The sequence below is a fragment of the Streptomyces sp. NPDC006208 genome, from assembly GCF_040613775.1.
Lineage (GTDB): Bacteria > Actinomycetota > Actinomycetes > Streptomycetales > Streptomycetaceae > Streptomyces.
This window is the reverse complement of record NZ_JBEXSW010000054.1, coordinates 1-51701: the sequence shown is the minus strand read 5'-3', so window position 1 is coordinate 51701 and position 51701 is coordinate 1. Positions and strand designations below refer to the sequence as shown.

At 68.1% G+C, this 51701-nt stretch carries 43 protein-coding genes and 9 pseudogenes; 24 read left to right on the top strand and 28 right to left on the bottom strand.

The window, feature by feature from the left end; translation table 11 throughout:
• Nucleotides 1-43 precede the first annotated feature (43 nt).
• Together ABZ208_RS33175 and ABZ208_RS33170 are read right to left on the bottom strand one after the other, a co-directional pair.
• A pseudogene (locus tag ABZ208_RS33175) lies at nt 44-2391 on the bottom strand (FtsX-like permease family protein).
• Nucleotides 2388-3095 (bottom strand): ABC transporter ATP-binding protein, encoded by a 708-nt coding sequence (locus tag ABZ208_RS33170; protein ID WP_356913150.1) that lies wholly within the window; start codon nt 3093-3095, stop codon nt 2388-2390. Before ABZ208_RS33170 ends, ABZ208_RS33175 begins: the two are co-directional and overlap by 4 nt.
• Before the next feature lie 214 nt (nt 3096-3309).
• Between ABZ208_RS33170 and ABZ208_RS33165 the strand changes: the two genes are divergently transcribed.
• Complete coding sequence (locus ABZ208_RS33165) at nt 3310-4620, top strand: histidine kinase (protein ID WP_356913149.1); 1311 nt, start codon at nt 3310-3312, stop codon at nt 4618-4620.
• Complete coding sequence (locus ABZ208_RS33160) at nt 4617-5315, top strand: response regulator transcription factor (RefSeq protein WP_356913148.1); 699 nt, start codon at nt 4617-4619, stop codon at nt 5313-5315. The genes ABZ208_RS33165 and ABZ208_RS33160 overlap by 4 nt, the downstream gene beginning before the upstream one ends.
• 497 nt (nt 5316-5812) lie before the next feature.
• Here ABZ208_RS33160 and ABZ208_RS33155 read toward each other — a convergent pair whose 3' ends face one another.
• On the bottom strand, nt 5813-5992 hold the full coding sequence (locus ABZ208_RS33155; RefSeq protein WP_356913155.1) for a hypothetical protein: 180 nt from the start codon (nt 5990-5992) through the stop codon (nt 5813-5815).
• Between the two features lie 327 nt (nt 5993-6319).
• On the opposite strand from ABZ208_RS33155, the gene ABZ208_RS33150 reads away from it, so the two are divergent.
• The 3 genes from ABZ208_RS33150 to ABZ208_RS33140 all read left to right on the top strand — a co-directional run bounded on the left by ABZ208_RS33150 (nt 6320) and on the right by ABZ208_RS33140 (nt 9335).
• Nucleotides 6320-7369 (top strand): hypothetical protein, encoded by a 1050-nt coding sequence (locus ABZ208_RS33150; protein ID WP_356913147.1) that lies wholly within the window; start codon nt 6320-6322, stop codon nt 7367-7369.
• Nucleotides 7370-7538: 169 nt separating this feature from the next.
• Entirely contained in the window at nt 7539-7910 is a 372-nt protein-coding gene (locus ABZ208_RS33145; RefSeq protein WP_356913146.1) for a hypothetical protein, read from the top strand.
• 165 nt (nt 7911-8075) lie between these two features.
• On the top strand, nt 8076-9335 hold the full coding sequence (locus ABZ208_RS33140) for an IS4 family transposase (RefSeq protein ID WP_356913145.1): 1260 nt from the start codon (nt 8076-8078) through the stop codon (nt 9333-9335).
• Between the two features lie 321 nt (nt 9336-9656).
• On the opposite strand, the gene ABZ208_RS33135 is transcribed toward ABZ208_RS33140, so the two are convergent.
• The 6 genes and pseudogenes from ABZ208_RS33135 to ABZ208_RS33110 form a co-directional block, all read right to left on the bottom strand.
• Complete coding sequence (locus ABZ208_RS33135; RefSeq protein WP_356913144.1) at nt 9657-10109, bottom strand: DUF3592 domain-containing protein; 453 nt, start codon at nt 10107-10109, stop codon at nt 9657-9659.
• A 306-nt stretch (nt 10110-10415) separates the two neighbouring features.
• Nucleotides 10416-10733 carry a hypothetical protein gene (locus ABZ208_RS33130; protein WP_356913143.1) on the bottom strand — a complete coding sequence of 106 codons (318 nt, stop codon included), beginning with the start codon at nt 10731-10733 and terminating at the stop codon, nt 10416-10418.
• A 270-nt stretch (nt 10734-11003) separates the two neighbouring features.
• On the bottom strand, nt 11004-11462 hold the full coding sequence (locus tag ABZ208_RS33125; protein WP_356913142.1) for a hypothetical protein: 459 nt from the start codon (nt 11460-11462) through the stop codon (nt 11004-11006).
• Nucleotides 11463-11615: 153 nt separating this feature from the next.
• Nucleotides 11616-11919: pseudogene (locus ABZ208_RS33120) on the bottom strand (IS630 family transposase); the annotation flags it as partial.
• Nucleotides 11920-12202: 283 nt separating this feature from the next.
• Nucleotides 12203-12736: an SMI1/KNR4 family protein gene (locus tag ABZ208_RS33115; RefSeq protein WP_356913141.1), complete on the bottom strand. Its 534-nt coding sequence runs from the start codon at nt 12734-12736 to the stop codon at nt 12203-12205.
• 71 nt (nt 12737-12807) lie between these two features.
• Complete coding sequence (locus ABZ208_RS33110) at nt 12808-13155, bottom strand: DNA/RNA non-specific endonuclease (protein WP_356913140.1); 348 nt, start codon at nt 13153-13155, stop codon at nt 12808-12810.
• Nucleotides 13156-13385: 230 nt separating this feature from the next.
• Here ABZ208_RS33110 and ABZ208_RS33105 point away from each other — a divergent pair, with 230 nt between their 5' ends.
• Nucleotides 13386-14777 carry a hypothetical protein gene (locus ABZ208_RS33105; RefSeq protein ID WP_356913139.1) on the top strand — a complete coding sequence of 464 codons (1392 nt, stop codon included), beginning with the start codon at nt 13386-13388 and terminating at the stop codon, nt 14775-14777.
• 597 nt (nt 14778-15374) lie between these two features.
• On the opposite strand, the gene ABZ208_RS33100 is transcribed toward ABZ208_RS33105, so the two are convergent.
• Nucleotides 15375-15950 (bottom strand): hypothetical protein, encoded by a 576-nt coding sequence (locus ABZ208_RS33100; protein ID WP_356913138.1) that lies wholly within the window; start codon nt 15948-15950, stop codon nt 15375-15377.
• Nucleotides 15951-16139: 189 nt separating this feature from the next.
• On the opposite strand from ABZ208_RS33100, the gene ABZ208_RS33095 reads away from it, so the two are divergent.
• Nucleotides 16140-17366, top strand: a complete 1227-nt coding sequence (locus ABZ208_RS33095) for a cytochrome P450 (protein WP_356913137.1) — start codon at nt 16140-16142, stop codon at nt 17364-17366.
• 452 nt (nt 17367-17818) lie between these two features.
• Nucleotides 17819-18811, top strand: coding sequence for a helix-turn-helix domain-containing protein (locus tag ABZ208_RS33090; RefSeq protein ID WP_356913136.1), 993 nt, complete (start codon nt 17819-17821; stop codon nt 18809-18811).
• Between the two features lie 69 nt (nt 18812-18880).
• Here the strand turns inward: ABZ208_RS33090 and ABZ208_RS33085 are convergent, their stop codons facing one another.
• Nucleotides 18881-21061 (bottom strand): SpoIIE family protein phosphatase, encoded by a 2181-nt coding sequence (locus ABZ208_RS33085; protein ID WP_356913135.1) that lies wholly within the window; start codon nt 21059-21061, stop codon nt 18881-18883.
• 1034 nt (nt 21062-22095) lie between these two features.
• The gene (locus ABZ208_RS33080; protein ID WP_356913134.1) at nt 22096-23253 is read right to left on the bottom strand and encodes a transposase; all 1158 of its coding nucleotides are present in this window, start codon (nt 23251-23253) and stop codon (nt 22096-22098) included.
• A 20-nt stretch (nt 23254-23273) separates the two neighbouring features.
• On the opposite strand from ABZ208_RS33080, the pseudogene tnpA reads away from it, so the two are divergent.
• Nucleotides 23274-23701 (top strand): annotated as a pseudogene (gene tnpA, locus ABZ208_RS33075) (IS200/IS605 family transposase).
• A 693-nt stretch (nt 23702-24394) separates the two neighbouring features.
• Here tnpA and ABZ208_RS33070 read toward each other — a convergent pair.
• The gene (locus ABZ208_RS33070) at nt 24395-24655 is read right to left on the bottom strand and encodes a hypothetical protein (RefSeq protein WP_356913154.1); all 261 of its coding nucleotides are present in this window, start codon (nt 24653-24655) and stop codon (nt 24395-24397) included.
• On the opposite strand from ABZ208_RS33070, the gene ABZ208_RS33065 reads away from it, so the two are divergent.
• Complete coding sequence (locus tag ABZ208_RS33065; RefSeq protein ID WP_356913152.1) at nt 24569-24874, top strand: class I SAM-dependent methyltransferase; 306 nt, start codon at nt 24569-24571, stop codon at nt 24872-24874. The genes ABZ208_RS33070 and ABZ208_RS33065 overlap by 87 nt on opposite strands.
• A gap of 169 nt (nt 24875-25043) precedes the next feature.
• Here the strand turns inward: ABZ208_RS33065 and ABZ208_RS33060 are convergent.
• Nucleotides 25044-25614, bottom strand: a pseudogene (locus ABZ208_RS33060) (transposase family protein); the annotation flags it as partial.
• 394 nt (nt 25615-26008) lie between these two features.
• A pseudogene (locus ABZ208_RS33055) lies at nt 26009-26182 on the bottom strand (EamA family transporter); the annotation flags it as partial.
• A gap of 90 nt (nt 26183-26272) precedes the next feature.
• On the opposite strand from ABZ208_RS33055, the gene ABZ208_RS33050 reads away from it, so the two are divergent.
• The 5 genes and pseudogenes from ABZ208_RS33050 to ABZ208_RS33030 all read left to right on the top strand — a co-directional run bounded on the left by ABZ208_RS33050 (nt 26273) and on the right by ABZ208_RS33030 (nt 33494).
• Nucleotides 26273-26722: a hypothetical protein gene (locus ABZ208_RS33050; RefSeq protein ID WP_356913133.1), complete on the top strand. Its 450-nt coding sequence runs from the start codon at nt 26273-26275 to the stop codon at nt 26720-26722.
• Nucleotides 26723-26887: 165 nt separating this feature from the next.
• Nucleotides 26888-27292 (top strand): annotated as a pseudogene (locus ABZ208_RS33045) (DUF6745 domain-containing protein); the annotation flags it as partial.
• A 12-nt stretch (nt 27293-27304) separates the two neighbouring features.
• Complete coding sequence (locus ABZ208_RS33040; protein WP_356913132.1) at nt 27305-27733, top strand: hypothetical protein; 429 nt, start codon at nt 27305-27307, stop codon at nt 27731-27733.
• A 541-nt stretch (nt 27734-28274) separates the two neighbouring features.
• The gene (locus ABZ208_RS33035; protein ID WP_356913131.1) at nt 28275-31214 is read left to right on the top strand and encodes a tetratricopeptide repeat protein; all 2940 of its coding nucleotides are present in this window, start codon (nt 28275-28277) and stop codon (nt 31212-31214) included.
• A 504-nt stretch (nt 31215-31718) separates the two neighbouring features.
• On the top strand, nt 31719-33494 hold the full coding sequence (locus tag ABZ208_RS33030; protein ID WP_356913151.1) for an ABC transporter ATP-binding protein: 1776 nt from the start codon (nt 31719-31721) through the stop codon (nt 33492-33494).
• Between the two features lie 139 nt (nt 33495-33633).
• On the opposite strand, the pseudogene ABZ208_RS33025 reads toward ABZ208_RS33030, so the two are convergent.
• Nucleotides 33634-33920, bottom strand: a pseudogene (locus ABZ208_RS33025) (DUF3043 domain-containing protein); the annotation flags it as partial.
• A 136-nt stretch (nt 33921-34056) separates the two neighbouring features.
• A pseudogene (locus tag ABZ208_RS33020) lies at nt 34057-34380 on the bottom strand (hypothetical protein); the annotation flags it as partial.
• A 103-nt stretch (nt 34381-34483) separates the two neighbouring features.
• On the opposite strand from ABZ208_RS33020, the gene ABZ208_RS33015 reads away from it, so the two are divergent.
• Nucleotides 34484-34618, top strand: a complete 135-nt coding sequence (locus tag ABZ208_RS33015) for a hypothetical protein (protein ID WP_356913130.1) — start codon at nt 34484-34486, stop codon at nt 34616-34618.
• A 60-nt stretch (nt 34619-34678) separates the two neighbouring features.
• Here ABZ208_RS33015 and ABZ208_RS33010 read toward each other — a convergent pair.
• Nucleotides 34679-34981: pseudogene (locus ABZ208_RS33010) on the bottom strand (amino acid--tRNA ligase-related protein); the annotation flags it as partial.
• 635 nt (nt 34982-35616) lie between these two features.
• Between ABZ208_RS33010 and ABZ208_RS33005 the strand changes: the two are divergent.
• The 5 genes from ABZ208_RS33005 to ABZ208_RS32985 all read left to right on the top strand — a co-directional run bounded on the left by ABZ208_RS33005 (nt 35617) and on the right by ABZ208_RS32985 (nt 38295).
• Entirely contained in the window at nt 35617-36204 is a 588-nt protein-coding gene (locus tag ABZ208_RS33005) for a hypothetical protein (RefSeq protein WP_356913129.1), read from the top strand.
• 125 nt (nt 36205-36329) lie between these two features.
• The gene (locus ABZ208_RS33000) at nt 36330-36740 is read left to right on the top strand and encodes a hypothetical protein (RefSeq protein ID WP_356913128.1); all 411 of its coding nucleotides are present in this window, start codon (nt 36330-36332) and stop codon (nt 36738-36740) included.
• A 254-nt stretch (nt 36741-36994) separates the two neighbouring features.
• Nucleotides 36995-37417 (top strand): hypothetical protein, encoded by a 423-nt coding sequence (locus tag ABZ208_RS32995; protein ID WP_356913127.1) that lies wholly within the window; start codon nt 36995-36997, stop codon nt 37415-37417.
• Nucleotides 37418-37432: 15 nt separating this feature from the next.
• Entirely contained in the window at nt 37433-37732 is a 300-nt protein-coding gene (locus tag ABZ208_RS32990; protein ID WP_356913126.1) for a hypothetical protein, read from the top strand.
• 326 nt (nt 37733-38058) lie between these two features.
• Nucleotides 38059-38295: a hypothetical protein gene (locus tag ABZ208_RS32985; protein WP_356913125.1), complete on the top strand. Its 237-nt coding sequence runs from the start codon at nt 38059-38061 to the stop codon at nt 38293-38295.
• A 262-nt stretch (nt 38296-38557) separates the two neighbouring features.
• On the opposite strand, the gene ABZ208_RS32980 is transcribed toward ABZ208_RS32985, so the two are convergent.
• The 4 genes from ABZ208_RS32980 to ABZ208_RS32965 all read right to left on the bottom strand — a co-directional run bounded on the left by ABZ208_RS32980 (nt 38558) and on the right by ABZ208_RS32965 (nt 41993).
• Nucleotides 38558-39856 carry an MFS transporter gene (locus tag ABZ208_RS32980; protein ID WP_356913124.1) on the bottom strand — a complete coding sequence of 433 codons (1299 nt, stop codon included), beginning with the start codon at nt 39854-39856 and terminating at the stop codon, nt 38558-38560.
• On the bottom strand, nt 39853-40461 hold the full coding sequence (locus ABZ208_RS32975; protein WP_356913123.1) for a helix-turn-helix domain-containing protein: 609 nt from the start codon (nt 40459-40461) through the stop codon (nt 39853-39855). Before ABZ208_RS32975 ends, ABZ208_RS32980 begins: the two co-directional genes overlap by 4 nt.
• 656 nt (nt 40462-41117) lie before the next feature.
• Nucleotides 41118-41546, bottom strand: a complete 429-nt coding sequence (locus ABZ208_RS32970) for a hypothetical protein (RefSeq protein WP_356913122.1) — start codon at nt 41544-41546, stop codon at nt 41118-41120.
• A gap of 24 nt (nt 41547-41570) precedes the next feature.
• Entirely contained in the window at nt 41571-41993 is a 423-nt protein-coding gene (locus tag ABZ208_RS32965) for a hypothetical protein (protein ID WP_356913121.1), read from the bottom strand.
• 316 nt (nt 41994-42309) lie between these two features.
• Between ABZ208_RS32965 and ABZ208_RS32960 the strand changes: the two genes are divergently transcribed.
• The 3 genes from ABZ208_RS32960 to ABZ208_RS32950 all read left to right on the top strand — a co-directional run bounded on the left by ABZ208_RS32960 (nt 42310) and on the right by ABZ208_RS32950 (nt 45159).
• Nucleotides 42310-43107 (top strand): polysaccharide deacetylase family protein, encoded by a 798-nt coding sequence (locus tag ABZ208_RS32960; protein WP_356913120.1) that lies wholly within the window; start codon nt 42310-42312, stop codon nt 43105-43107.
• Nucleotides 43108-43485: 378 nt separating this feature from the next.
• Nucleotides 43486-44028: a YrhB domain-containing protein gene (locus tag ABZ208_RS32955; protein ID WP_356913119.1), complete on the top strand. Its 543-nt coding sequence runs from the start codon at nt 43486-43488 to the stop codon at nt 44026-44028.
• 897 nt (nt 44029-44925) lie between these two features.
• Nucleotides 44926-45159 carry a hypothetical protein gene (locus tag ABZ208_RS32950; RefSeq protein ID WP_356913153.1) on the top strand — a complete coding sequence of 78 codons (234 nt, stop codon included), beginning with the start codon at nt 44926-44928 and terminating at the stop codon, nt 45157-45159.
• A 137-nt stretch (nt 45160-45296) separates the two neighbouring features.
• Here the strand turns inward: ABZ208_RS32950 and ABZ208_RS32945 are convergent, their stop codons facing one another.
• From ABZ208_RS32945 to ABZ208_RS32920, 6 genes are all read right to left on the bottom strand, one after another.
• Nucleotides 45297-46976: a SpoIIE family protein phosphatase gene (locus ABZ208_RS32945; RefSeq protein ID WP_356913118.1), complete on the bottom strand. Its 1680-nt coding sequence runs from the start codon at nt 46974-46976 to the stop codon at nt 45297-45299.
• A 234-nt stretch (nt 46977-47210) separates the two neighbouring features.
• Nucleotides 47211-47648, bottom strand: coding sequence for a hypothetical protein (locus tag ABZ208_RS32940; protein ID WP_356913117.1), 438 nt, complete (start codon nt 47646-47648; stop codon nt 47211-47213).
• Nucleotides 47649-47800: 152 nt separating this feature from the next.
• On the bottom strand, nt 47801-48508 hold the full coding sequence (locus ABZ208_RS32935; RefSeq protein WP_356913116.1) for a hypothetical protein: 708 nt from the start codon (nt 48506-48508) through the stop codon (nt 47801-47803).
• Between the two features lie 136 nt (nt 48509-48644).
• Nucleotides 48645-49067 carry an SsgA family sporulation/cell division regulator gene (locus ABZ208_RS32930; RefSeq protein WP_356913115.1) on the bottom strand — a complete coding sequence of 141 codons (423 nt, stop codon included), beginning with the start codon at nt 49065-49067 and terminating at the stop codon, nt 48645-48647.
• Nucleotides 49068-49342: 275 nt separating this feature from the next.
• Nucleotides 49343-49573, bottom strand: coding sequence for a hypothetical protein (locus ABZ208_RS32925; RefSeq protein ID WP_356913114.1), 231 nt, complete (start codon nt 49571-49573; stop codon nt 49343-49345).
• A 1357-nt stretch (nt 49574-50930) separates the two neighbouring features.
• Nucleotides 50931-51554, bottom strand: coding sequence for a malonic semialdehyde reductase (locus ABZ208_RS32920; protein WP_356913113.1), 624 nt, complete (start codon nt 51552-51554; stop codon nt 50931-50933).
• Nucleotides 51555-51701: the final 147 nt, after the last annotated feature.

Sequence of the window (51701 nt, the reverse complement as noted above, 5' to 3'; positions counted from 1 at the left end):
CCGTGCGGTGGGGGTCGGAGGCACGAGCTCTGCACCTGACCTCCTATTCGGTGCGCAGGGCCGTGGCGGTTCGGGCCCTGGCGGCCCAGCCGGCGGGCAGGAGCGCACCCAGGGTGGCGATGAGCAGGCCGCCGAGTGAGAGCGGGAGCAGTTCGGGCCCGTGATAGACGGCGAGGACGGAACCGGGAAGGCGGAGCCCCACGCTGTCGCCCATCGCGGGGACGACCCAGCCGTGCAGGGCCACGCCGAGCGGCACGCCCAGCGCGCCGGCGGCCAGTCCGGTCACGACGACCGAGGTGAGGACCATCGCGACGGTCTGCCAGGGGGTCATGCCGAGCGCCTTGTGGACACCGATCTCCCGGACGCGCTCGCGGGTGTCGAGCAGTACGCCGTTCAGCACGCCGAACGCGGCGACGGCGACGAGCATCAGCGTGAGGATCGCGGACAGTGCGTTGAGTGTGACGACCATGTCGCCGCCGGCGTCGAGCCCGCCGGCCCGAGCGGTGACCCCCAGCGGAGCCAAGTCCCTGTTCAGCGCGTCGATGTAGCCGGTCACGTCGGTGCCGGACGTGACCGCGATGTGATGGCTCGTCTCCGTCAGGTCGGGATGTGCGGCCGTGAGCGTTGAGGCGTCGGTGAAGACCTGCATGCCGTCGTGACGTGGGTCGAGGACCTCACCGACGATCCGGGCCGTGACCGGCTCGGCCAGGCCGTTCAGGGTGACGGTGTCGCCGATGCCGGTGCCGGTGGCGGCCAGGAAGGGGGTGGGGACCACGGCCTCGCCGGGCTTGGCGATCCAGCGGCCCGAGACCATCGTGTAGCCGCCCCAGGAGGCGTCGCCGGTGAAGGCGATCACGTCGACGGTGCCGGTCAGGCCGGACACGGTTGCCCGTACCGTCGCGGCGCTGTAGTACTTCCCGGTTCCGGCGGCGGCCCCGATGGCCGCGGCGACTGCAGCGGGGTCGGCCTTGGGCTGCTTCTCGGGGCCAGGGCCCTGGGGTCCGAAGTCCGGCAAGGGCGCGGGCATGACGACATCGGCGGCGTCGTGGGCCTTGGCTTTCATCACCTGGCCGAGCGAGGCGCCCATCCCCACGGTGAACGTGACGGCGACGGCGCCGAACAGGATCGCTGTGCCCATGGCCAGCGCGCGGGCGGGCCGCGCGAAGGGCCGGGCCAGGCCCAGGGCGACCGGCTGCGGCAACGGCAGCCGTCCGGCCAGGCGGGCCGCCCATCGGCCGCGCCCCGCCGAAGCGTTACGCCCGACGGCGAGGGCGTCGACCGTACGCAGCCGCCCTGCCCGCCAGGCACTTGCCCACGCGGTCGCCGCCACCAGGCCGAGTACCCCGGCGATCACCGCCAGGTCGACCCAGGGGGCGATGGCAAGGGACGAGGTGCCGTAGACCTCCTCGGTCTCGGCAAGCACGGGGACGGCGAGCAGGTGGCCGGCGAGGACACCGAGGGCCGTGCCGACGGCGGCCGGGATCAGGGCCTGGCCCACATAGGCCCACACAACCTGGGATGGGGTGAAGCCCACGGCCTTGAGGATGCCGATGCGCCGCGTTCCCGTGCCGACGGCCGTCGCGACGACGTTGCCGACGATCAGCACCGACATGACCAGGCCCAGGGCGCCGAACGCGATGAGGAACGGGACGTAGAGGGCGGTGTCGCGCTCGGCGGCCTTCCTGACGGTGAGCCAGGACTGTTCGCCGACGGCCGCTTCCGGCGGCAGGGATTGCGTCACGGCCTTGCCGCCCTCTGCGATCCGCGCGATGGTGCCCGCGTCGGTGAAGCGGTAGAGCATCTGGTAGCCGCCGCTGCCGGGCGCGGTGAGCGCCGGCATCGGGACGGCGCCACCCAGGCGTCGGCGGTCTGTGTGACCGAGCGGGCCACACCGACCACCGTCAGGGTCGGACCGCCGGACAGATCGGGGAAGTCGATCTTCATGCCGATGGTCGGGATGAGCGAGGAGTCGGCGGACAGCACGATCTCGCCGAAGTTCGCGGCCCACCGCCCGTCGAGCAGTGCCACCTCGTCCACGTTGCGGCCGGGATCGCCCCGGCCGACCACGGTCATCGGCCACCCGGGGCCCGCCCCGTCCGACCGAGGGGTGAGCGTCGCCGTACGAAAGGGCCCGGCCGCACCGCTCACCCCTTCGGCGTCCTTGGACTTCGACAGGTGCCCGGCACTCACCTTGCCCGCGTCGAACTGGACCGACAGATGCGCGCCGTGCCGCTTGGCGAAGGAATCGTCGAAGGGCGCGCCGGACACCACGAGCAGCGATCCGCCGAGGACGGAGGCGGCCACCGCCATCATCGTGGCGAGCCCGACAACCAGCGTCTGCACCCGGCGTCGTCCCACGCCCGAGCGCACCACGTTGCCGAGCGCGCTCATCGGACGGCCTCCGAGGCGACGGCCTGCGACCGGACGTCCTCTGTGATCCGGCCGTCGGCGATCCGGACCGTACGGTTCGTACAGGACCGGGCCAGAACCAGGTCGTGGGTGACCACGACAATGGTCTGTCCCTCTGCATTCAGGCCGGTGAGCAGCCTGCTGACGTCCTGTCCGGCGGCCGTGTCCAGGGCCCCGGTCGGCTCGTCGGCCAGGAGCAGCGCCGGCCGGTTCATCAACGCCCGGGCCACCGCGACGCGCTGCCGCTCACCGCCGGACAACCGCCCCGGGTAGGCGCCGGCGTGCCGGTCGATGCCCAGCAGTTCCAGGAGTTCCGCCGTCCGGCGGACTGCCTCGCCACGTGCCATACCCGCGAGGCGCGCGGACAGCACGACATTGTCCGTGACGGTCAGATCGTCGAGCAGGTTGAAGAACTGGAAGACCATGCCGATCTTCGACCGCCGGTAGCGCGCCGACCCGGCTTCGCCCAGCCGGTCCACCCGCACCCCGCCCACGGTGACAGTCCCCGCATCGGGCCGGTCCAGGCCCGCGATCAGATTGAGCAACGTGGACTTGCCGCTGCCGGACGGGCCGAGGATCGCCACGGCCTCGCCGGGCTGCACAGTCAGCGACACCTCGTGCAAAGCAGGCGGGCCGTCGTCGTACCGACGACTCACCTCACGCAGTTCGACCACCGGCACAGTCATGAAAAACTCCTCGGTCACGGGCAGTTGGCTGCGTGAACGCTACGAGCGGGCCCGGCACGCACGCGTCGCCCGACCGAACCCATTGCGGTACCGCGCTGGGATGGGCCCCGGAATCGTCATCCCTGCGATGTAGGCGGGTGATGTATCCGGTGCGGTGGGAATGACCACCGGGATGGACTCCGCAGGTCCGCGCGGCGGCGACAATGAACCGGTGATGGACTCACGTACGACGCTGGAGCGGCTGTGGGAAGCCGCCCGCCGGACGGTCCGCGACGCCAGGCTTCCGAGCGGTCCTCCGCTGCGGCCCACCCGGCGCGCCTGGCAGTTCGACGCGCTGGTGGCACTGGCACTCGGAATCGCCACCGTCTACTACGGCATCGACAACGTCGACAACGTCGTGCTGCGTGAGGTCGCGCCCGGCGTGGTGCGTGCCGTGCCGCGCCCGTCCGGCCCCGGTGGCCTGGCCCTGATGGTGACCCTCGCGGTCGTCGCCTCGGGTGCCCTGGCGCTGCGCCGCCGCTACCCGCTCGCCGTACTGTGCGTCGTGACGGCCGCGACACTGGTGACACCGCAGAGCGTCCTGCGACTGACCTTCTACGCGTTCGTCATCGCCGTCTACAGCGCCGCCGTGTACAGCCCGTACCGGGTGGCGACCCTGGCGGCGCTGCCGGTGTCGGTCGTCCTGGTCGGCACCTCGGGAAGCTCGGTGACACCGATCATCCCCAACGAATACGTCGTCCTGCTGATCCTGGTCCCGATGGCCGTGGCCGCCGTCGGCCTGCGTACCTGGAAACTCCGGACCGACGAGGGCCGCACCCGGCTCTCCGCCCTGGAACGCGAACAGGCCGAGGCGCTGCACCGGGCCGTCGAGCACGAGCGGGCCAGGATCGCCCGCGAACTGCACGACGTCGTCACCCACAACGTCAGCGTGATGATCATCCAGGCGGGCGCCGCCCGCAAGATCATGAAAACGTCCCCCGAGGAGGCCGGCGAGGCCCTGCTCGCCGTCGAGGCGGGCGGACGGGCGGCCATGACCGAGCTGCGGCACGTCATGGGACTGCTCACCATGGCCGACGAGTGCGCGGGCACGGACGAAGGCGCGGACCTGGCCGACACGGCGGCGGAGCTGGCCCCGCAACCCGGACTGGACCAGCTGGAAACGCTGGTCGGACGGGTCCGGGACACCGGACTGACCGTCGACCTGACCGTGACCGGCCCGCCCAGTTCCCTCCCGCCCGGCCTCGAACTCACCGCCTACCGGGTGGTCCAGGAAGCCCTGACCAACACCGTGAAGCACGCGTCCGGCGCCACCGCCGCCGTGACCGTCGAATACGGCCCGGAACGGCTCCGGGTGGAAGTCACCGACACCGGTGGACACCCGGGCGCGGGCGCGGCCGCCGGAAGCGGCCGAGGCCTGATCGGCCTGCGCGAGCGCCTCGCCGTCTACGACGGAATCCTGAACACCGGCCGACGCCTGACCGGCGGCTACCGTGTGGAAGCACTGATCCCCTTGGAGACACCGTGACCGAGCCACTTCGCGTGCTCCTCGCCGACGACCAGACCCTGGTCCGCACCGGATTCCGGTTGATCCTCCGCGCCGACGGCATCGACGTCGTCGCCGAGGCGACCAACGGAACCGAAGCGGTCGAAGCGGTCCGCCGCACACGTCCCAACGTGGTCCTGATGGACATCCGGATGCCCGAGATGGACGGCCTGGAGGCCACCCGCCGCATCCTCACCGGCGCCCCCGATCAACCCCGCGTCATCATCCTGACTACCTTCGACCTCGACCGATACGTCTACGCAGCACTGTCCGCCGGGGCCAGCGGCTTCCTGCTCAAGGACGTCACCCCCGAGCATCTGACCGCGGCCGTCCGCACGGTCCGTACCGGCGACGCTCTCCTCGCACCTGCCATCACCCGCCGCCTCGTGCAGCGGTTCACCCAGCGCGGCAGCGACACCGCCGCCCTCCACCGCGACCTCGCCTCGCTCACCCCGCGCGAACTGGAGGTCCTCGGCCTGCTGGCCCGAGGACTGAGCAACGCCGAACTCGCCACCCGCCTCCACCTGGCCGAGGCGACCATCAAGACGCACGTCGCCCGTATCCTCGCCAAGCTCGGACTCCGTGACCGTGTCCAGGCCGTCATCGTCGCCTACGAGACAGGGCTGGTCAGCGCCGGCACACACGAGGCCGCCCAGCAGTCCACCGAGCAGACGTAGACCGAAGCCGAGGCTTGGCCCGTGCCCGCGCTGTTGTGCGACGGACCAGGGGCGCAGGCATCGGACTCGGCCCACGGACGCAGCGTCAGCCGGGCAGTGTGTCAGCACGTTCCGGCGGAGCCGGTGGCCGGCCAGCACGGCTGTGCCCCTGACAGCCCTGCGTTGCCATGTCAACCGTATCAAGATGCTGTCGAGTAGCCGGGCCTCACCGCTCACCACGACGGTTTTCAGCCAACGAGGTGATTTGGAGCCTCCCTCCGCAGGGCGACTCCGAAGGGCCAAAGCCTTCATCATCCGTGCAGCACCGCATCAAGAAGTCGACCTGCATCGACTCCCCTCTGCGTTTAGGACACACCAAGCGCCAGATGTTCGGCCGCGTAGGCTTCGAACTCCTCGGCAGACGTGTCCTGTTGGCGTGACCGATCGTCACCGCACCATACGAACCGGACCAGAGCCCCGAAGATCCATTACAAAGCCACGAAGCATGAGTCGGCGCGTCACTGATCCTGCCGGGCAAGGAACTCCTCGAACGCCGCCTTCTGCTTCGGATCCATGAAGCCTTGGCGGACATTGCGGGCCTTCTCCCAGGCGATCGCCGGAGATGCAAAGGTCTTCGCCACGGTCGTGGCAGAGGTGCTGGACCAGGCCGTCGGCCCGCTGTGGGACGGGTATGCCATCCGATGAGTCGGTAGGGCGCGACCGCACCATCACATGGGGCATGACCGCGATCAGCGGGCTGAGGTCTGTTGTTCGGCTCGGGCGGGGGTGGTGGCGAGGCGGTCGCCCCCAGCCCCAGCCGCCCAGTAGTGCCGGGACCTGCAGCTCTTCCAGCAGTGCGACGGCGGCCTCGGCCTCCTCGTCCGGGCACGACGACCCACCACGTTCATAGGCGGTCGGCATCGCTCAGGGCCTCGAGGGACCGGCGCCTGAGCCGTTCCGGCCGACCGCGCCCACGAGGACGGCGGCATCGGAGACTGTCGGTGGGACCTGATAGCAATGCAGTTATGATCAGCAGTGACGACATAGGCATTCTTGCCCAGCAACTGACGAGCCGCTTCGTCGGCTTGCTCTGGAGCGAGACGGACATGCGCAAACTCATCGGCTGGCTCGGCTGGGAGTGGACCGGCGAACCCGGCGGCCCGGCGGGAGCGGTGACCGGGCTGCCGGGCGGGGACGCAGTGCTCGTCCCGGTCAAAGCCACCGAACGGGAGTGGGCCACGCTGGAGGAGTACCTGGAGCTCGTGGTGCCGTTGAGCCGGCCCGCACCGGAACCACGCGCGCAGGCCCAGGAGTTCCGGCGCGCGGCGGACGCGGTGCGCCAAGTACTCGGGGACGCGACGTACGTCGGCAGTCACGGCAGCACCCAACCCTACGGACGACGTGAGGCACGGCCACTGTGGGGCTGCCCGTTCCTGCGCTGGCGCAAGGACCGGGTGACCCTGGAACTGCGGGCCGGGACGGACGGGCCGGAGCTCGTGCTGCAGCCCAGCGAGGCCTGGGAGAGGTGGTACTCACTGGCCGGACGGGGGTTCGTCGGCGTCCTGGAGGACTGCGAACAGCAGTTGCAGCACCCGCGGTGGGAGCTGGCCGGCGACTGGGACACCCTGCAGGTCTCGATCGGTGCATTCCTGCGGACGCTGCCCGCTGTCGCGGTGGCGACCGGGATGTCCCAGAACCTGTCCCTGTACGGGCGGGTCGGCGACGCCTCACCCATCATGTTCGACATCGTCTGCGACGACCGTCTCTACCTCGGGTACTGCGAGTACATGGTCGAGGAAGCGGCGCGCGGCGATAACGCAGTCAAGCTCGGGTGGACCCGCCGGGAGTTGCTGCCGCCTGGGCACATCCACCCCGGAGACGACGGCGACATGCCCTGGCGCATCGACGCGGGCGGCCCCGGGGAAGTGCGGGCCTCGGAGATGTCTGCGCTGATCGTGCGCACGGCGCAGGCCGCTGGAGTCACCAAGGCCACCGACCTGATCATCGGCAGGGAAAGCGAGTACCGGCGGCCGTACTGGGTCCACTTTGCGGAACTCGCGATGGCCACCGGCTGAGCCGACGGCTTCGAGAAGTGGCAGTGCCGTCCCTTCGCTGTGATCCGCTTCCGCGAACCGTCGCAACCTGATCCGTTCGGTTGCTGCAAGCCGGCCGGCACAGGGAGTGAAGGGGCTCGGTACTCTCGCGCGGGAAGCGGGTCGAGGCCGCCTGGTGAGGATTGGCCTGATGACTGGGGCAGAACGAATTGATATCGATGACCCCGATGTCGATATGGACTACGGGGGACGCCTGTTGTACGGCGGAGAACTGTTCACCGGCGAGGCGACGGAGCACTCAGGGACTGCCCTGATCAGCCTGGACGAATACGTGGACGGCGTTGTGCACAGCCTCTGCCGCGAGTGGTGTGAGGACGGCACCCTTCGTGGCGAAGGAAGAGCCCAGAGGGTTCGCGCGGTGGGAGCTACGCGAGAGTGGCACCCCAACGGCGTACTTGCGGCTGAGCAGGTGTTCACCGAGGGGCGTGGGGAACTGCTGGCACAGCGCGCCTGGGACGACCGGGGTCACATGGTGAGGGACCGGCAGAAGAAGTCCGAGTAGGTCTACGTCCATGTCTCCCAGTACGCACACCACTTTCCATCGCCTTCGTGGCCCATGGTGTCGGCATGGCCCAATGCCACGAAACTTAAGTTGATCAAGGACTTCGCTGGGGAGGGTCTGGTGCGGTGCTCGATGTCGCGTCAGCCACGAGGCTAGGGTTGCCGCATGGCTCAGGGCTCCGTGGGTTCGGGTGGGTTCGTCGCGCGACCGGACCAGGTTTCGCTGGGAGTCTTGGTCGCGGCGGTGCCGCGGTTCAAGGTGGATGAGGCTGCGGCGGTTTGCGGGGTGGCCGAGCAAGGCCAGGGCGGGAAGCTCCCTCCGCACGTGACCGCCTATCTGGTGATGGCGCTCTGCCTCTTCTCCGACGACGGGGCCGAGGAGGTCGCACAGAAGGTCACCGGGTCGCTGTCGCAGTTCGGTGTGTGGGACGCGGCCTGGGAGCCGCCGACCTCGTCGGGGATCATCCAGGCACGTAAGCGGTTGGGGCGCGACGTGCTGCGGGAGACGTTCTATCGGGTGGCCGAACCCGTTGCCACCAGCGAGACGCGGAGCGCGTGGCTGCGCGGATGGCGGCTGACGGCCATCGACGGGTTCGATCTCGACCTGCCCGACTCGGCCGAGAACGCCGCCGAGTTCGGCTACGCCGGCAACGACCGGTCCCGCTCTGCCTTCCCCAAGGCCCGGGTGGTGGCGGTCGTCGAGTGCGGATCCCACGCTTTCATCGACGCCGAGGTCGGGCCGGTAAAGCGGAGCGAAGGGACGATGGCGGCCACGCTGCTGCCCTCGATCTCAAACGACTGGCTGCTGCTGGCCGATCGAGGCTTCTACAGTTTTGCCGCGTTCAGCGCCGCCGCTCAGACCGGAGCAGCGCTGTGCTGGCGGGTACCGACGCAACTGTCCCTGCCGGTCCTGAAGGTCCTGCCCGACGGTACGTACCTGTCGGCCCTGGTCGATCCCCGCTTGCGTGGCCACAAGCGGGAGGAACTGCTGCAGCAAGCGAGGAGCGGCGCGAAGCCGGACCCAGCCGCAGCTCACGTCGTGCGGGTCATCGAATACGACGTCCCCGACCGCGACGGCGGGGAACTGGTCTGCCTGATCACCACGGTCACCGAGCCGGAGTCCGCGACCGCCGCCGAACTAGCCTCCGCCTACCACCGAAGATGGGAGGATGAGGCCGCAAACGGCCAGCTCAAGACAGTCCTGCGCGGCCCGGGAAAGGTCCTGCGGTCCAAGATCCCGGACCTGGTCCACCAGGAGATCTGGGCCTACCTGCTGGTCCACTACGCGATCAACTCTCTGATCTGCCAGGCCGCGACCGGCGCCGACGTCGCCCCGGACCGGATCAGCTTCCTCAGAACACTGAACATCGTCCGCCGCTCCGCCACCGGGACAGCAGCGTTCCCCCCTGAACCTGGGAAGCGGTGAAAACCGATGTCCTCGCCATGCTCTCGCAGCACGCCGAAACTGCAACCCCGCACGCTGCCACCGCTCCTACCCACACGTCGTCAAACGCGCCCGTCACAACTCCTAGCGGGTGAAGAGGACTTCGCACGCAGCCACCTGCCACACGAAAGCCACCCGACCTGAAGTTCGCCTGCCTCGAGGTAGCCCTGCCAGCCGCATCAAGATCAACTTCACCTCGCCGTTTCAGTTGGGACTGCTGGGCGGCTGCGCGAGGCCGTTTGAGGCCGTGTCGCCCGGTGGACACGCTGAAGGCCCGACGCCGGGTCGGGTTCTCCAAAGTCCTCACCTCATCGAAGCGGCCGTGCCGAATCCCGTCGCGGCGACGAACAGTCCAATGCAGGTGAAGAGCACCATCACTCCGCCGATCAGGATCGGGCCACTCCCTATCCCGGATGCTGCTCCGACCGGTACCGCCCGCTCGGGGCGCTGCGGTAGATACCGCACCGGAACGATGTCCCCGATCACATGCGGCACTTCCGAAACGACCTCGGCCCGCACATCCCGCCCGTCGGGCGCCCGGAACCCCAGGATCAGACGCCGCTGGCTTTGCCCGTGCCCCTGCGATGAGTGGTGCACCACGAACGTCTCCAGGCAACGGGCCTCCGCAACGAGACCCTCCTGCAAAATCCGCCTGCGCTCCAATACGTTGCGCACCGTGTAGATGAGCACCGCGATTCCCATGGCCGCAAACAGCACCCCGGCCGCCCCGAAGACCCACCCGAACGCCGCATCCACAGCAACATCCCTCATCCCCCATTGATGGCCCGGAATCACGCCTCTGCGCGCTGGGCCGACGACACCTGTGAAGATACACAGCGGGGACCAGCGGTTACCGCCGGGGAGCAAGGCGGCGACCAGGTCCGTTCCCTGCGCTCACCTTTACCATTACCTGTCGGACAGGCCCTGTTGTCCTGCGCCGGAGATCCGTCGGCAGAAGCGGGCGAGGAATTCGAGGATCTCCTCATCTGTCTTGGTCCAGTGGACGGCTTGGGCGTCTTCGTTCCAGTTCTGGACCCACGGCCGTTCGCAGCGCAGGCCAGGTCACCAGGTCGCCGGTGGCCAAGTGATCAACCTGAGATCGGCCAGATCGGGGGCTCTGTCCCGGCACCGCAAGGTGACCTGTTTGCCACGTTGCCAGGGTGTCCAGCCGTGGTGAAGCAGTGCCTGGCGGATGACTGCAGCGACCAGCCCTGGTGCGATCACCACGCCGTGCTCGACCCATGTAGCCATTCGCTGCTCGTCCCCGTCGCCGCCCACCACGACGATCGCCAGACCGGCCTCGTCGCTGGGCGCGACTACCCAGCGATAGCGTTCTCCATCGACAATGATCACCCGCGTGCCTCTTTTTGCTATGGCCATGCGGCACAACCTTCCACGGCTCGCTCGGCCGGAGAAGTCAATTCTGGTCCGACCGAGGGTTCATCGCAGTGCTGACGCAAGACCGCCCGTGAGGTCCCGTCGCTTCCGTTGTCTTCGTGGAGCGGGTCTTCTTCGTCTGTCATGCTTCTGCTGTGGCCGTGATCACGCAGACCGACGAGCAGGTCCTGGCGGCGGGCGGGATGGGCTCTGACCTGGAGGACTCGGGGCCGGCTGGACCAACGGACTCGCCGACTTCTCGCGCCACCGGTCTCAACGTTCCTGGCGCCACCTGACCATGTAAGCGGGCGCTTCCACGTCGTACCGGTCCTCTGCGGGGGTCTTCCACTCGGCCACCAGCCGCCGCGCGTCGGCGGGTGCCTCCCGCCGGGGCCCGAGCAACGCCTGCAGCTCGTCGTAGCGCCTGTCGACTCCACCGTCGCCAGGAAAGCCCGTCGTCGCGGTGCCCTCGGCGAGACGCTTGTACCAGTCGGCTACTATCGCCGACTGCTCACGCTCCAGAGAGAGCGACGCTTCATCGATGGGCCACACAAGGTACTCGTCGTCGTAGGGATCGTCGGGATGCCAGTGGTCATGAATGGCCTCGAAGTAGTGCGGTGTCCCCTGGACATCGGCGATCCCCTTCCTGGGGCCGTCGTACCAGTCGTGCTCCACATGGACCCGCTCGAATCCCGCGCGTACCAGCATGAGCCTCTCGGAGTTCTCTGTCATCCGGGCAGGGTATGGAACTCCGGTTCGAGCTGCACGGCAATATCCAGTGGGTCAGATCCAGGCCGCGCCCTTTCAGTTGGGGCTGCTGGGCGGCTGAGCCCCCGAACTGTCAGCGGAGACATGGAGCTTGGGACGCGTACCGATACCCTGCACCTAATCTTCTGAGTCGGGGATTCTGTTCAGATATGAGGCGAGGCGTTCGAGGATCTCGTCGGCGGTCTTCGTCCAGACGTAGGGCTTCGGGTCGGTGTTCCAGGCGGCGATCCAGTTGCGGATGTCCTTCTCGAGGGCCTGGACGGATCTGTGGACGCCTCGCCGTATCTGCTTGTTCGTGAGTTCGGCGAACCATCGGTCGACGAGGTTCAGCCAAGACGAGCCGGTCGGTGTGAAATGCAGATGGATGGAACCGCGGGTGCGCAAGAAGCCACGTCTTGATGGCGGATGTCTTGGGGGTGGCGTAGAAGCCCCTATGAGCCATCGCGAGACACGGCCGACCCGAGAGGAGGGGCGTCCGCTTCGCCAGCCGCCTGGAGGGCGTGCAAGAGGCTTTCCGAAGAATGCTCGGGCTGGTGGGCATCAACGACGACGGTGAGCATCCTGCCCCTCGCCCTTCCCAAACTGAGCTGGCAGTCGGGTGCACCCGTCGATCACGGGCGCTTCCGCCGCCAACCCGACGAAGCATCAGCAATCGGATGTCATCCGACTAGGCCGAAGCCCTTGGCCGAAAGAGCGCCGCGTCGTCATACCGCACCGAGCTGGCGGAATTCATGTGTAGCGCGGGGGAACAAGGACGAGAGGATGTTCGACTGCAGCTCTCCATCAAGGGTGGACGCGAGGAATTGCGTGCAGGTTACTGAGAAATGTTCCCATCGGTCGCCGCGCGCCTCGTTCACCATGACGGTCCATTCGTCCGGGTCGAGGCCGGGCCGAACGAGCCAGTAGAGGCATTCTCCGTTGTCCGTGGCCGCCCATGGGATGACCCGGGACCCCTCGACCTCCAGCTCCGCCGGCTTCTTCTCGACTTCCCACAGGTCTTCCAGGTCTTCGGCCTGATTCTTCGCCCATTCGATGAGGTCGTAATTCTCGTTGGGGCGGCCCGGCTCAAGGACGTACAGATAGTCGTCCCAGTTGCTTCCGCCGTAGACGTGGATGAGCTCCTTGTAGTCGGCAGGAAGCTCGACCCCAAGGCTGCGCTCGACCTCGTCCCAGTCTTTGTGGCGGGGCTCGCTCGGCGCCGGGGCGATTTCGGAAAGACGCGAAAGGGCGTTGCTCATGGTGGAGGTCCTGTTTCTGAGGATTGCCGGGTCCGGGCGACAGGGAGGCTGGCTTTAATCGCCTGCTCTCGTCAGCCACCTCTCTTCTGATTGGGTATGAATGCAGTATTTCCCGACTCTGTGATTCCGGTGCTTCTGTGTTGAGTGAATTTGAAACCGTCCAAGCCGTAAGCCTCCATGTACACCCCCGTGGGGATTTTGTCGGTCCCATTGTATCGAGGAGTGACGCTGTACTGGATGGTCTGACCGGACTCGACTGCGGCCCTGATTTGGTTTTCAATATGCCGCATGACGGGGGAATTGACGTAGGCATGCATGGTGACGAAATTTGCCGGATTGTAGTTGGATCCGCCGAGAGCCGGGACGGGGTGACGGGTCGCCGGCCGGGCTCTTCGTGCGGCAGGTGATACGGCGGCCAATCAGCGTGATCGCCGCCCACGTGATCAGAGCCTCGCTGTGATGCGGCAGGCGTTCGGGTCCCGGCAGTTCCGGCGGACCCGAGTGATCCGCGACAGGCTGCTTTCCGCCACCCACCTGCGGGGAAGGACGACGAAGCCGGGCTGTCCCTGTCGCGGTCCGGCACCCGCCACGCCGCGGTCGGACCGGACGACCGGCTGTTCGCGTATTGCCCGCAACCGGCCCTCTCCAAGTGTGGGACATACGGGAGCACCGCAGGCTGGCCGTCGACTGGCCGGGCAGCGCCGAGAGGGACCTCTGCACCGATTCCACCTGGGCGTTCACGCCGGACGGCCGGGGGATCTATTACCCGGCGGAGTCCGGCATCCGCAGCTGGGACGTGCGCACGGGCCGGGAGCGGCACCCGATATCGGTGCCGTCCGCGTGGGAGGTGACGTTCAGCGACGACGGCATGTATGTGGCGACCGCATCGCAATCCGCCGTACAGCTGTGGCGGACCGCCGACCTGTCGGCGCCAGTCCTGAACCAACCGGTGACCGGCGTGGGCCTGTCCAACCTGCGGCTGGATCTTGCGGTCGGCGTGCTCCGCTACCAGGAGGGCTCCGACCCTGCGGCAGTCCTGCGGACGCTGTCCCTGGACGGAGTTGTGCCCCGGCAATGGCAGCAACAGCCGTACGTTGCAGCTCGGTTCGCCCCGGACGGCGCCATGCTCGCCACGGTGACAGGGCGGCGCATCCAGATCCGGGACGGCGGCAGTGGTGAGCTCAGGAGCACGCTGCCAGAGTCGGTGTGCGAAGACTGTCCGCCACTGGTGTCGTTCAGCGCCGACGGCAGGGCCTTCGCCCATCTCACCGGCCGCGACCGGGAGACCGCCACAGCAACGGTGCGGCGGCTGAACTCCTGGGGCCGCGCGGCGACTGTCGGGAAAGGCGTCAACGGCATCGTGTTCAGACCGGACGGCCGGTCCATGGTCCTCACCCAGTCCGTCACCGAAACCGACCGGTGGACGCTCGACGGGGAGAGTCGTACCGCGGTACGCAGGGCTCCCGACGGCGATGCCCTCGCCATGTCCCCCGACGGCCATGTCCTCACCACCGACCGGCAGTTGATCCATGTGGCCTCCGGCCGGTCCAGGCGCGTCATGACCGCAGAGAGCCTGGCCGTGACGGCCGTGTTCAGCGCGGACGGTCGGTTCCTCGCGATGGGCGACATGGACGGCCGGGTCACTCTCTGGGACGGCAAGGGGCAGCGGCGCCTCGCCGTACTCGTGGGCGGCTCGAGCAACGGAGGCGACCTGCACCGGCCGCCTCCCGCACTCGCCTTCTCGGCGGACGGCACCACGGTCGCGGTCGGCGGCGCGGACGGATCACTGCGCCTGTGGCAAACCGGGGCGCCCGCCGGACCCTCCGCACCGCTCACCTCGGTGGACGGCCCGGTGCTGGCCGTGGCCTTCGCCGAGCACGACACCCGGCTGCGCATCACGACGCGGCATGTCACGGTCCATTCGTACGGCCTGGAGCCGCGGCGGACCGCTGTAGCGGTGTGCCGCCGGACGGGCAGCGGACTGTCCCGGGCAGCCTGGGAAAGGTACCTCCCCGCCGTCCCGTACCGCGCTACCCGCTGACTGGCTGCCCCGAACGCGCCTGGAGTCCACGGAACTGCAGCTCAGGAGTCTCATCGCATGCAGTCGAAGCCGAGAATGCACAATGACACAGTGTTGGTGTCCGCCACAGACGGCGGTGGAGGCATGTACGCCTCAGTCACACCACCGAATGCGTCTACCGCCTCACTGCGGGCGCCTCACCGGCACCGCCTACGACCTCGCCCGAGAGGGGCTATCGCATCGGCGCCGAGTGGACCGCCGGGTCACCGACGTATGGCGCTGGTTCGTGTTCTCCGCCGGCAAGCTCAATCGCCAGAACGACGGCGAGCACGGTCGGCGGCTGTGGCGTTCGACTCGGGTGTTGTGGCCCGTCCGCCGCACGGCGAAGTACCGGTGTGCGCACTGGACTTCGGCACTGATGTCAACGGCTGGGGACCGGTCGAGCGAGACACCAGCAACGGCAGGTGGCACCCCGACGCACAACGGCTGAGGCTCAGGGCCACTGACAGCGGCGACCGTTGGGGGCACGAGCAGGCCGATCAGGCGGCGGCCACGGTGCACTGCGAGGAGCGATGACTCGTCGGCCGCGGCCGGTGACGCGCTGCGTGCGCCTTCTCGTCAGACGCGGGGCAGTCGGGTGGAGAGGCGCTGCTCCAGCCGGCCAGGTCCTGGAGGGCACTGGGGCGCGCAGTCGGGGCAGACGTACACCGCCCTGGCGGGACCGGAGGGGGACTCGATGATGCGCACGAGGACCGGCGCCTCGGTGCTGCGCTCGCAACGGGAGCAGTTGAGTGCAAGCGGGCGGGACAGGGTGGTCGCGGCGAGCGCCGTGTGGAGCGCCGAGTGCAACCGCTCGGTGCTCGTCCAGTACCCCTCTCGCGTCGCCGGAATGTGCCAGTGGAGCCCCGGCCCGGACGTACGATGCTGAGGCGGGATCGCCACATGGCAGTTCTGTCCGAGCACTTGGACCTGCGGCAACTGCCAGTGGTCCGCGCTCCCTTTCCGGATCAGCCAGTAGAGGATGCTGCCGTAGTCGTCCTTGATCACGGCCCTCGCATCGCCTCCGAGGTACTCGAGGGCACGGACTCCGAGACTGAGCGGTACGCGTACGGCGTCCCACCACTGCCCTGCGGGCAGTGCCTGTACCTCCCGGTCACACAGCTGCACCCATTGCGGGACTCTGCTGATCATCATGGGTCCTCACCGGTCTCTCCTGTCGGATGCCCATGACAGTAGGACCGTACGAGAAGGGTCACTTGTGTGCACGCGTAGGGAAGTTGTCGTCGCACGCAGCCTGCGGGAGGCGTTCTCGCTCCGCGCTGCTACCACGGCGTAGCGTGATGCCACCGGAGTTGTATCGGAGTTCGAACCAGGGAGTCTCAAATGGCAGCCCAGCACCCTGCGGTGATAGACCCGACCGGTCGCGACATCCATGGCGAAGCCACCCGCATACGTGAGCTGGGCCCGGTAACACGTGTGGAGCTCCCCGGCGGGGTGGAGGCGTGGGCAGTCAGCAGTCCCGGCCTGCTGAAAGGGCTGCTCACCGATCCGCGGGTCTCCAAGGACCCGCGCCGGCACTGGCCCGCCTGGATCAATGGGGAGATCTCCCCGGAGTGGCCGCTGTTCACCTGGGTCGCGGTCCGGAACATGTTCACCGCGTACGGCGGCGAGCACAAACGGCTGCGGACGCTGGTCGCCAGGGCGTTCACCGCGCGCCGGACCACCGCCATGCGGCCGCGCATCGAAGAGATCACCGCAGGTCTGCTGGACCGCCTCGCCGCGGACGGGCGGCAGCGAGGTGTGGTGGACCTGCGGGAGCAATTCGCCTATCCGCTGCCGATCAACGTGATCAGTGAGCTCTTCGGCCTCCCCGAGGAAGGTGGGGAGGAACTGCGGCACCTCGTCGACAGCATCTTCCACACCTCCGCCGACCCTACGGAGGTCACCGCCACCTATACACGGCTCTACGCCGTCCTGGGCGACCTCGTCGCCGCCAAGCGGAAGGCGCCCGCCGACGACCTGACCACCGAGCTGATTGCCGCACGTGACGACGAGAGCAACACCCGGCTGAGCGAGCAGGAACTCCTCGACACGCTGGTGCTCATGATCAGCGCCGGTCACGAAACCACCGTCAATCTCATCGACAACGCCATCCACGCCATGCTCACCCACCCGGAACAACTCGCGCAGGTACGTGCCGGCCGTGCCTCGTGGGACGACGTGATCGAGGAGACACTGCGCTTCGACGCCCCGGTCGCCAGTCTGCCCCTGCGGTACGCCGTGGAGGACATCGCGCTGGACGGGATGGTGATCCGCAAGGGCGAAGCGATCCTGGCCGCGTACGCCGCCGCCGGCCGTTGTCCCGAGCGGTACGGGAAGGACGCCGACCGCTTCCGCGTCAGCCGCGCGGACAAGGAGCACCTCGCCTTCGGCCACGGGGTGCACTTCTGCCTCGGCGCTCCCCTGGGCCGTCTGGAGGCGTCCATCGCTCTCCCGGCACTCTTCGAGCGGTTCCCCGGCCTCGCCCTTGCCGTGCCGCAGGAGGATCTGGAGCCTGTGGACTCCTTCATCTCCAACGGTCACCGCGCCCTGCCCGTACGCCTCTTCTGACTGCTCCACGGACCGCGTCGCGGCACCGGTTGCCGTCTGCGGCGAATCCTGCGGAGTCCTTGGACTTCGGCAGACCCCTCGATCCGCGGACGGCTCGGGCAGGAACCGTCCGGCAGGGCGTGGCATGACCCGCACAGTGGAAGGGGCCGGACTGTCGGGCCCGGTTCGTCGAGGCGGCCCGCCGGCTCCCTGCCCGGAAAGCGGCCGAACAGCTCTTTGAATGTCACTTGCGATGAGCAGGCCGGCCGCCAGGCGTATGGCCCCCACGCGCAAGGAAATTGCTGCGAAGCGCAGAGCCGGCAACGACGCACAAACATGTGCGGTTCACGAAGTCTGCGGAGATCAGGAGCCTGTATTACACTCCGCACTCAGACAACTACCGGTATTTCCAGGTTGGTTGAGGATTCGCACATCGCTGACGTCAGGAAGCGGACACAGCGGAGGGGGTCTGGGTGCCCGGGGGAACGTACAGCGTGGAGTCGTTGTCGACCGGGGAAGTGGAGCCTCGTGAGCGCGCCGAGTTCTGGCGCGAGCACATCGCGTCCTATCAGTCCAGGATGGACTACAGATACGCACGTACGGACAACTTCCGTGGGGAGACGGTTCGCCAGCACACGGAGACCTACCAGCTCGTCCGCTTCCGGTCGGACGAGATCGAGTACACCCGGACGGCACGTCAGGTCCGGCAGGACCCGGACGAGGACTACCGGTTCCTCCTTCCGCTCAGCGGAGCGATCGTGCTGCGGCAGGATGACCAGGAGGCACGGATGACGCCGGGGACCGGGACTCTGGTCACCTTCGGATCACCCTTCGAGTGCATCCAGGAGCAGGCAAGCGATGCCTTCATCCTCACGATCCCCGCGCGCGAGGTGGACGGCCCGCTGAACCGGAAGTCGCCGCTGGCCGTCGGGCTGGATCTGAGCAGGGGCCTGGGCAACGTACTGAGCGCCATGCTGAACAGCCTGTTCAAGGAGCGCGACAGCCTCACCGACCCCCAGTTCAACTCTGTGTCCGACCGTATCGTCGAGCTGCTGTGCATGCTCGCGATCGGTGATGACCGCCCGGACGCGCCGGAGCATCTGGTGGAGGTGGAAGCCATGGTGCGCCGCTTCGTACGCGGACACGCGGCCGATCCGGAGCTGACCGGCGCGTCGATGGCACAGGCACTGGGTTGGTCACTACGGCAGGTGCAGCTGGCACTGCAGCGCGTGGGGACCACCCCCCGGGAGCTGATCAGGGAGGAGCGGCTGCGGCTCGTGCGGGACCGGCTGCGGTGCTCCGGATTCGATCACATGACGATCACGGATCTGGCGTACGCGTCGGGCTTCTCCTCCGCGAGCGTGCTCAGCACCGCGTTCCGGCAGCGCTTCGGGGTAAGTCCCCGGGAGATGCGGTACCGCAGCCGCTTACCCGTTGACCGCCCCGCCAACCCGGACCGAGGCTGACGGGCGTCTGTCAGCTGAACGGGACAGCCGCCCGTTCGCGCTGGGTTGTTCCCGGTCGGGGTACGAGGTTCACTCGCCGGTTCGCTGTATGCCTTCAGGCGCTGTCGTCGTCCCCGTCGGCCCTGATCGTTCTTGGCCTCTGGTGTCGATGAGCAGGAGGGCGATGTCATCGTTGCGGGCGCCGGATTCGGTGGCGTGGCGGATGAGGGTGTCGGCGAGGCTGTCCACGGTCTGCTCCGATGCGCGGACGAGTTGTGTGGCCAGGTCGGTGGTGCTCTGGCCGAGGTCGATGCCGGGGGTTTCGATGAGTCCGTCGGTGTACAGGGCGAGCAGTGTGCCGGGCGGCAGGGGGATGTCGATGCTGTCGTAGCGGGCGGCGGGATCGATGCCCAGCAACAGGCCAGAGGGAAGTTCGATGACTTCGGCGGGGCCGCTGTGGTGGCGCAGGAGTGGTGAGAGGTGGCCTGCGCTGGTGAGACAGGCACGGTGCCGGGCCAGGTCGAGGTGCACGTAGAGGCAGGAGACGAACAACTCGGTCTCGAGGTCGGCCAGGAAGCGGTTGGTGCGTGCGAGCACCTGGTCAGGAGGTGCGCCGGCGGTGGCGTGGGCGTGGACTGCGGTGCGGACCTGGCCCATGAGTGCGGCGGCGGTGACGTTGTGGCCCTGGACGTCGCCGATGATTGCTGCGGCAGTGGTGTCGCTCAGGCGGATGAAGTCGTAGAAGTCACCGCCGATGTCCATGCCATGGCCGGCGGGCAGGTATCGGGCCGCCACGGTGATGCCGGGAACGGTGGGCAGGCTGCCCGGGAGGAAGGCCCGCTGGAGGCTGTGGGCGAGCTCGTGTTTGGCGTCGTAGAGGCGGGCGCGGTCCAGGGCTTGGGCGACAAGACCGGCCAGGGAGGTGACAGTGGCGCGTTCGGCGGCGGTGAAGGCGTGGGGGTGCTGATAGGAGAGGGTGCAGCAGCCGACGGCGTGGCCTGAGGTGATCAGTGGCAGGAATGCCCACGCCTGCTTGCCGCTGAGAGGGGTTGCGCGCGGGTGGGCGCCCGCCATTTGCTCGGGGTTGTCGAAGAATGCGGGGACACCGCTGGTCATGACGTGGCCGGCGGGCGTGAGGTCGGTGTGCACGGGTTGGGCGTCCAGGAGCTGGATGGCTTCGTCGGTGTAGCCGCGGTGGCCGATGATCTTCAGGCGGTCGGCGTCGGCGGTGGACAGGATCAGGCCGTGGGCGCCGAAGGCGGGCAGTACCTGGTCGGCGACCAGGTCGACGACGTCTTGTACGCCGACGGTTTCGGTGAGTGCGGCCGCCAGGTGCATCAGCTGGTACAGACGTCCTACGTCGGCGTTGCTCCCCGATGGATTACCACGTGACGACAGCTTGGTGGGCTGGGGCTGGTCTGAGGTCTGACCGGACCCGGCGGGGCTGATCAGCACACTGATGCCGGAGGCGTCCGGGTAGAGCCGCAGTTCGAGCCACTGGTCCGGTGGGCGCAGGACTGTGCAGGCAACCGGCCGGCGGGTGACGAGCGCGGTGCGGTAGCGGTCCTCGTAGGAGGGGTCGTCCAGCCAGGGCAGTGATTGCTCGGGGAAGGTCCCGAGCAGTTGGTCGGTGCTGCGGCCGAGGAGCTCGGCGGCGCCGGCGGTGAGGAAGGTGATGCGGCCTTCCAGGTCCAGGGCGAGGCCGCCGGGCAGGCGCTCGGCGAAGTCGCCGGCGGTCAAGAGGGCCGGCTTGGGGCCCGCGCGGTGCAGAGGGATGATGCGTGGCTCGTCAGGGATGGCGGGAGGGTGACCGGCATCGTCCAGCACGCGGGCCAGACGCCGGGCGCCGGCGGTGATGATGCTGCGTTCGCGGGGCGTGAGGTGCGGCGGGCGGTTGGGGGGCCAGACCAGCAGCAGTGCACCCCAGCAGTGGCGGCTGCCGGTGAGGGGAGCGGCTGCCAGCGAGAGCTGGTAGGGCAGGGCGGCCGCGGCACGCGGGTAGGAGCGGGCCAGGTCCTCCTGGCTGCCCACCCACACCAGGCGGTTCTCGCGTACCGCGTCGGTGCCTGGGAGCGGGAGGTCCAGCGGCACGCGTCGCCACGGACCGGCAAACTCCACCAAGGAGCCGCACACCACTACCAGGATCCCCACCGGCTCGTGCTCGGCGATGAGGAAAACGCCCCCGCCCGAGGCCCCCGTGCGGCGCACCGTGTCGGCCAGTTCCTCATCCAGCAGCTCATCGCCGCCAGGCTCATCGCGCGGCCGGTCCACCGGGAACTCCTCGCAGCCCGACCGTATGGCGGGCGTGACGGCCACGGGCGGTTTCGCCGCTGCTGCCCGAGGACTCCCCGATCCGCGGCCGGCTCGCCCCTGCCTGGCGGTCCACTCGCACCGCCAGGCGCATCTCGTGATCCAGCGGGGCGGGCTGGCGGGCGACGGCCGTGCAGGGCCCCGTCTGGGCGGCCGCGGGCTCTGGGCTGCCATGGCCGCGAGGCCCTCCCCTGCCTGCAGCCGTGCGCCAGAAGTGACCAGGGCGTGTCGGGTAAACGCCGGCGCGCTGCCACCGGCGCCGGGCCCGCCAGGCGACCTGCAGGTGCGGGCGCCCCGCGGCAGAGCCGCCCCACAGCCGAACATCACACCACAGGAGCCACATATCGCTCATAACAGAACAATATTCCCGCACGGGAGCGACGCCGTACATGCAAGGACACCCGGTTCACACACCGGAATCCGCTCGAGAAGTCGGAAACGCCCCAGGCAGCGGCGCCCGCCCCCGGCGTTTCACCGGGAACCTGGACGCTTCGGCGCGGGACCTCCGCTCAGCGTGAGCCACGTGTCCGCGGGTCCTCCGAATCCGTCGGTTCCCCGGGGGCGGCACGCCGCCGGCGGGCGCGTCGCAGTTCGGTCAGTCGTGATGTTCCACCGCCAATGAGGATCTTTCCGTCATCCCTGAATCACTTCTTCGGCCGGTGCTTCCTCATCCAGATCAGGACCTTGCAGATCTTGACGACCACGGCAGCGCCCGCCGCCACGACCGGAACGATCCTCCAGAAGGTACTGACGACCACAGTGCCCACCTCCGTTGGCGCGTGCAGGTGACTACCAGCAGCCTGCGCCCATCTCCCGCCCCGTCATAAGACGCGCCATGGTCGGGAGGTCCTTGTGGAACGGTCCACTCCGGGCGGAGCCGCCCCGCAGCTCATGAGCCAGGCGACCCAAAGCGTCAACTTGACCCGGGCCTGAAGGGTCGGGCTTGGAGGTAGCGCCCAACTGGCTGCTGGGTTGGCCCCTCCGTCCAGACACCCCTATGGGGTGGCAGGGACGCGTGACTCACGCCCCGCATTCCACACGGTCTCGCCCTTGCGGCCGATGTTGTGAGACGCGTTGTCGTCTGCGTGCATGAGGGCCCCGCAGGACCGGCAGGCGAACATCGCTTGTGACCGGCGGTTGCGCCGGTCGATGTGACCGCACTCGGAGCATTGCCGGCTGGTGTACGCCGGATCGACGTACACCAGCGGCACCCCAGCCCGCTTGGCCTTGTACTCGATGTACTGGCCGAGCTGGAGGAAGCCCCACGAATGCAGGGCAGTCCGCTGGTCCTTACGGAGCCGTACCCGGCTGCGGATGCCCGTGAGGTCTTCCAGGGCGATACCGGAGCCGGTGCGTTCAGCGGTGGTGACAATGGCCTTGGAGACGATGTGGTTGATGTTGGCGGTGTGTCGGGCTTCCTTGCGGGAGCGCTTCTTGAGGAGGCGCTTGGCCGACTTGGTGCCCTTGGCCTGGAGCTTCTTCCGCAGATCGAGCTGTCGTTTCCGGTGCCGGTTCAAGCCGCGCCCGGCAGCCCGGTAGCCGGTGGAGGTGGTAGCGATGTTGGTGATCCCGAGGTCGACGCCGATGAACCCGCTGGGTTCGTACTGGTCGGCCTCGGGGACATCGCAGACGGCGATCAGATAGAACACGCCGTCTCGTTCGATCAGGTCGGACTCCCCCTTGCGGTGCTCTCGAAGCATTTTGAACGCGTCCGGGGAGCAGGCGAAGAGGACGTTCTTCAGCCGTCCGGCCGTCGTCCAGATCGACACCGTTCCGGCGTCGTACTGCCAGCTCAAACACCGATCGTCGTACGGCTGCGCAGCCTCGGGCCGGAACGTGATCGGCTTCGACTCGGCCTTGATCCTGCGCTTCGACCCCGGTTTGCCCAGGTTCCCGGCGCGGACGTTCGCCTTCAACGTGGTGTAGGCGTCACGAGTCTTCTTGATCACGTGCTGTGCGGCCTGCGCCCCCAGCCCACGCGCTTTCAACTCGGCATAGGTGTGCTTGCGCAGTTCGTACTCACGCGGGACACCGCGCTCGAACGCCACACCGGATACCCAGCACGCGGCCTCATTGACCGTGTGCAGGGTCGCGAGAAGCGCGGCGGCCTGGTCGGCCTCCGGCATCAGCTTCACCTGTGTCACGATCTTCATATCCTTGATCGTAGCGATCTATGTCACCACGCTGGGAGCCAAACCCCAATATCCGCAGGGGCCGTACGGTTCTCTACACCTCCACGCTCATTTGGTCTTTACGCCAAAGTATCGGCGCGGACCGATCACCGACGAGATCCTTCGACGCAGCGAGGAGGTCATGCGCGACGTATACGCCGACTTCGCAACGGAACTGGTCGAGTTCAACGGCGAACGCGATCATGTCCACCCGCTCGTGCACTACCCACCGAAAATCTCCTTGTCCCGGCTGGTCGGCTCACTCAAGGGCGTTTCCGCCCCCAGGCTCCGCCAGGAGTTCCCCGACCACATCCGCAAGTACCTATGGGGCGATCACTTCTGGTCGCCGTCGTACTTCGCCGCTTCCTGCGGCGGGGCTCCCCTTTCGATCATCAAGGAGTACATCGAGACCCAGAAGCGCCCGGACTGAGTGGACCCAGGTCACCCGTGCGGACCCGTGGGAACCTGCGGGTCAGGGCAGTCCAGAGCAGCGCTTCCTCCGGGCGTGAACGCCCGGGGTTCCGCCCTAGAGCATGCTGAAAAGGGCCCTGGTCAGCGCTCGGGTGGCCGAAGTGTTCGCAGACGTGCGCTGATTCCGCTGTCTTCGGTGGGCATTGCCGAGCCGACGCAGCCGCCTGTGGCGTCGATTGTCGGCAGGGGTCGAACTCTCCGACGGCCGCCTCCTGGTAGGAGTGCATACATGCATGGGCGACAGTGCCGTAGCGCGGATGACAGCGCGAAGCGCTGGCCCCTGGCGCGAAGCGCCACTCTCCGGCTTCCGGGTGCGCGACGCTCGGATCACGCTTCGGTGACCGGGGGACCGAACCGCAGGGCAGCAGGATCGAGGCCGATTCACCGCACTCTCTTCGGGCGGGCGTGGTCGCCCCCTGGCGGGGGCGGCCACGCCGGGCGAGAACTGCCACTGACATACCAGTAACGATCGGGCCCGGGGACGCTGCGAGCGTCCCCGGGCCCTTGCCTGCGCAGGGTGCAGCGCAGTTGTGTCACTCCCACCCGGGCACCGGGCCTCACCGGTGCCGTGGCCAGCTCCATTTGGCCTCACCGTTCCCCGGAGGAGCTCCATGCCCCGCGCGCCCCACACTCCGGCTGAATACTGGGACACCTACATGCCGCACCGCGGCGAAGGTGACCAGCCCGCACCGTGGTGGACCGCTTCGAGTGGACCCAGTACCCCGGCCACGGCCCTGGTGCCGAGCTGCTCGGCCGCCCGCGCCGCGCTCTGGACCTGGGCCCCGCGGAAGGCAAGGAAGCAGTCTTCCTGGCCCGCCAGGGTGTAGTGGTGAGCGGAGTCGACCTGTCTCCAGTACAGGTGGCACGCGCCCGCCGCTGGTGGGGCGGCGTACCCGGGCTTTCCTTCATCCATGCTGACGTCTGCGACTGCCTCACCTCGAGCACCGAGCGGTTCGACGCCATCACTCGGTCTGGGGCGCTGTGTGGTTCACCGACCCTGAGCAGCGCTTCCCACTGGTGGCCAAGCGCCTCGCCCCCGGCGCTGTCTTTGCCTTCAGCCAGGCCGAGCCGATCCCCGGCGCGTACGGCCCCAGTCCATGCGCGGGAAATGGCTCGAAGGCCGCGAACGTGAACTGACGGTACTGCGCTGGCAGTACACAGCCGAAGCCTGGACCGACCTGCTCAAACGCCATGGCTTCACCGACATCGACGCACAGGTACTGCCCCGCGCCGGAGGCCGGGAAGCTGGGCACGCTAATGGTGCGCGCCCACACCGCTGCATAGAGGCCTGGATCGCCGTGGCGGTCGCGTCTCACCAGGCCGGTGCCTCGGTAACCACCGTCCGCGATCACCGTGGTGCGGCCGACCGTGGCCTTCGCGTCGGACAGCTCCCACGCCTTGCAGTCGTTGCGGTTGCCTGAGACCGACCTGCCGACAACGACGACGCGGCGGAGTCGGCGTCGGTGACGACCTGATGGTTGGTGGAGTAGCGATACTTCTTCCACTGCTCCGCCACCTGATGGCCGCGGGTAGGAACCAAGGTGCCGTCCACGATGAGCACGGTGTCCTTGCCGAACCGCCTAGGTTGCTGGAGAGCGAGCGACGGCCCGAGGTGGTCAATGATGCGGTCGGCTGGTGGACTTGGACACGCCGAACAGGGGCGCCAGTTGGCGGAAGGTCAGGTTCGTGCGCCAGTAGGCGGCGACCAGCAGCACTCGGTCCTCCGGTGGCAGGCTCCAGGGCCGGCCTTTGCGCACTGGGGACACGCCCTTCGCGCCGCAGCGCGGTGACGAGTCTGCTGAACTGACGTGGCTTCAATCCGGTGAACGGGACTGTCCAGGACGGCTCCGAGGCCGTGATCACACCAGTCACTGCGAGATGGTTACTCGGGCCTCACAAGTGGCTGGCCTGCGGTGTTCAGGAGGGGTCTCGCTGCGGTTCCGCAGCCTTGAGCAGGCACTCGCGGTCGTCTGTGCTGATCAGTCCATCCGGAAGGGGTCTCGTCCTCCAGCAACGCGCGCAGCGCGGAGGCGTGTGCGGCGAACGCAGCCCTGCACCATTCGCGTTCCGGGTGATTGCAGTCGTCGCCGAGTAGCAGCACCTGGCGTTCGTTGTCCGCGTCGACAGGTTGAGACAGCTCTGCGGCGACGGCCAAAAGGTCGACCAGGCCGGGGCGCATCGCGATGTCAAGGGTCTCTGCCAGGCGATCAGGAAGGGCAAGGCCGCCGACATCGCCACGCTCGCGTGAAAGACGCTGTCCATCATGCCCGACACCCACGATGCCCGCGATCCCCCACGCGAAGCACCAGGCCGACGGGCTCTGGTGAAGCGCCGTCACGGCCAGGACCGCCACGACCAGTGGCTGCGCCGCACTCCGCGTGGCGGCCACCCCGCCGGGGAGCCGTTCGGCGGCGACGAACAGCAGCGGGAAGAACAGGCCACCACCGCCGCTAGCCCTTGGGCCGGTGTGATCGGGCAGGCGATCCTCCCCACCGTCATCGCCCAGGTCACCGGAGGTCTGCCTGCCCGGGTGCATGCCCAGTTCCGTCGCCGGCTGCGCGGGCAGCTGCCTGCCGACGTCCGAGGTCTGATCTGGCCCGGGATCGACTCCCGGATCGAGGCGCAGGTGACCGATGCGGTCAAGGAGCGGGTGGACGAGGCGGTGCTTGCGCCGGAGCTGTGGCAGAGCGGTTGGCGGCGGCTGACACACCAGCACATGCAGAGCCAGGTGAACGCGCAGCACCTCGGAGCCTTCGAGGAACTGATCCAGAACGGCGATCCGCCAGCCCGGCTCGACCTGGAGGTGCTGCCGCGCGTCCACGCCGAACTGACTGCCCTGGTGGCCGCCCAGGCAGGCGTGTGCGGCACTGCCAGGAAGGTTCCGGTCAGGCTGCCCCGGCTCTGGTGGCGCGGGACCCCCTGGCCCACTGGAGTGTGGCGCCCCATGCGCGGGCTGACGCCATGGAACGCATCGGCGTGACCGGCATGGCCGCCGTGCACGGTGAGCAGCAGGTCGCACTGCACGCCGGATGGTGGTGGGCCTTCCGCGACTACGCGATCCTCACCCCCCGTCCCGATGCGGCGGGATGCACAAGGGCGGCCCCACTGCCCCGACGGACCGGCGGCGGTGTAGCCCGACGGCTGGGCCGTCCATGTCTGGCACGGCACGAGGGTCCCCGCTTCCCTGATCCGGGGCGACTGGGACACCGACCGGATCCTGCGGGAGCCCAATACCGAGGTGCGCCGCTGCGCGATCGAGAGAATGGGCTGGCCGGAATTCATCACCGCGGCAGGCCTTCGGCAGGTCGGGGACAGCGCGCCCGACCCGGGCAACCCGGGACAACGGCTCACCCTGTACGACCTTCCCACCGCGATCTACAACGTCCCCGTACGCGTCCTGCTGTGCACCAATGGCACACCCGAGCGCGACGGCACTCGCCGCTCCTACGGGCTCACCGTGCCCGCCCAAACCCCAGACCCCGTCAGCGCGGCAGCCGGCCTCCTCGGTCTGACCCGCGAGCAGTACCTCACTCTGTCCCGTGCCACCTGAAACGGAGAGTCCATGGCCAAGCAGCAGCCCACGCTCCAAGACGTCACCGCACTCGCGGGCGTCGACGTCCTCGAACACCTCGACCGGCAGGCGGCCATCCCTGTGTCCTCGGGCCTCCAGCGCCAGGGTGACGTCGGACTCATCCCGGTCGGCCTCATCGGTTTCGAGCCGCCGCAGGGCGGCCAGCCGGTCCCCGCCACCGGAATCGCCCTGGTGACCTCAGGCGAAGGTGGCCACGTCCATCTCCTCGTGGCCGACGGCCCGGTCACCTGGACACCGATCGACACCAACGGCGCCGACGTCGGCTGCTTCACCGTCCACGAAGGTGCCACGGCCTACGTACTGCATCCCGAACACGGAGCCATGGGCCATGCCTCCGGCACCTACCTCGTGCGCCGCCAGACCGAACAGGCCCACGACAAGCGGCTCGTCATCGATTGACCGTGAGCCGCCCCGCGCTCGTCGTGGTGCCAGTGTCAGAACCGTCCCGCTTCCACAGCCCCCGAGGAGCGATCCCGTACTTCGAGCCCTCCCGACGGGCACCCTTGGCGAGTGCTGAACGGTGCAGTCCAGGTCTTCGTCGTCGTGACGGTAGCTGTCCGGCACCGAACTGCGCTGGAGGGTGCCGAAGCTGGTCGCCGAGCGCGCGGAGCTGGCCGCAGTTGTCCGATCGCGCCGAGCTCCTGTGTGAAGGCGACAGATGACCAGCCCGGCATGTGGGCGGTGGCGAGGTCGCGACCGGGCGCACGGTGCGGTCCAAGGGCAAATCGCATAAGCTCGGCGGTAGTTGAGCAAAGCGAGGGGTGAGCATGCGCTCTGCCGTCATCGGCTCCACGGAAGACCGGCCGATCTGATGTCCGTCCTCCCCAACCCCGGTGCCGATGACCTCGACCCTGCATCCCCGCCCTTGGCGCCGCCCGGGGGTGACACCGTCACTCCGCGATCGCATGCGGACGCGCGTAACTGGTTGGTCCGCTTCGCTATGCCCCTGGTCATCGCGCTCGGCGGTGCCGTCGCCTCCTACGCCAGCGTCGGTGAGGGATTCGCCAGCAGCCCGTCCCTGTCACAGGTGGTCGCGACAGGCCTGACGGCCTGCATCACCTATGTCGGTGCTGCCGCCGTGACCGATGGTGGCGCAGCGAACGCCGGTCGCGCTGACGATCCGCACGGCGTCCGAGACGTTCCGCCAGCGCAGCAGACCGTAGCCCTCTGCTACCCGCCGGGTGAGCGGACCTGGGCGGACTGGACGGCGACGGTACTGGTCCGCGCGGGATTCACCGTCCTGCGACGAAGCGGGCTGCCGCCGCAGGGCGAAGGCCTGGAGCGAGCCGCACAGCAGCTGCTTGACGGCGCCGACAGCGCCCTTGTCCTGCTCCCCGAGATCCCGCCCCAGGATCTCTCCCGCTACGCCGACTGGGTGAACCAGCTGGTCGCCGCTCATGAGGAGGGCGAGCCGATCGGCTGGATCCGCTTTGGATCGCTCGATCTGTGGGGCGATGGGCAGACGGGGACCTTGAATCCGCTGGAGGCGCTGCCTCACGACGCCTGCCTGGACCTGTCGTCCGGGGAACCAGATGTGGCCGCGTCCACGCTGGTGACGCGACTTCACCGGGTGGGACTGCGCCCCGGGGACGCGGTGGCGGATGTGGCACTCCTTGCCACCGGGCTCAGCTATCCCGCGTGGGGTGCGGCCATCACCAATTTTCCGCCGCGTAATCCACACTTCACGGACCGTGACGAAGCCCTGGCCATCTTGTCGCGGTGCCTGCTCTCCGATGACGGCGGGCCCCGGCCCGACGCCGGTGGTCTTGTGGGTCTGCCGGGCGTCGGCAAGACGCAGACAGCGTTGGAGTTCGGGCATCGCTTCGCCAGCCACTACGACGTGGTGTGGCGGGTCAACGCCGAGCGTCAGGTGTCGCTGAGTGGCCAGCTCTCCGAACTCGCCCGGGCGCTCGGTGCGGAGGAGGTTCCCGACCTTACAGTGATGCTCTCCCGCCTCTGGACCGCTCTGCGCGGGCGGAGCCGTTGGCTCCTTGTCTACGACAATGTCGAACAGCCCCCAGATGTCTCCACGATCTGGCCCCGGGCGTCGAACGGCGACGTACTGATCACCTCGCGCAACCCCAACTGGGGATCACTGGGCGTGACCCGGGTGCCCCTCAAGGCCTTCGATCTGGACGACGGAGAGGCCTTTCTCCTCAAACGCACTCGGGAGTCCGACCGCGACGCCGCGCGGGACGTCACCGCCCGGCTCGGCGGTCTTCCCTTTGCCCTGGAGCACGTCGGCGCCTATGTGGAGGAGCGCCGTGCGTCCCTGGCAGGCTACCGAGCTCTTCTGGGTGAGGGACCGCGCCACACGTCATCAGCAGCCGACACGGATTGGTATGCCTCGGCCATGGCCACTTCCTGGAACGTCAGCTTCGACCAAGCCAACGACGAAAACCCGCATGTGGGGGCATTACTCTCCGTCTTCTCCTTTCTGGCGCCGGACGACATTCCGAGAGACCTGATTTCCGGTCACATCGGCGTCCTGGGTGAGGAGCGAGGGGGATTGCCCGCCACGGGCGCCGAGTACGACCGCGCAGTGGCAGTCCTGGTCAGGCTGTCGCTGGTCGACGCCACGGAGGACCGCATCACCATCCATCGCCTAGCCCAGGAGTATGTGCTCAGCCGGATGACCGGTCCCGAGGAGCAGCGCTGGGCGGTCTGTTCGGCGCTGATGCTGGTGAGCGCGGCGTTCCCCACGGAGCCTCTGAGTCCGGCGTCCTGGGTGACGTGCCGGCGCATCATGCCACACGTTCTGGAGCTCGCCGAGTCCCGCGCGGCGCACTACCCGCTGCTGCGGGAGCGCTGCCCGGCCGTACTGGGATCCCTGCTGCTGCGTGCGGGACGCTATCTGCACCTGCGGGGCGAACACGGTCCGGCAAGGGGGCTGCTGGAACAGGCCCTCGATGTGGAGTCGTCGCGGGCGGAACCAGACCGGCTGGCGAGCGCCATGGTGCTCGCCGCGCTCGGCCGCGTCTACTACCACCAGGCAGAACTGGCGGATGCGCGCCGGGTTACCGAGCAGGCCATCGCGGCGGCGGTCGGCGAACTCGGCGAGCAGGACCACTTCGTGGGCAGGCTGCGACTCCATCTGAGCCGCGTCCTCAGGGAGTTGACCGCATTCGAGCAGGCCGAGCAGCTCGCCGGTGAGGTACTGGAGCACCTGCTGCAGTCGGACAGCGAGCGGCATCCTCTCGTCGCGGAGGCGTGGGCGACGTACGGCGACGCACTGTGGCGGCGCGGCCGTCTCCGTGAGGCCGCCGATGCCTACCGTGAGGGGCTCGAGGTTCGTTCGGCGCTGCCTGACACGCCGGCCATCGACATGGCTACCTGCCACAAGCATCTCGGCATCATCAGCCGGGAACTGGACGATCTCGACGTGGCGGAGCACGAACTGCGCACCGCGCGCAGCCTGTTGATCGCCGACTACGGAGCCGACTACGGGGAGAACCACCGTGACGTGATCGACGTCGACGGTCATCTTGCCGAGGTCCTGCGTCGCTCGGGACGCCTGGAGGAGGCCTACGGACTGCTGCGGCGGGTTGTCGCGGTGCGTGAGGAGGAGTTCCAGGACCACCCGGATGTCGCGGGCAGTTTGACGAAGCTGGGTGCGCTACTGCGCGACCAGGGCCGCTACGAGGAGTCGGAGTCAGTGCTGAGCCGGGCCGTCGCCATGTTCGAACGGTGCATGGGCAGCGGACACCCCTATGGGGCCGATGCAGCGGTCGAGCGCTCCCTGACCCGGCGTGCCGCGGGAGACCAGGAGGGCGCCGTGGCGGACATCGACAGGGCGGTTTCCATCTATGCGGCACGCTACGCAGCGGGGCACCCCGACCTCGAGCGGGCGGAACGTGTGCGGCAGGAGATCGCCCCGTAGAACGGGGCCGCGCTCCGTCCTGTACGGGGGCAGTCCCGTCGGCTGCACCAATGTGGGCCCCCAGACACGACTGGCTCAGCCTCGCTGACCGGAGCGCCGACCGGCTGAGCGCCGTACGCGGCTGAATCGCCGCCTTCTGCCCAGCCGCGTCCGGCAACCCCTGGGACCACGGGCGCGGCGCGGGCTGATTGGGGCCGCGCAGGCTGATGGGCTTGCCGATGGCGAGGGGCGCAGTTCGAGGGGGGCGATCGCCGTCCCTGTGGTGTTGGTGGCGAAAGCAGGTCAGCCGTGGTCCGTCGGCGTCGGTGGAGCAACTGGGCGCCGGGGTGCGGTCGTTCCTTGCGGACGCGCGGCCCTGTTGCATCTGTGCGGCGTACGCGGCTGAGCCGATTCGGGCAACCGCTCAGGTGTTCAGGGGGTTTTCGCGTCTTCGCTGAGGTGACCACCGCAGAAACCTCCGCGAAAACCGCAGACGCCACAGACACCACACAGTCCGCAGTGACCATAGAGCCCGCAGACGGCACTGGCCTCGACAAGCCGACCGTCAGACTGCCCGTCCGGGAGACATGGCGGGCGTTGTACGCGCATTTCCGCCCACACCGCTGGGTCGTCGCTCTCGGCGCCGCCCTGACTCTTGTCGGCACAGTCACCGGTCTTGCCCAGCCGCTCGCCGCCAAGACCCTGGTCGACCGGCTCGGCGACGATCAGTCCATCACCGGGATCCTGGCGCTGCTCACCGCGCTGGTGGTGTTCGGCACCGCGATCGAGGCAGTCGGCGCGTACATCCTGGAGCGCACCGCCGAGTCCGTGGTGCTGGCCGCCCGCCGCAGCCTGATCGGGCGGCTGCTGCGGCTGCGGCTGCCGGAGGTGGAGCGGACCCAGCCCGGCGATCTGATGTCCCGGGTCACCTCCGACACCACTCTGCTGCGTGCGGTGACCACCCAGTCGATCGTCTCGGCGGCGACAGGCGGACTCGCCTTCGTCGCCACGATCGTGATGATGGGCCTGATGGACCCGGTGCTGCTCGGTGTGACGCTGGGCGTGATCGTGTTGGTCGGCGGCTGTGTCGGGCTGCTGATGCCGAAGATCGCGCAGGCGACGCAGCGCTCGCAGGAGGCGGTCGGCGAGATCTCCACCGTGCTGGAGAGGGCCTTCGGGGCCTTCCGTACGGTCAAGGCATCGGGGGCCGAGGAGCGCGAGACCGCAGTCGTGTCGAGGGCGGCGCGGGAGGCGTGGCGGCACGGCATACGGTCCGCGAAGTGGCAGTCGGCGGCCTGGTCGTCGGTGGGCCTGGCCGTACAGGTGTCGTTCCTGGCGGTGCTGGGGATCGGCGGGGCGCGGGTCGCCTCCGGCGCGATTTCCGTATCCACGCTGGTGGCCTTTCTGCTCTTCCTCTTCTATCTGATCGACCCGGTGTCGAGGCTCGTGGAGGCGGCCTCGCAGTACCAGGTGGGCTCGGCGGCGATCGCGCGGATCGTGGAAGCGGAGCGGCTGGAAACGGAGACGCTGACGAGGCTGCGGGGGGAGGCGGGCACGGGTCCGGCGTCGGTGGTTTTCGAGGACGTCACCTTCCGCTACCGCGACGATCTTCCGTATGTCCATCACGGAGTCTCCTTCGAGGTTCTCGGCGCCGGGATGACGGCCTTCGTCGGCCCGTCCGGGGCAGGCAAAACGACCGTCTTCGGGCTGATCGAGCGGTTCTACGAGGCGAGTGGCGGACGGATCCTCGTCGACGGCAAGGACGTACGGAACTGGCCGCTGGCCGATCTGCGCGCCGCGATCGGCTATGTCGAGCAGGACGCTCCGGTGCTGGCAGGGACAGTGCGGGAGAACCTGGTCTTTGCCGCGCCGGACGCGAGCGAGGAACAGATCCGGGAGGTGCTCGTACGCGCCAGGCTCGACGCGGTCGTGGAGCGGCTGCCGGACGGCCTGGAGACGGTGGTCGGGCACCGGGGCTCCAAACTCTCGGGCGGCGAGCGGCAGCGGGTCGCGATCGCCCGTGCGCTGCTGCGGCGGCCACGGCTGCTCCTCCTGGACGAGGCGACCTCGCAACTGGACGCGGTCAATGAGATGGCGCTGCGCGATGTGGTCGCGGAGGTGGCCCGGGATGTGACGGTGCTGGTGGTGGCGCACCGGCTGTCGACGGTGACGCTGGCGGACCAGATCGTGGTGATGGACGCGGGGAAGGTGCGGGCGGTGGGCACGCACGGCGAGCTGGTGGCGGCGGATCCGCTGTATGGGGAGCTGGCGGCGACTCAGTTCCTGGCGTCGGCGCCCTGATCGGATGCGCAACGCAGGCCAGGCCCCCTGGGGACGACGGCTGGAGGGCGGGGACGCCTGGGACCCGCGGTCCCGGATGCCCGGGAGCCAGCCGGGCGGACCCGGTGCGTCCCGGGGCGTGCCCCGCTACCCCCTACGAAAACTGCAAGTCGACGAAGTCGCGCACGAACCGGCGGACCGGTCCCTTGTCACGGGCGGCAGATAGCGCTCGTCGCCACTGGCGAGAGCGTCGCGCTGCCTGGCCAGATCCGTGCGGCGGGCCTCCCGCTGGCGCTTCACCGCCTCCTTGCGGTCGGCCGGCGCGCTGGAGGCACGGCGGCGTGGGTCTGGGCCTCACTCCGCTTGGGCGTCGGGGCGGCCCTTCGGGGCCTCCGGGTCGCGGGCCCTTGTGGGTGGAGGAATTCCACATAGACACGTTCCCGACAATCAACGCCGACTACTGCGCGGTTCTGCGCGGCCACCCGGCACGCCGTGCCCGAGCACTGGGAGAACGGCCGATGTCCCCGCGACCTGTATGACCACCCCGTCGTGAACGTGGCTTGGCGAGCCCCACCACCGTCGTCTACCAACCCGCCCCCTGAGCAGGTTCGGGGTCACGCGCGGTTGCTGCGAACTGCTTGACGTCGACAAAGTCCCCTGTGGCGGTGGCCGCCGGCGTCGTGGTGGTTCCCGCGAAGGTGTAGCGCCAGTAGCCGTCGGCCGAGGCCTTCACGGTGGTGGTGAGGGTACCGGTGCTGCTGGTCGTGAGGCTCTTGAACGTGCTGTAGGTCGTGCTCGCCTTCGGCCGGAACTGCAGCTTGCCCGGTTGGCCCGTGTATCCCGCGTATGCGTGGGTGTCCCAGTTCGCGCGCGAGAGCTTTCCGGTGACGGTGAGGGTCCTGCTCTTCAGGGCGGCCTCCACCGCGGCGGCCAGACCGTCGAGGTTCTGCGGCACCTGTGGAGTCACGCGCTGACACCCCGCTGGGTCACCACCGGAGTCGGCGCTTGCCATGAGCGTGACGCTCTCCCACGGCGGCCTGTGCCATCAGGGCCGCTTCTGTGAGCGGGAGCTGGCCCTGCGCGCCTACTGGGACAAGAACCCTGGCAAGGCGTGGACGCATGACCTGCGCAATGTCCGCTACTGAGACCGCGTCCCACGACACGAGGCACTGGGCCCGTGTCGTGGGACGCAACCCCGTGGCCGGTTACGGGGTGAGCCGGTTCGGCCCGCGGAAGAGGAACGTGGCCTCGCGGATGGAGTCCAGACCGAGCATCACCATCAGCACCCGCCCCAGGCCCATGCCCGGCCCGACATGCGGCGGGCACCCGTACCGGAATGCGTTCAAGTAGTCCTGCAACGGCTCGGGGCTCATGCCCTTCTCGGCGGCCTGCTTCAGCAGTACGTCGCAACGGTGCTCGCGCTGGGCGCCGGTGGTGACCTCCAGCCCCTGCCGCAGCAGGTCGAAGCCCAACGTCACACTCGGGTCGTCAGTCGGCCGCATGTGATAGGAGGGGGCAACTCGCGGTACCACCGCACTTTCGCCGCCGCCAGGTGACGGCCTCATTCGGGCCCGGTGACGGGGGCCGGCCGGCGGGGCATAGGGCCACCAGAGGGTCGTTCCTCCCCGCGCTCAGGAGGGTCTTCACCACGGGGCGCGAAACCGCCTTCCCAGTTTCCCGGCGATTCTCTCGGCTCGCGTGATCCCTGGCTACTCGTCTCCGTCAGCGCGTTGCCCGGAAGGATTCGGACAGCGCAACCACCCTCGCGATCAAACAAGGCTCCAAGACCGCCTCACGCACGCCCCCAGAGGCCGGGAATCGGCCTGCCCCACGCGACCTTCGGTCCGCTGGATCCAAAGGCACGAGTACGCCGACCGGTGGCACGACGCTCACGCGGTCGAGGACGGACGGGGAACAAGACAACGTCCCGACACGCACCCGGCACGGAATGACAAGCCCCTGCGGCGAGTCCTTGAAGACGCCTCCATCAGCCGCCGGGAACGCCCTCGGCCGCGTGTGGGAGGAGATCAAGCAGCGCGACCGAGGGATCGCGAGCTCCGGGACGCGCCGGTTTCACTCTCCTGCGCAAGCGGGTCCTGCTGGCTCCCTGATCGATGTCAGTCGCGGACTGTAGCTTCCCCACATGGGCGTGTACCTGGTGAGCGTTGGCGCGGAGGATTGGTTCGATGACGAGGAAGACGGGTGGGGCGAAGTCGCCTCAGCCCTCAACGCTGAGCTGAGGCGGCGGGGCCTGCCGCCGTATGAGGACGTCCCCGCGGAGACGGACTTCGCACCTGGCTCAGGGCAAGCTTTCGAGGAGAAGCTGGCCCGGCCCATGACCGGGTTCCTCGCGTTGTGCCAGGCACACCTCTCACAGGAGGAATCGGAGACCGTTTACGGATGGACCGTGCTCGTGCCCTTTTCGCTCGACGAGAAGATCTGGTTGCCCATCGAATCCGGCTACTGCGAGTCGACCATGGTCGCCGGCGCTCCCCAGGTGCTACCGCTCGCGGAGAAGCTGGCGGCAGCCATCGATCTGCCGCCCGAGACCCCAGCGACATGCGACAACCTCGACCTGAGCATGTGGTTCAGGGACGGAGGGACGAAGGAAGTGGCCGGCCCTCGACCGGGACTGTGGAGTGATGACCTGGACAGGGCCTTCTACGTTGCACTGTTCCTGCGCGCTGCCCAGCACTCGATCCGGCGTGGCTGCCCCATCGTCTGTTCCTGAGATCCATCTTCGGTCCCGCTGGTCTCCTGGCGGAGATCACCCGCAGTAGCGTGACCACGGAAGTTGTGCCAGAGCCCAACTCAGGCTCTGGCACAACTTCCGTGGTGGGGTTCTGGAGTCCTCCCGTGGAGTACGACCGGTGGTTCGAGATCGCGGACCCGCGAGAGGACGACGAGGAGCCCTGGGGCTTCGACGCGGGCGAACTCGCCTTCGTCGCGGCCCTGCAGACCCGAGCCGCCTCCTGGTGCGTGCCATCGGCCCACAGCAGCGTCGGTCGCCCCGAAGACGAGTCGTCGCTGCTGGTCTGGGTGTCTCTCAGCGACCACGAGCAACCCGTTTCGCTCGGTGAATGGGCCGTGCACTTCTACGGAACACACGTGCGGGCCGGCAGAGTCTGCGACCAGCTCTTCAACCTCGACGAGACATCCAACCGCGGGTTCTTCCACGCGACCGGGACGGTGGAAGAGCTCGCCGAGCGGTGCGCGGACATGTTCGCGACCGTACTATCTCCTGGCGACGGTCACACCGCAGCATGACTACTCAGCTCGGCAAACGAGGCACCATGGCCAATTAAGGTGCCTCGTTTTGTGGTAGCAGGTTCAACGTTTCACCCACCCTCCTCCGTCACACCGCGGGTTTGCAGAAGTAGAGGTATCGAATTCCGCAACGGGAAGCTACGGTTGATTTCCGGTCTGGTACCGCCCGCTTTGCCGTGCAAACTGGGTTCATCTCATCACGAGATCCACTCGCGGAGGCTTGAGTGAACAGATTGCGTACGTTAGCCCTCTCCATGACCGCTGTGCTGGCCGGGGGCGCAGCGGCTGCACCGGCAGTCGCCGACGATGAGGCAGTGCCACACCCGATCACGTGCGGATGGAAAAAGGAGGTCGGAACGCCGTACTCGCTGGACACGACAAAGGTGGCCGGCTTCACACAGGTGCAATGCTCGGACCGACTGGACGATGCCAACACGACAGCGCAGATTCAGTACCTCAGCGGAACGTCGTGGAGAGATCGCGGGGCGGAGGCCGTCAGCTATCACACCGGCAGCACGTCGGCCAGCGGTGGCGTTTTCATCCACGTGTATGACAGCACCACGAAGGTCGCCGGTGCGCACCTCTACCGCACCAAGGGAACCCACTTCGGGCAACATGGAAATATATGGACATTGCCCACTTACTACTCACCCACCCGGTACCTGACAGGAAGTTAGACGACCGTGCGCCCGATGTCGTCTGCAGCGCGTGATCTCTTGATTGCTGCTCAGGAGATCACGCGCTCGCGGTCCGGAAGTGTCTGCACCCCGTTCGATGCAGGCCTGGCATACATTCTCATCAAGATCACTTCTGCGGATGACGCTCGCGGGTTCAGTGCCGGAGAATCCGCCTCTCCGCAGATGGTCATGCTGAGCCCGGAGCTTGAGGCACTCCTCCAGGACGAGACGAGGGGAGAACTGCAAGTTTCGGAAATCATTGATGCCGTGGCACGCGGATTTCCGGAACTCTACGAGTACATGGATCTCACGTGATTCCAGCGAAATTCTTCGCCGTGATTCTCGGCACATCTCTGTGCATTTCCTGCGCCCCGGCAGCCCCGTCCACTTTCGACGAGAGAATGGAATCATCCGGCTGGGTCGAAGAGCCACTCCTGGAAGGCGCGGAATCCCGGACAGGGATGGTGTCCCCTCGACAGTGCCAGCCGCTATTCAAGTCGATGAACGACAGCTCGAAAGGCGCCGTCCGGCGGGGATTCAGGCACAGGACTGATCGCTCCTACCTACTCGTCATGGATAGGACCGGAGACCATTCAGACGTCCTGGGCACAGTGAAGCGGGCGCCGGAAGAATGTCCGACGATGTATCTCGGCTACGACTCCGCCCGCCTCGAATATGCGATCAGTTCCCGAGGTGAGGACGAAGAAACGGCGAGTATAGGATTGGTCGGCACTGATGACTCCGGAGCCCTGGTGGTGGAGATGCTGCTCGGCGTCTCCACCACAGCCGATCGGACCCGAGTGGTGCGGCTGATGAACGACACCACCGGTGCTCACCAGCAACTCTTCACAGAGTTCCTGCTCGAGGCGAATAGCTGACCCGCGCGCTCCCGTGCTTGGCTTCGAACGAGTCCGTTGGCCCCACGGGAACGATTTCTCCGGACCCAGACAGCGATCTTCGGGACATGATCTGAATGAGAATCTTGGCCCCGCCCTCGCACCGGATAACGGATCCGATCCACAAGGGCGATGCCACGGGGCCGCCCGAACTGGCTGCACCGGGCGACCGCGGCCTGGCACGCATGTGCCAGCCGTCGGGTTCAGGAAGTCTCCGCTCGGACTTGGATGGTTCCGCGGCGGGTCAGCAAGGCAATGGTCGCGCGTCCGAGTCCGTGTCGCTGTCCGGAACCACCGGATTGTCGGGAGTCAGGGAGTGGGTGCGTGGTATTGGCGAGGGCAGCAGCGACAGCGCTCCGCCGACGGCAGCGATGAGGAGGGTCACCCGGAGGCCGATGAGGGTGGCGAGGAGGCCGCCGAGGACGGCACCCACAGGGCGTAAGCCGTAATTGATCGTGCTGTACGCGCCGGCGACTCGGCTGCGCATGCCATCGGGGATCACGTCCGCCTGAAGGGAGTTGAGGTTGACGTCGAACAGCATGACGCCGACGCCGGAGAGGACCGCGGCCAAGGCTCCGGCGCGAGCCCAGAGGGGGCCGCCCGCAGCAGCGGCGATGGCGACCGGTGCAGGGAACAACACAGCACCCACGACGATGCTGCGGCCCACGCCGAGTCTTCGCGAGACCTTCGGGGCGATCACCGCGCCAAGAAGCGAGCCGGTGGCGCCGATCCCGAACGCCATGCCGATGACTCCCGCGGTCAGTCCGAGGTTCCGGCTGGCGAACAGCACGATCAGTCCGCTGCCCGCGACAAAGGTGAAGAAGTTGACGGTCGCCGCGCACCCGAGGCTCGCCCGCAGCACCGGGTGACGGACGACGAACACCAGTCCCTCCCTGGCACGCCGCAGCAGCGGGGGTGCCACTTGGTCATGGGCGGCCGGCGGTTCGTCGATCGAAACCCGACCGACCAGAACCGCGGACGCCAGGAACGTCAGGGCGTCGACGACGACGGCGACGGGAGCGGTCAACGCCTGGACCAGCACACCACCGATCGCCGGGCCGGCGACGTATGACGCGGAACGGCCGGCACTGAGCTTGCTGTTCGCGTCGACGTAGGACGATCGAGGCACCAGGTGGGCGAAGAACGGCGGATAGGCGGTGTTGAACAGCACCCCTGCGGCGCCGGTCAGCAACGCCACGGCATACAACTGACTCAGCGTCACCGCCCCCAGCAGACAGGCAGCCGGGACGGAGAGCAGTACCGCGGCGCGCACCAGGTCGGCGAGAACCATCAGGCGCCGCTTGTGGACGCGGTGGTCGACCCAGGCACCGAGGACGATCGCGAGCAGGTTCGGGGTCCAGATGAGCGCGGTCAGCCACGCCACCTGATTGGCCGAAGCGTGCAGCGCCCCCACCGCGATAAGTGGCAGGGCCAGTTCGGTGATCCGGTCGCCGAACTGCGAAATCGATTGACCGGCCCAGAAACGCCGGAACCGCCGATCACGCCACAGCGACACCGGTAAAGCCTGGTCCGTGGCGCTCATGACGTCCCGTCGGTCTGCTCCTTGGCACCCTCCGGCAGGACGTAGCGCAGCAGCCGGACGCCACGGCCGTCGGCCGGCCGCGCGGCCTCGCCACGCGTCACATAGGGCGCGAGAACGCGTTCGATCGCGTCCTCGATCGCTGCAAGTTCCTCGGCAGAGACGACGACGCGGGTGTTGGCCAACCCCGCAAGCCGCCGCCACACCGGATCGAGCTCGGGCTCGGCCTCGGCAGCCCACCGGTTCGACAGGTCTGCCGACCGCAGGAACATCTCCCGGGACAGGACCCGCGCAGCCGACCTGCCCTCCTCGTCGTCCGGATCCTCCGGCACCTCGAACCGGAAGCCCCGCGCCACCGCCTCCCACCGCCGCCGGCGACGGTCCGGGCCGGGCTCGGCATCTCGGACCAGCCCGAAGCCCGCCAGATGCCGCAGATGCCAGCTCGTCACCGACGGGGACGCTCCCACGTCAGGCGCCAGTTGCGTCGCCGTCGCCGGCCCGTACCGCTGAAGGCGTTCGAGGATCGCCAGCCGCACCGGATGCGCCAACGCCCGCATCGCCCGCGGATCAGTGATCTCGACATCGCCCAGACGATTACCAGAATCCATGACGTGAGAGTTTCCTCTCACATATTGTGAGAGTCAAGTCTCACATCTGCTGGCACCCGGAGGGCCGTCGCAAAGAGGTCCCGGACAACCGATCGACTTCTCGGCCCTGACCGCCCAGGTCAAGACCCTCACCGAGGCACCAACACCGACCCGGGCGAGGCGCCTTGGCCGACGCCGAGACGGAGGCGGAGGCGGAGGCGGAGGCTGGCGGGGAGACCACCGACGGGGCCCATGAGGAAGGCCAGTGGCAGTACCCGCCCCTCATCCTGCGGCTCGACCTTCCCGACGAACTGCGCGCCTTGATCGCGTGGGTGGAGGACGTTCTCGTGCCCGCACTTGTCCGAGCCGTCGGCCGACGCCCGTTGGCGTCAGCTAGGGGTTCGAGCACACAGTCGTCATCGTCCGCGTCCACTCGCCGGGCTGGCCCGGCAGCAGCTGACCGACCCCGCCACCTGCGGCTACACCGCCCACCCGTGTGGCGCCACGTCCCCGTCCGGAACCGGCCCGCCCGTCGGCACCACTCCGAACGGCGCCGCACCATGAGCGCCCGTGAAGCTCACCATGCTGCCGGAGAACACGGCCCGCGGGCGCCCCGGGGGGACCGGGCGGACGGCGCCCCGGGAGGTGGGCAGTGCCTGTTATGGTCGGGCTCCTGGCTAGTCGGCGATGATGCCGCGGGTGCGGAGGGTGTCCTGCAAATCCGGACCCAGGAACTCCGAGCCGACTACGCGGCGGAGGTTCGGGAGCAGCGCCAGGTCATCGAGTGAGGCGACGTCGTACAGGTCGTCCTCGCCGTCCCAGATCGGCGAGCACTCCGTGTACACCTCGTTTCCGCCGTCCATGACCAGCTCTTCGACGGTGGCCAGGAGTTCGTCGCTGATCTCCAGCGACTCGAAGTGTCTGCGAGCCTCCGGAACCACCTTGTACGCCAGTCCGTGCTGGTAGGCGTACTCCCAGGGATCGTCGCCGAGCCCCTTCTCCCGCAGGAGGTCGGCGAGGTGAAACCGAGGCGTCAGCCTCTCGTCGGTGTACATCAACTGCTCGACGACGATGAGCTTGAAGTTGAAGTCCTTGAAGTCGGCCATGGGGGCAACCTAGTGCTGGATTCCTCAAAGGGAGTACACAGATCGGCGGTGCAGTCGTCGGGTGGGAGGGGTAGGTCTGCTCCATGTCCATGGCTTGGCACGGGCGTTGAGCTGCGCGCCCCAGCCGGAGAAGACCTTCACGCGTTCCTTCAGCAGCCCGGTGCCCGTGCCGTTGGATCGGTACAGCGTCCCGTCCTTGCTGGATGTGCCCAGGGGAGCGTGACGCGTGCTGTAGCACTCTCCCAGGCGGAGTGCACGGCTGTTGGGGTGCGCGTGGGAGATGCCCCAGTCCGGTGTCAGACCATGGCCGCTGATGACGTCCATGACGGCGGCGCGCTCGTTCTCGGGCGCTGAGAAGACAATGAGTTGCAGGGGGATGAGGGCGACACTCGGTCTCCAGTCCTTGGTGGTGTGCAGGTGGACGGTCGGCCATCGCTGGTGCGACAAGTGCACTGTGTGACAGCGGTTGCCAAGGGCCGCAACACCGCACGCGGCGCTGCCTCCCGCTGAAGCGGCGTCATCCACGCCCCGAAGTGCCCTGGACGAGCGTCGCGGGTTCCACCGCGACGGCATCGCACCGTACAAGCTGCGGTAACGGCGCTTCCGCAAGCGCAGGAACCGGGCGGGCGATCCTCTTTGCCGACGCCGCGAGGGGTGGCCCCGCCCACGGGAATGTTCGGGATCGGTAACAAGCGGATCCGTCACGCCGTCGCTCCCGTCCTCCCGGGTGCAAGTCAGGCGCAGGGGAGAGCGGAGAACGGACATGGGGCGGCATCGAAGCCTGGGGATGAACGGGCGCATAGTGGCGGCGGCCATCGGCGTGGCGGGGGTCGCCGCCCTGGCAGCGGCGTGGACGACCCAGGCCGCCCCTCCCGCGACCGAGTCGGCCGCGCCTGCGAAGCCGAAGCCGATCGTGAGCCAGACCTCCGTTCCAGACCCCCAGCTTCCCGCCCCCGTCGTCAGCATGGACATCGCGCACGCATCCGAGATGGGTGCCAAGGGCGTCAACATCACGATCGACGATGGTCCGGACCCGACTTGGACGCCTCAAGTCCTCGCCGTTCTCAAGGACAACGGCGTCAAGGCGACCTTCTGCATGGTCGGAACGCAGGCCGAGGCGCACCCCGACCTGGTCAAGGCCGTGGTCGCGGACGGACACCGGCTGTGTGACCACTCCGTCTCGCACGACACGACGATGGGCACCGCGTCACGTGCCCGCCAGTCCCAGGAGATCCTGGACGCGGCACAGATGATCACCGTGGCCTCAGGGGGCGTCAAGCCGCTCTACTACCGTGCTCCGGGCGGCGCCTTCACTCCCTACAGCCGTCAGGTCGCCGCCTCGCACGGAATGCGACCGCTGGGATGGAATGTGGACTCCAAAGACTTCAAGCAACCAGGAGCGGCCGCGATGGTGGAGACCGTCAAGAAGGAGATCTCCAACGGTCCCACCATTTTGTTCCACGACGCGGGCGGAGATCGCAGCCAGACAGTTGCTGCTCTGCGCCAGGTCCTGCCGTGGCTCCGGCAGCAGGGGTACAGCTTCGGTTTTCCGGTGCGATGAGACCGGCAAATCGGCCCACCATCTCATCCTGCCTCACTGCCACGTCACGGCGTGGGCCCTGATGGACCGGCAATCCGAACCGGACTCCAGCGCATCAACGAGGGCAACCGATGCGCTGGTGATCCGCCGTCAAACGTCGTCCGAATACCCGTGTGGTGCACCCCCACACCGTCTACGACCGATGGTGCCCTCGTCGGCCCAGCCACCAGGCGGCGCGCCGCGGCGGGCAGCAGCACTGCGTCCGGCCGGCTCAGGGTCACCCGTCGCGGCTGTTCTCGGCCTGCTGGCGCCCCTTCGGCCTGATTCGGCGGCTGCCCACGGCTCCTGGCTGCCAGCACAATCAGACCCGTGCCGCATCCGGTTGCCCCGGGATGAAAGATGGGGAGTGTGATTTCCAAGGAACGGGCGGTCGAGCTGGTCGAGTCCCTGCTGGCGCGGGAGCGGCCGACCTGGGCGTGGGCGCGGTTGATCCCGAACCTGGCCGTCTACCACGTCGAGGAGCGGTCGGTCGGATGGCTCTGCTACTGGAGCTCGGCGGAGTACGCCCGCAGCCCTGATCGGCCCACGAACCTCCTCGGCGGCCCCTACCTGGTCGACCGGGGCGACGGGAGCATCCACTTCGTCCCCGGCACCGACTGGACCGACGACTGGGAGGAGCTCTACCTCTGGCAGGTCAAGGGCTTCTGGACGCCCGACCTGCTCGCCGCGGCCGTCCGCCACCTTGCGGACTCCGTCGGGACCGCCGCCGCCATGCAGCACCTGCGCAAGCAGGCCCCGCGGATAAGCCTGCAGGAGGCGAAGGCATACGTGACGATCGTCAGGGACGGGAGTGAACCGCCCGAGGAGCTGGCGAGTCTCACCCGCGAGCCCGATCCCTGGCACCCGGGCCCGATCGAGACACTGGCCGGCCCGGTTCTGTAGCCGTCCGACTGCACGGCCGGACGGCTACAGAACCGGTCAGAGGCCGTACTCGTGCCGCACCGCAGGCAGACGTGCATCGCGACCTTCGGTTCGTCGGCCGGCAAGACGCGCGCTGCCGGCCGGGCCCGCACCAGAGGTCACAGCGGCTGATCGCTACGGCCCGCATTCGGTCTGATCCTCCCTGGAGGCCCCTCGGGCGCTCCTACCTCTCACCGACATTCCCCAGCCCCAGGGGCGGTGATGATGGCCGTCCAGCCAACTGTGTGTCTCCGATCGTCAGGAGGGTGGCCCGACTGGTGGCGGAGTTGGGGCTTTGAGGTCAACCGGCCTGCGCCTGGTGGCGCAGTCCAGTCGGCGGGACGCCTGGCGCGAAGTGGTCCCGCTGAGTGAGCCCCGGCAGAATCCGCGCAAGTCCGCGCGCTGTGCTGCGCGTAGGGCCGGAGCTGGAGTGCAGTGCAGTGCAGTGCAACGGCTGCGCCACCGTGCTCAGGGGTGATCATTTCGGTGATGGAGTTCGAGCTTGACCTGGACGGCGCGGATGCGACTCGGGCCGAGTTGGTCGCAGGGCTGCGCAGCCTTGGTCCGGTGGACGAGGACGTTGTTCGTGCACGTCCGAGCCCGGCGTTCCGGATTGGTTCCTGGCCCATCCCGTTGAGGTTGTGGCCTTATTGGATGACCTGCGGGAGCCCGAGGACCTTGTGGACGTGCCTGCGAAGTGGCGCGACGCGTTGCCGGGGCAGATCAGCGCCGATGATGCGCAGGCGCTCCCGCTGTTGTACCGGCGGGTGCTCACATCCGGTACGTCCGCGGAGCAGTCGGCTCTGGTTCATAAGAAGCCTCGGCCGCGCCGTTCGTTCGCACCGGAGTTCAAGGCCGAGATCGTCGAGCTGTGCCGACGTGGTGACCCGCTCGGTCGGTCAGGTCGCCAAGGACTGTGACCTGACCGAGACCGCGGTGCGGTTGTGGGTCAGCCAGGCCGAGGTCGACGCAGGCGAGCGCGTCGGGCTGACCAGCAGCGAACGCGAGGAGGTGGCCGCGCTGCGGCGGGAGAAGCGGCGGCTGCGGGAGGACGTGGACGGCCCTCAAGTGGGCCACGGCCCGGCCTACTGGCAGCCGGTCCGGCGCTGGTGAAGGATCGCGTTCACGATCTCCCGCATCGCATAGGCGCCCTGGACCAAAGACTCACAAACCGCGGTCTCGGAACTCTGGTCCCAAAACAAGTGCTTACAGACAACCGGGCCTGCGAGGTATCCCCCACTGGCGCGGGGTCAGGTGGGCGGCCCGTCCTTCGAAGGAACGCGCACGACCAGGAGGGCGACGTCGTCGTCGTTGTCTTCGGGACGCGCTCTTTCCATAAGGAGATCGGTGAAGCCCTCCAGGGGCCGGTGGGCCAGAGAGGCGGCATTCCGGCGCAGCCTCTCCAGGCCGTCGTCGAGAGAGCGGCCGGGCGATTCGATCAGGCCGTCGGTGTAGAGCACCAGAGTGGACAGCGGCGGCAGGACGACCGTTGCATCCTCGCGGGGATTGCTGACGTGGGTACCGAGAAGGAGGCCGTGCCCGTCCGTGAGGTAGCGGCTCTGACCGTCGTACGTGACCAGCAGAGGCGGCGGGTGGCCGGCATTCGTCCAGCGCAGCGTCCACTGCCCCGTGCCGTCCCTCTCCAGACGGCCGAGGATCATGGTGGCCATCTCGACCTCGGAGATGCGGGGAACGGCGTCGTCGACCTGGCTGACCACGACGCTGGGCGGTTCCTGGTGCGACCAGGCATAGGCCCGCAGGATGTTGCGGAGCTGGGCCATGTCGGCCGCTGCGTCCAGGTCGTGCCCGACGACGTCGCCGATGACCAGGGCGAGGGCCTGGTCAGGAAGGTAGAAGGCGTCGTACCAGTCGCCACCGACCTGGGACGCGTGGGGCGCCGGCAGGTAGCGGGCGGCCATCTCGAGGCCCGGTACACGGGGCATCTGGGGCAGCAGGTGACGCTGCATGGTCTCGGCGACCTTGCGCTGGCGCTGGTAGAGACGTGCGTTGTCGAGTGCCAGGCCGGCGCGGCGAGCGATGTCTTCCAGCAGCGGGATGTCAGCGCCGGTGAACGATTCTGGGCGGTCGGATCTGCCGAGGGTCAGAGCCCCGAGGACCTCTCGGAGGCCGCGGATGGGCGCGATGACCGCAGAGTGCATGTGCGTGCCGTCGAACAGCCTGCGCTGTTCGACTGCAATGCCGGAGTCGGGCGGGCCGTGGTACGTCTCGGGCGTCGCCAGGGTGGACCCCGCTCCCCGCAGCGCCCGGGACAGCGGTTGGGGAGAGGCCTGGGGAACCGGCGGCATGGCTCCCTCCAAGTCCTTGCGGCGCACCAGGCGGCCGCCCTCCTCGTGCGCGACCGCGGTGCGCCAGACCTCGTCGTTGTCGCTGATCAGGTCGACGACCGCCCAGTCCGCCAGCAGAGGAACGACCAGCCGAACCAGACGGTCCAGCGCCTCGTCGACATCCAGAGTGGAGGTGAGCTGGGTCGTGGTCTCGGCCAACAGAGCCAGACGTTCCAGCTCCGACAGCTCAATGCCGAGGGCCGGGCCCTGCAGCGACGGCTCGGCGGAATCGCGCTCGTGGAAGACCACCAGGGCGCCCACTTCGTCGGCACTGATGCGCAAGGGGGCCGTCAGCCAGGACATCGCCAACAACGTCCCGTCACCGCGCTCGAAGTAGCCCAGATCCTCCTGCCGGGTGCGTCGGGCGACGAAAGCGTCCATCATCGCGCACTGGCTCCTGGGAATGGTCATCCCATTGCCGTCCCGGTGGAGGACATCATGCGCATCCCGGCCCAGCAGGTCCTCGGCGTTGCGAGCCAGCAACGCCTCGGCCTCGCTGTTCACCGCGACGACGGCGCCGTCGGCGTCCACCGCGTACGCGCCGGCCTTGAGCCCTGCCAGCCAGCTGCCGAGCCCCAGTTGCAAGTCAGCATCATGCTCCCCGTGTCCCGCCCTACCACCACGTTGCGCGACCACTTCTTCCGCACCTCCGCTCTTGCGCCAGCCCTGCCCTGCCCACAGCCTCCGCGGCCCTCCCTGGCCCCGGCGGGCCCTATGGGTTACTCAGTGACAGCATCACCGTGCACGTGCCCTCGGACCGGCTCTTTGCTTATCTGTCCGATGCGCAGCATCTGCATTCCTACATGCCGCGGCGCGCCCTCACGACGGCGGCAAAGTCACCGTCACCGCCCACATCGAACCCGCCGATGCGCCGGAACAGGACGCGATCAGTGAGGCGTGGCCGACAGTGGTCGAGGACGGCAGGAGCCTGGAGTGGGTGCGCCGGGGCCGCACGACTGTCACGGGCGGCTGCACGTGGGCCCAGGCGAGACCGCCGATACCTGCCGCCTCACCGTGGAGCTTCCTACCGAGCAGGCGGATGGCGAGCAGATCGGCCATGGCCTCGACGAGGCATTGCGCGGCCTCGAGCAGGCGGTGGAGGACGCTGAACGCTGACACGGGGGACGACCCGTCGGCGCCGGCCGCTCGGGAGCGTGCTCTTTGACGGGGCAGCAGAGTGCCGCACACCTGGGGAGCCTGCGGCCGGTGGGTGTGCTGGGAGACAAGCAGGGGATGCGCGTCCTTCGGCAACGCCATGAATCGCCGGCGCCTGGCATGGGCGCAGAGAGCAACCGCGACTGGGCACCTGTCGGCGGCGGCACCGGACGGGCGCAACGCCGTCACGACGTGCCGTACGGGCAGTGCGCCAACGCGTCCGCCCTTGCCGAGTTCACGACCACCTTCCGGATCTACAGGTCCGTACCGGCGTTGCCCTCGTCGTTCGAAGGGTCTCGCCGTTTGGGCTCGCCCTTGGCGGAAGAACCCTTCTCATACCCCTGCAACAGCTCCTGGAGCGCAGCGTCAGCCTTCTTTTGGTCTTCCTTCGTCAGTTCGACAGGGACGTTGTTGTAGACGGTGTACCGGTCGGGATGGATGATGTTGGTGGTCCTCAAGGTGAACGTCAGAAGCGAGCGCCAACCCTTGCGGTGGCCAACCCTCACTTGGATTCGGACCTTGTAGTCACGGGCCTCCGGAACCAACCCAGAAAACGGTGCCTCGAACTCGATGAAGAGTTGTTGCGCTTCTCTGCCGGCCACAACGAATCCGGCCGGCAACTTCGGTTCCTCGTCCGGCCCGGGTTGGAGACGGGATGGTGAAGACTTCCACAGGAGTGGCAGATGAGAGGCGGGCTCATCGGGGAAGCTCAGCATGAGGTCGTGCACGACTATCGGCTTGGCACCGGTGTTGTGAAAGACGAGCGGAAGCCGCAGGCGAACCGTGGAGCCGCGGCAAATCGCTGCAAAGGAATGAGGCTCCCATGTCTCCAGGCGCCCCTGTCTGGCGTTGATCCACCAGAATGAGGCAACGGTGAAGACCAATGCACTGACCGACACAATGCTGGCAGCAGAAAGCGATGAGGACGCATTCTGATCAGCAGCGGCCATCAGCGGAAGCACAAATTCAGTGTGCCAGCCTCAGGGTGGGCACGCTAAACGACGCCCATGGGGCAACGGCGGCTGGTCAGGGCGTCTCGGCCTGCAACTGCACGTTTGCTGCAATCGCAGCGAGAGCCTGGTTCCGGGCAGGAGAACCTCAGCCTTCGGCGAGGAGGTGCCTCAGCAGCGCGTCCGAGTCGATGCGCTCGGACTCGTATCCTCTGGGCACGAGTGCCTCCGTCTCGTGCAAGAACCTCTTGATGTCCTGCGCCGTAGCTTCGAGCAACGCCACACCGTCGGGTGGTTTGAGGACGATGTACACAGCACCGCGGTCGCGCTCGCTAGCTGGCCATATCTGAACGTCTCTCTCGCCGACGGGGCCTTTCAGGCCATCGATCAGCAGATCGCGTCCGATGATCCATTCCACCGCCTCGTCGCTTCCGTCCGCGGTGAACGCGACACGAACGGCATAGGGATCACTGGGCTCGTACCGCAGCCTCATGCACATGGACCGGGACATCTCCTGCGAGACGACAAGCTGTACAGGTAGACCCTGTATCACGGTTCTCATTGACTTCATGGATTCGCTCCCGGTGCCTCGAGCCATACGGGGACGGCTGCGGCGGGACCGGTGGCGGACGGCACGAGAGCGCTCACAGGAGCTACATCTCGTGCCGTGGCCAGGTGTCCGACCGGTCGGCAGGAGCTGACGAAGCCACCGCTGACGGCCGGGGGCATCACAGGGATGCAGGCAACCTCGGTTGCCGGACGAGAGCCACGTTCGTGTCAGCAGCCACTGCCCCACCGGTCGTGGTTGGTGTGGCTCCCGCCCTCGCGGTCCCCACAATGACCGCCTCACGAGGAGGTGGTGCCCTGGTCCCGGCGGTGGCCGTCATCACGGTCCCAGCTGTGCTCGCCGACGCGGCCCGAGTGACGGTCGTCGGCCTCGACATTGACGGTCGGGCGCTGGGCATGCCCAGAAGTCGACGTTGCAGCCGACGCGGCACCCCCGGCACCGACAACGGCTCCGCCTGCCACGGCCGTGGAGGCGATGGTGACACACACGCGCTCCTTGAAGTTACTCACGGGTTCCCCTTCGGGCCAGAGAGCAATCCGCCAGCGCGACGGAGCTCCTGTCGCTTGGTGTGGGGCGCTGCGCGAATGCAACGGCGTTGCCGCTCCATGTGGCTCGGTTGGCCCTGTATCGCGTCGCCGAGCGCGAGAGTTTGCTGGTCCAGCAAGGCCCAAGGTTCCATATGGCGTATGGAACCACTCTTCGAGTTAACCATACAACGTATGGAAATGCTAGTGGGAAGTTCCGTCGTACTAGGGGGCACGCCACGTTCGGCGGCGGGTGCGACGTCGGGGTCGGCGAAGCGCAACTGGGTGAATCCGTCCCGCAGCACCCCCGAGCCACCGTTCGCTGGGCACGGCGGTCCGGTAGGCGGCTTTCCCCCCGCACGACGCTGTGTCGGGCGACGTGCGGTTGACAGGGACACGGGCCGCCGCTCCCGTTCGTAGGCACGCAGGAGGCCGGGAGTTCCAGCGCTGGAGCACCGCGGCGAGCCGCGGCGACGGCAGCCAGTGGTGGGGGCATCTATGGACGGCGTCGCCGGCGAGCGAGACCCGGCTGCGGCCATAGGAGTAGGCGACGGTGAGTCTCGGTACCCGTGTGTTGGCGACGGCGCTCGCGTGATCGAACCCGGTGGCGCGGCCGCCGTGTGGTTGCGGCATCCCCAGCGGGGCCGTAAGGGCGCCGAAGAGACAGCAGAGGACGGCAACGAGCAATTGACTTCGGTGTCGGCTTCGCCGCCCGCTGCGAAGCCGACACCGCGGTCGGGTGGTTCAGGGGGTGACGGTGCCGACTCAGGCGCCGCTGGTGGCCTCGTAGACCTTCATGGGGTTCCACAGGTCTCGGAGCAGGACCAGCCGGCGGCCGCGGAACCGCATCTTGTTCATGTGGATCTGTGTGTAGGTGTTGCCGCCGGGGGTCAGGGCGTCGCCCTCGTCTCGTTGATGACGTGTCGGGGTCGTCCTCGACGATCTGCCGCAGATAAGGGAACGGCGATGACCTTGCCTTCGAACGGTCCGGCATGCCGAGCGAGCGGGCGTACGGGAACGCGAGCGCGACGTCGTGCACGAAGAGCTCGAAGACTGCCTCGGAGCCGGTGCCGGCCAGGCCGACGGAATCCGCGCCGGCGCGGTCGAGAAGAGGCTGCAGAACACGATGGCGCTTGCTCTGCGCCCGTAGCGGATTCACGCACGCGAAGCACTTGTGGTCGGCGGCCGGGGGGCCATCACAGCCACCTCAGGCAGAGGCGAACTGGGCGCCGGTACTCAGGAGAGCACCGGCGCCCACGGCATGGCCCCTCTCACCTCTACGCCGACCACTCTCGAGCTGCTCGGACGTCAGATTCCGCGCGAAAAGGCGGCGGCAGTGCCGTCAGGCCCAGGCGACGGCGTCCTCGATGGGCACGCGGGGCAGCCGCGGGAACCACGGGTCGGCACCGGGGTGGCCGATGTTGACCACCAGATGCGAGCGCCAGCTGGTACCGGCGAAGAACTCCTTGTCCACGCCGGCCCGGTCGAAGCCCGCCATGGGACCGGCCGCCAGCCCCGCTGCGCGCACCGCGAGCAGGAAGACCCCGGTCTGCAGTGCCGAGTTGTAGGCGGCAAGGCTCTCGCGCGTCTGGATCTGGTCGGCGAACGCCGCTCGCAGCATGTCGCCGCGGGCCGGGAAGACTGTCGGCATCTGCTCGTGGAAGTCGACGTCGTACGCCAGGATCGCCACGGCCGGCGCACTGAGCGTCTTGGCCCTGTTGCCCTCGTCGAGATGCTCCGCCAGTCGCTCCTTGCCCTCGCGGGTGCGCACGAAGAGCACACGCAGAGGCTGACCGTTTGCGGCGCTCGGCGACCAGCGGGCGAGTTCCCAGATCATGGCGAGTTCGTCGTCGGCAACGGCCACCTCGGCAAAGGTGTTCGCGGTGCGGGCCTCGGTGAACAGCACCTTGCGCCCTGCGTCGTCAAGGACATCGAGGGCCTGCGGTTCGCGGTCGGTCGTGCTCATGGTTTCTCTCTTTACTTCGGTTGTGCGGATGGTGTGGTGGGGGGGGGGGGTGGCGCCCCCCCCCCCCCCCGCGGGGGGGGGGGGGTGGGGGGGCCGGCGGGGGCCCCGCTCCCCATCACATGAGCACCCCCCAAAAAAACAAACACA

Excerpts from the sequence above, each read along its gene's own strand:
- ABZ208_RS33170 (WP_356913150.1), bottom strand. The coding sequence starts at position 3,095 with ATGACTGTGCCGGTGGTCGAACTGCGTGAGGTGAGTCGTCGGTACGAC.
- ABZ208_RS33165 (WP_356913149.1), top strand. The coding sequence starts at position 3,310 with ATGGACTCACGTACGACGCTGGAGCGGCTGTGGGAAGCCGCCCGCCGG.
- ABZ208_RS33155 (WP_356913155.1), bottom strand. The coding sequence starts at position 5,992 with ATGGCATACCCGTCCCACAGCGGGCCGACGGCCTGGTCCAGCACCTCT.
- ABZ208_RS33150 (WP_356913147.1), top strand. The coding sequence starts at position 6,320 with ATGATCAGCAGTGACGACATAGGCATTCTTGCCCAGCAACTGACGAGC.
- ABZ208_RS33145 (WP_356913146.1), top strand. The coding sequence starts at position 7,539 with ATGACTGGGGCAGAACGAATTGATATCGATGACCCCGATGTCGATATG.
- ABZ208_RS33140 (WP_356913145.1), top strand. The coding sequence starts at position 8,076 with ATGGCTCAGGGCTCCGTGGGTTCGGGTGGGTTCGTCGCGCGACCGGAC.
- ABZ208_RS33130 (WP_356913143.1), bottom strand. The coding sequence starts at position 10,733 with ATGGCCATAGCAAAAAGAGGCACGCGGGTGATCATTGTCGATGGAGAA.
- ABZ208_RS33125 (WP_356913142.1), bottom strand. The coding sequence starts at position 11,462 with ATGACAGAGAACTCCGAGAGGCTCATGCTGGTACGCGCGGGATTCGAG.
- ABZ208_RS33115 (WP_356913141.1), bottom strand. The coding sequence starts at position 12,736 with ATGAGCAACGCCCTTTCGCGTCTTTCCGAAATCGCCCCGGCGCCGAGC.
- ABZ208_RS33100 (WP_356913138.1), bottom strand. The coding sequence starts at position 15,950 with ATGATGATCAGCAGAGTCCCGCAATGGGTGCAGCTGTGTGACCGGGAG.
- ABZ208_RS33095 (WP_356913137.1), top strand. The coding sequence starts at position 16,140 with ATGGCAGCCCAGCACCCTGCGGTGATAGACCCGACCGGTCGCGACATC.
- ABZ208_RS33080 (WP_356913134.1), bottom strand. The coding sequence starts at position 23,253 with ATGAAGATCGTGACACAGGTGAAGCTGATGCCGGAGGCCGACCAGGCC.
- ABZ208_RS33070 (WP_356913154.1), bottom strand. The coding sequence starts at position 24,655 with ATGGATGAAGGAAAGCCCGGGTACGCCGCCCCACCAGCGGCGGGCGCG.
- ABZ208_RS33040 (WP_356913132.1), top strand. The coding sequence starts at position 27,305 with ATGGCCAAGCAGCAGCCCACGCTCCAAGACGTCACCGCACTCGCGGGC.
- ABZ208_RS33035 (WP_356913131.1), top strand. The coding sequence starts at position 28,275 with ATGCCCCTGGTCATCGCGCTCGGCGGTGCCGTCGCCTCCTACGCCAGC.
- ABZ208_RS33015 (WP_356913130.1), top strand. The coding sequence starts at position 34,484 with ATGAGCGTGACGCTCTCCCACGGCGGCCTGTGCCATCAGGGCCGCTTC.
- ABZ208_RS33005 (WP_356913129.1), top strand. The coding sequence starts at position 35,617 with ATGGGCGTGTACCTGGTGAGCGTTGGCGCGGAGGATTGGTTCGATGAC.
- ABZ208_RS32995 (WP_356913127.1), top strand. The coding sequence starts at position 36,995 with ATGACCGCTGTGCTGGCCGGGGGCGCAGCGGCTGCACCGGCAGTCGCC.
- ABZ208_RS32990 (WP_356913126.1), top strand. The coding sequence starts at position 37,433 with ATGTCGTCTGCAGCGCGTGATCTCTTGATTGCTGCTCAGGAGATCACG.
- ABZ208_RS32985 (WP_356913125.1), top strand. The coding sequence starts at position 38,059 with ATGTATCTCGGCTACGACTCCGCCCGCCTCGAATATGCGATCAGTTCC.
- ABZ208_RS32980 (WP_356913124.1), bottom strand. The coding sequence starts at position 39,856 with ATGAGCGCCACGGACCAGGCTTTACCGGTGTCGCTGTGGCGTGATCGG.
- ABZ208_RS32975 (WP_356913123.1), bottom strand. The coding sequence starts at position 40,461 with ATGGATTCTGGTAATCGTCTGGGCGATGTCGAGATCACTGATCCGCGG.
- ABZ208_RS32970 (WP_356913122.1), bottom strand. The coding sequence starts at position 41,546 with ATGGCCGACTTCAAGGACTTCAACTTCAAGCTCATCGTCGTCGAGCAG.
- ABZ208_RS32960 (WP_356913120.1), top strand. The coding sequence starts at position 42,310 with ATGGGGCGGCATCGAAGCCTGGGGATGAACGGGCGCATAGTGGCGGCG.
- ABZ208_RS32955 (WP_356913119.1), top strand. The coding sequence starts at position 43,486 with ATGGGGAGTGTGATTTCCAAGGAACGGGCGGTCGAGCTGGTCGAGTCC.
- ABZ208_RS32940 (WP_356913117.1), bottom strand. The coding sequence starts at position 47,648 with ATGGCGTTGCCGAAGGACGCGCATCCCCTGCTTGTCTCCCAGCACACC.
- ABZ208_RS32930 (WP_356913115.1), bottom strand. The coding sequence starts at position 49,067 with ATGAAGTCAATGAGAACCGTGATACAGGGTCTACCTGTACAGCTTGTC.
- ABZ208_RS32920 (WP_356913113.1), bottom strand. The coding sequence starts at position 51,554 with ATGAGCACGACCGACCGCGAACCGCAGGCCCTCGATGTCCTTGACGAC.